Source organism: Verrucomicrobiia bacterium (assembly GCA_036268055.1).
Taxonomy (GTDB): Bacteria; Verrucomicrobiota; Verrucomicrobiia; order Limisphaerales; family Pedosphaeraceae; genus DATAUW01.
On the sequence record DATAUW010000041.1, the window covers coordinates 230,687 to 287,846 of the forward strand.

57 protein-coding genes and 1 riboswitch (1 of these 58 only partly in view) are annotated in these 57,160 nt (G+C 55.8%); of the genes, 26 read left to right on the forward strand and 31 right to left on the reverse strand.

Translation table 11 applies throughout. The features are described 5' to 3' along the window. From VH413_20700 to VH413_20715, 4 genes are all read right to left on the reverse strand, one after another. Positions 1-71, reverse strand: the 5' end (the start) of a protein-coding gene (locus VH413_20700; GenBank protein ID HEX3801123.1) for a TlyA family RNA methyltransferase. Its footprint begins 670 nt before the window's first position; only the first 71 of its 741 coding nucleotides appear in the window; its start codon is at positions 69-71; its stop codon lies beyond the left edge, outside the window. 83 nt (positions 72-154) lie between these two features. Next, on the reverse strand, positions 155-622 hold the full coding sequence (locus VH413_20705) for a hypothetical protein (GenBank protein ID HEX3801124.1): 468 nt from the start codon (positions 620-622) through the stop codon (positions 155-157). A gap of 3 nt (positions 623-625) precedes the next feature. Continuing rightward, positions 626-1,831, reverse strand: a complete 1,206-nt coding sequence (locus VH413_20710) for a PilT/PilU family type 4a pilus ATPase (GenBank protein ID HEX3801125.1) — start codon at positions 1,829-1,831, stop codon at positions 626-628. A 3-nt stretch (positions 1,832-1,834) separates the two neighbouring features. Further along, entirely contained in the window at positions 1,835-2,929 is a 1,095-nt protein-coding gene (locus VH413_20715; protein ID HEX3801126.1) for a type IV pilus twitching motility protein PilT, read from the reverse strand. A 54-nt stretch (positions 2,930-2,983) separates the two neighbouring features. Here VH413_20715 and VH413_20720 point away from each other — a divergent pair, with 54 nt between their 5' ends. After that, the gene (locus tag VH413_20720) at positions 2,984-4,060 is read left to right on the forward strand and encodes an SAM-dependent methyltransferase (GenBank protein HEX3801127.1); all 1,077 of its coding nucleotides are present in this window, start codon (positions 2,984-2,986) and stop codon (positions 4,058-4,060) included. Positions 4,061-4,172: 112 nt separating this feature from the next. Here VH413_20720 and VH413_20725 read toward each other — a convergent pair whose 3' ends face one another. The 3 genes from VH413_20725 to grpE are packed head-to-tail and all read right to left on the reverse strand — an operon-like array spanning position 4,173 to position 6,643. Next, on the reverse strand, positions 4,173-4,934 hold the full coding sequence (locus tag VH413_20725; GenBank protein ID HEX3801128.1) for an RsmE family RNA methyltransferase: 762 nt from the start codon (positions 4,932-4,934) through the stop codon (positions 4,173-4,175). A 15-nt stretch (positions 4,935-4,949) separates the two neighbouring features. Beyond that, complete coding sequence (dnaJ, locus tag VH413_20730; protein HEX3801129.1) at positions 4,950-6,080, reverse strand: molecular chaperone DnaJ; 1,131 nt, start codon at positions 6,078-6,080, stop codon at positions 4,950-4,952. A gap of 5 nt (positions 6,081-6,085) precedes the next feature. Then, the gene (gene grpE / locus VH413_20735; protein ID HEX3801130.1) at positions 6,086-6,643 is read right to left on the reverse strand and encodes a nucleotide exchange factor GrpE; all 558 of its coding nucleotides are present in this window, start codon (positions 6,641-6,643) and stop codon (positions 6,086-6,088) included. Between the two features lie 156 nt (positions 6,644-6,799). On the opposite strand from grpE, the gene VH413_20740 reads away from it, so the two are divergent. The 6 genes from VH413_20740 to VH413_20765 all read left to right on the forward strand — a co-directional run bounded on the left by VH413_20740 (position 6,800) and on the right by VH413_20765 (position 14,772). Then, complete coding sequence (locus VH413_20740; GenBank protein HEX3801131.1) at positions 6,800-7,597, forward strand: dienelactone hydrolase family protein; 798 nt, start codon at positions 6,800-6,802, stop codon at positions 7,595-7,597. A 479-nt stretch (positions 7,598-8,076) separates the two neighbouring features. After that, entirely contained in the window at positions 8,077-8,913 is an 837-nt protein-coding gene (locus VH413_20745) for a sugar phosphate nucleotidyltransferase (GenBank protein HEX3801132.1), read from the forward strand. Positions 8,914-8,956: 43 nt separating this feature from the next. After that, positions 8,957-12,268 (forward strand): UTP--glucose-1-phosphate uridylyltransferase, encoded by a 3,312-nt coding sequence (locus tag VH413_20750; GenBank protein ID HEX3801133.1) that lies wholly within the window; start codon positions 8,957-8,959, stop codon positions 12,266-12,268. 142 nt (positions 12,269-12,410) lie between these two features. Further along, positions 12,411-12,662 (forward strand): type II toxin-antitoxin system prevent-host-death family antitoxin, encoded by a 252-nt coding sequence (locus tag VH413_20755; GenBank protein ID HEX3801134.1) that lies wholly within the window; start codon positions 12,411-12,413, stop codon positions 12,660-12,662. A gap of 20 nt (positions 12,663-12,682) precedes the next feature. After that, the gene (locus tag VH413_20760) at positions 12,683-13,087 is read left to right on the forward strand and encodes a hypothetical protein (protein HEX3801135.1); all 405 of its coding nucleotides are present in this window, start codon (positions 12,683-12,685) and stop codon (positions 13,085-13,087) included. Positions 13,088-13,230: 143 nt separating this feature from the next. Continuing rightward, positions 13,231-14,772 carry a hypothetical protein gene (locus tag VH413_20765; protein HEX3801136.1) on the forward strand — a complete coding sequence of 514 codons (1,542 nt, stop codon included), beginning with the start codon at positions 13,231-13,233 and terminating at the stop codon, positions 14,770-14,772. 2 nt (positions 14,773-14,774) lie between these two features. Here the strand turns inward: VH413_20765 and VH413_20770 are convergent, their stop codons facing one another. The 3 genes from VH413_20770 to VH413_20780 all read right to left on the reverse strand — a co-directional run bounded on the left by VH413_20770 (position 14,775) and on the right by VH413_20780 (position 19,020). After that, positions 14,775-15,551, reverse strand: a complete 777-nt coding sequence (locus VH413_20770; GenBank protein ID HEX3801137.1) for a hypothetical protein — start codon at positions 15,549-15,551, stop codon at positions 14,775-14,777. Between the two features lie 196 nt (positions 15,552-15,747). Next, positions 15,748-18,333, reverse strand: coding sequence for an FtsX-like permease family protein (locus VH413_20775; GenBank protein HEX3801138.1), 2,586 nt, complete (start codon positions 18,331-18,333; stop codon positions 15,748-15,750). A gap of 9 nt (positions 18,334-18,342) precedes the next feature. Next, complete coding sequence (locus VH413_20780) at positions 18,343-19,020, reverse strand: ABC transporter ATP-binding protein (protein HEX3801139.1); 678 nt, start codon at positions 19,018-19,020, stop codon at positions 18,343-18,345. Between the two features lie 195 nt (positions 19,021-19,215). Here VH413_20780 and VH413_20785 point away from each other — a divergent pair, with 195 nt between their 5' ends. Both VH413_20785 and VH413_20790 read left to right on the forward strand, forming a co-directional pair. Continuing rightward, positions 19,216-19,881 carry an arylesterase gene (locus tag VH413_20785; protein ID HEX3801140.1) on the forward strand — a complete coding sequence of 222 codons (666 nt, stop codon included), beginning with the start codon at positions 19,216-19,218 and terminating at the stop codon, positions 19,879-19,881. Positions 19,882-19,942: 61 nt separating this feature from the next. Further along, on the forward strand, positions 19,943-22,255 hold the full coding sequence (locus VH413_20790) for a glycoside hydrolase family 95 protein (GenBank protein HEX3801141.1): 2,313 nt from the start codon (positions 19,943-19,945) through the stop codon (positions 22,253-22,255). A gap of 21 nt (positions 22,256-22,276) precedes the next feature. Here the strand turns inward: VH413_20790 and VH413_20795 are convergent, their stop codons facing one another. The 3 genes from VH413_20795 to VH413_20805 all read right to left on the reverse strand — a co-directional run bounded on the left by VH413_20795 (position 22,277) and on the right by VH413_20805 (position 24,559). Then, the gene (locus VH413_20795) at positions 22,277-23,182 is read right to left on the reverse strand and encodes a transglycosylase SLT domain-containing protein (GenBank protein ID HEX3801142.1); all 906 of its coding nucleotides are present in this window, start codon (positions 23,180-23,182) and stop codon (positions 22,277-22,279) included. Between the two features lie 92 nt (positions 23,183-23,274). After that, positions 23,275-23,910, reverse strand: a complete 636-nt coding sequence (locus VH413_20800; protein ID HEX3801143.1) for a hypothetical protein — start codon at positions 23,908-23,910, stop codon at positions 23,275-23,277. Between the two features lie 25 nt (positions 23,911-23,935). Beyond that, positions 23,936-24,559, reverse strand: coding sequence for a hypothetical protein (locus VH413_20805; GenBank protein ID HEX3801144.1), 624 nt, complete (start codon positions 24,557-24,559; stop codon positions 23,936-23,938). A gap of 230 nt (positions 24,560-24,789) precedes the next feature. Here VH413_20805 and rbsK point away from each other — a divergent pair, with 230 nt between their 5' ends. Further along, positions 24,790-25,707 carry a ribokinase gene (rbsK, locus tag VH413_20810; GenBank protein HEX3801145.1) on the forward strand — a complete coding sequence of 306 codons (918 nt, stop codon included), beginning with the start codon at positions 24,790-24,792 and terminating at the stop codon, positions 25,705-25,707. 20 nt (positions 25,708-25,727) lie between these two features. Here the strand turns inward: rbsK and polX are convergent, their stop codons facing one another. From polX to VH413_20825, 3 genes are all read right to left on the reverse strand, one after another. Continuing rightward, entirely contained in the window at positions 25,728-27,479 is a 1,752-nt protein-coding gene (gene polX, locus VH413_20815; protein HEX3801146.1) for a DNA polymerase/3'-5' exonuclease PolX, read from the reverse strand. A 196-nt stretch (positions 27,480-27,675) separates the two neighbouring features. Continuing rightward, entirely contained in the window at positions 27,676-28,254 is a 579-nt protein-coding gene (locus VH413_20820; protein ID HEX3801147.1) for a Maf family protein, read from the reverse strand. A gap of 3 nt (positions 28,255-28,257) precedes the next feature. Beyond that, on the reverse strand, positions 28,258-28,836 hold the full coding sequence (locus tag VH413_20825) for a DUF1802 family protein (protein ID HEX3801148.1): 579 nt from the start codon (positions 28,834-28,836) through the stop codon (positions 28,258-28,260). Positions 28,837-28,940: 104 nt separating this feature from the next. Between VH413_20825 and VH413_20830 the strand changes: the two genes are divergently transcribed. Together VH413_20830 and VH413_20835 are read left to right on the forward strand one after the other, a co-directional pair. Then, positions 28,941-30,248 carry an MFS transporter gene (locus tag VH413_20830; GenBank protein HEX3801149.1) on the forward strand — a complete coding sequence of 436 codons (1,308 nt, stop codon included), beginning with the start codon at positions 28,941-28,943 and terminating at the stop codon, positions 30,246-30,248. Between the two features lie 18 nt (positions 30,249-30,266). Beyond that, the gene (locus VH413_20835) at positions 30,267-30,815 is read left to right on the forward strand and encodes a GrpB family protein (protein ID HEX3801150.1); all 549 of its coding nucleotides are present in this window, start codon (positions 30,267-30,269) and stop codon (positions 30,813-30,815) included. 11 nt (positions 30,816-30,826) lie between these two features. Here VH413_20835 and lipA read toward each other — a convergent pair whose 3' ends face one another. From lipA to VH413_20860, 5 genes are read right to left on the reverse strand one after another with little or no spacing between them, the layout of a single operon-like run. Further along, positions 30,827-31,711 carry a lipoyl synthase gene (lipA, locus tag VH413_20840; protein HEX3801151.1) on the reverse strand — a complete coding sequence of 295 codons (885 nt, stop codon included), beginning with the start codon at positions 31,709-31,711 and terminating at the stop codon, positions 30,827-30,829. After that, positions 31,712-31,951, reverse strand: a complete 240-nt coding sequence (locus tag VH413_20845) for a glutaredoxin family protein (protein HEX3801152.1) — start codon at positions 31,949-31,951, stop codon at positions 31,712-31,714. Positions 31,952-31,993: 42 nt separating this feature from the next. Further along, entirely contained in the window at positions 31,994-32,377 is a 384-nt protein-coding gene (gene gcvH, locus VH413_20850) for a glycine cleavage system protein GcvH (protein HEX3801153.1), read from the reverse strand. A 31-nt stretch (positions 32,378-32,408) separates the two neighbouring features. Then, positions 32,409-33,542, reverse strand: coding sequence for a glycine cleavage system aminomethyltransferase GcvT (gcvT, locus tag VH413_20855; GenBank protein HEX3801154.1), 1,134 nt, complete (start codon positions 33,540-33,542; stop codon positions 32,409-32,411). A gap of 1 nt (position 33,543) precedes the next feature. Continuing rightward, positions 33,544-34,260, reverse strand: coding sequence for an FAD-binding oxidoreductase (locus tag VH413_20860; protein HEX3801155.1), 717 nt, complete (start codon positions 34,258-34,260; stop codon positions 33,544-33,546). A 123-nt stretch (positions 34,261-34,383) separates the two neighbouring features. Between VH413_20860 and VH413_20865 the strand changes: the two genes are divergently transcribed. Continuing rightward, positions 34,384-37,161 carry a 4-alpha-glucanotransferase gene (locus VH413_20865; GenBank protein HEX3801156.1) on the forward strand — a complete coding sequence of 926 codons (2,778 nt, stop codon included), beginning with the start codon at positions 34,384-34,386 and terminating at the stop codon, positions 37,159-37,161. A gap of 11 nt (positions 37,162-37,172) precedes the next feature. Here the strand turns inward: VH413_20865 and VH413_20870 are convergent, their stop codons facing one another. The 3 genes from VH413_20870 to VH413_20880 all read right to left on the reverse strand — a co-directional run bounded on the left by VH413_20870 (position 37,173) and on the right by VH413_20880 (position 39,801). After that, complete coding sequence (locus VH413_20870) at positions 37,173-37,592, reverse strand: SMI1/KNR4 family protein (GenBank protein ID HEX3801157.1); 420 nt, start codon at positions 37,590-37,592, stop codon at positions 37,173-37,175. A 90-nt stretch (positions 37,593-37,682) separates the two neighbouring features. Next, positions 37,683-38,954 carry a PQQ-binding-like beta-propeller repeat protein gene (locus VH413_20875; protein ID HEX3801158.1) on the reverse strand — a complete coding sequence of 424 codons (1,272 nt, stop codon included), beginning with the start codon at positions 38,952-38,954 and terminating at the stop codon, positions 37,683-37,685. 70 nt (positions 38,955-39,024) lie between these two features. Next, positions 39,025-39,801 (reverse strand): ParA family protein, encoded by a 777-nt coding sequence (locus VH413_20880; protein HEX3801159.1) that lies wholly within the window; start codon positions 39,799-39,801, stop codon positions 39,025-39,027. Positions 39,802-39,931: 130 nt separating this feature from the next. On the opposite strand from VH413_20880, the gene raiA reads away from it, so the two are divergent. From raiA to bioA, 4 genes are all read left to right on the forward strand, one after another. After that, positions 39,932-40,285 (forward strand): ribosome-associated translation inhibitor RaiA, encoded by a 354-nt coding sequence (gene raiA / locus VH413_20885; GenBank protein ID HEX3801160.1) that lies wholly within the window; start codon positions 39,932-39,934, stop codon positions 40,283-40,285. A 98-nt stretch (positions 40,286-40,383) separates the two neighbouring features. Beyond that, entirely contained in the window at positions 40,384-41,703 is a 1,320-nt protein-coding gene (locus VH413_20890; protein HEX3801161.1) for an amidohydrolase family protein, read from the forward strand. After that, positions 41,700-42,920 carry an 8-amino-7-oxononanoate synthase gene (gene bioF, locus VH413_20895; protein HEX3801162.1) on the forward strand — a complete coding sequence of 407 codons (1,221 nt, stop codon included), beginning with the start codon at positions 41,700-41,702 and terminating at the stop codon, positions 42,918-42,920. The genes VH413_20890 and bioF overlap by 4 nt, the downstream gene beginning before the upstream one ends. Next, positions 42,913-44,355: an adenosylmethionine--8-amino-7-oxononanoate transaminase gene (gene bioA / locus VH413_20900; protein ID HEX3801163.1), complete on the forward strand. Its 1,443-nt coding sequence runs from the start codon at positions 42,913-42,915 to the stop codon at positions 44,353-44,355. The genes bioF and bioA overlap by 8 nt, the downstream gene beginning before the upstream one ends. Here the strand turns inward: bioA and VH413_20905 are convergent. Beyond that, positions 44,352-44,771, reverse strand: a complete 420-nt coding sequence (locus tag VH413_20905; protein HEX3801164.1) for an EVE domain-containing protein — start codon at positions 44,769-44,771, stop codon at positions 44,352-44,354. The two genes, bioA and VH413_20905, sit on opposite strands and share 4 nt — an antisense overlap. A gap of 87 nt (positions 44,772-44,858) precedes the next feature. Here VH413_20905 and VH413_20910 point away from each other — a divergent pair, with 87 nt between their 5' ends. Further along, positions 44,859-45,575, forward strand: a complete 717-nt coding sequence (locus VH413_20910) for a YggS family pyridoxal phosphate-dependent enzyme (protein ID HEX3801165.1) — start codon at positions 44,859-44,861, stop codon at positions 45,573-45,575. Positions 45,576-45,630: 55 nt separating this feature from the next. Then, positions 45,631-45,954: a hypothetical protein gene (locus VH413_20915; protein HEX3801166.1), complete on the forward strand. Its 324-nt coding sequence runs from the start codon at positions 45,631-45,633 to the stop codon at positions 45,952-45,954. 9 nt (positions 45,955-45,963) lie between these two features. On the opposite strand, the gene VH413_20920 is transcribed toward VH413_20915, so the two are convergent. From VH413_20920 to VH413_20930, 3 genes are all read right to left on the reverse strand, one after another. Beyond that, positions 45,964-46,329, reverse strand: a complete 366-nt coding sequence (locus VH413_20920) for a hypothetical protein (GenBank protein HEX3801167.1) — start codon at positions 46,327-46,329, stop codon at positions 45,964-45,966. A 192-nt stretch (positions 46,330-46,521) separates the two neighbouring features. Beyond that, complete coding sequence (locus VH413_20925) at positions 46,522-46,887, reverse strand: cupin domain-containing protein (GenBank protein ID HEX3801168.1); 366 nt, start codon at positions 46,885-46,887, stop codon at positions 46,522-46,524. A 27-nt stretch (positions 46,888-46,914) separates the two neighbouring features. Next, positions 46,915-47,838, reverse strand: a complete 924-nt coding sequence (locus VH413_20930) for a DMT family transporter (GenBank protein ID HEX3801169.1) — start codon at positions 47,836-47,838, stop codon at positions 46,915-46,917. 79 nt (positions 47,839-47,917) lie between these two features. Between VH413_20930 and VH413_20935 the strand changes: the two genes are divergently transcribed. Continuing rightward, the gene (locus tag VH413_20935; GenBank protein ID HEX3801170.1) at positions 47,918-48,289 is read left to right on the forward strand and encodes a rhodanese-like domain-containing protein; all 372 of its coding nucleotides are present in this window, start codon (positions 47,918-47,920) and stop codon (positions 48,287-48,289) included. Here VH413_20935 and VH413_20940 read toward each other — a convergent pair whose 3' ends face one another. From VH413_20940 to VH413_20950, 3 genes are all read right to left on the reverse strand, one after another. Continuing rightward, entirely contained in the window at positions 48,290-49,132 is an 843-nt protein-coding gene (locus tag VH413_20940; GenBank protein ID HEX3801171.1) for an alpha/beta hydrolase, read from the reverse strand. It abuts the gene before it with no gap. Between the two features lie 87 nt (positions 49,133-49,219). Next, positions 49,220-50,215 carry a transaldolase gene (tal, locus tag VH413_20945; GenBank protein ID HEX3801172.1) on the reverse strand — a complete coding sequence of 332 codons (996 nt, stop codon included), beginning with the start codon at positions 50,213-50,215 and terminating at the stop codon, positions 49,220-49,222. A gap of 225 nt (positions 50,216-50,440) precedes the next feature. After that, entirely contained in the window at positions 50,441-51,781 is a 1,341-nt protein-coding gene (locus VH413_20950; protein ID HEX3801173.1) for a LysM peptidoglycan-binding domain-containing protein, read from the reverse strand. Positions 51,782-52,093: 312 nt separating this feature from the next. On the opposite strand from VH413_20950, the gene VH413_20955 reads away from it, so the two are divergent. The 6 genes from VH413_20955 to VH413_20980 all read left to right on the forward strand — a co-directional run bounded on the left by VH413_20955 (position 52,094) and on the right by VH413_20980 (position 57,103). Next, positions 52,094-53,605: a PQQ-binding-like beta-propeller repeat protein gene (locus VH413_20955; GenBank protein ID HEX3801174.1), complete on the forward strand. Its 1,512-nt coding sequence runs from the start codon at positions 52,094-52,096 to the stop codon at positions 53,603-53,605. 621 nt (positions 53,606-54,226) lie between these two features. Next, positions 54,227-54,403, forward strand: a complete 177-nt coding sequence (locus VH413_20960; protein ID HEX3801175.1) for a hypothetical protein — start codon at positions 54,227-54,229, stop codon at positions 54,401-54,403. Positions 54,404-54,491: 88 nt separating this feature from the next. Beyond that, a riboswitch (SAM riboswitch) is annotated at positions 54,492-54,614 on the forward strand. An 83-nt stretch (positions 54,615-54,697) separates the two neighbouring features. After that, positions 54,698-55,954: a threonine synthase gene (thrC, locus tag VH413_20965; protein ID HEX3801176.1), complete on the forward strand. Its 1,257-nt coding sequence runs from the start codon at positions 54,698-54,700 to the stop codon at positions 55,952-55,954. Positions 55,955-55,971: 17 nt separating this feature from the next. Then, positions 55,972-56,475, forward strand: a complete 504-nt coding sequence (locus tag VH413_20970) for a hypothetical protein (protein HEX3801177.1) — start codon at positions 55,972-55,974, stop codon at positions 56,473-56,475. Positions 56,476-56,505: 30 nt separating this feature from the next. Then, positions 56,506-56,781 carry a MoaD/ThiS family protein gene (locus VH413_20975; GenBank protein ID HEX3801178.1) on the forward strand — a complete coding sequence of 92 codons (276 nt, stop codon included), beginning with the start codon at positions 56,506-56,508 and terminating at the stop codon, positions 56,779-56,781. A 28-nt stretch (positions 56,782-56,809) separates the two neighbouring features. After that, positions 56,810-57,103 carry an NIL domain-containing protein gene (locus VH413_20980; protein HEX3801179.1) on the forward strand — a complete coding sequence of 98 codons (294 nt, stop codon included), beginning with the start codon at positions 56,810-56,812 and terminating at the stop codon, positions 57,101-57,103. Positions 57,104-57,160 lie beyond the last annotated feature (57 nt).

Consider the following 57,160-nt stretch of genomic DNA (forward strand, 5'->3'; position numbering starts at 1 on the left):
CGGCGCGCTTTCTCACGGCTTTCACACAAGCCGCGTTCGACCAACGCTTGATCCAGGCGATTGCCAGCCATGTGATCGAAAGTATGGCGCGTTTTGCGCTCGGAAACAATGCGAGTTTTTGACGCGAGGCGCCCGCGAGGCGCGAATGAATTAATTATTTAGCGGCCGCGTAGAGACTGGCTTGGGCTTCGCGATAACTGGTGAGGAAAAAGTCGTTGTCGGCGACGGATTTTTCGATGAGTTGCTTGAGCAGGAAAAGTTCGGACGAGTTGATGACCGACGTGACGCTATATTTAAACGCCTGCAACGGAGTGAACGTCTGGAACGACGAACCCAGGAGAATCACAGCCGAATGGCGGCGCTGATTCATCGCCATGTTTTGCATCGTGTGGAGCGTGGTATTTTCCTCAATGGAGTTTGCCGCGAAAAGTTCCTCGATGATGACGACCTGATAACGGATCTGCGTAAAGCGAATAAGAAAATCGCTGTGCGTCGCGGCGGTGTGGACCTTGTAGCCGAGTTCCTGCAGCGCGGCCTTCGCCATTTCCAGCCATTCAGGCGTGGAAAAAGCGAGCAGCGCGGGTTTGTCCGCTGCGCTGATAAAATCAAATTCGTCGCCCATAAATTACTTGAGTTTAAGAGTCGTGGGCATCGGCGGCGCGCCATTTCCGCTGCCGTTGCCGTTAAGTTTCATGCGGAGCCCGGCCATGTGAGAAGTGCTTTCGCCGCGGGATTTTTTCATGTTATCAATCGCGCGCGTCACCGGACCGCGTTTTGAGCAGTAGAGCATGGCGCTCTCTTCGGTGATGATGCCTTGTTCAAACGCTTCCACTGCCGAAAGGTCAAACGTGCGCCAGCCGAACGATTGGCTCGACTCAATGATCTCGTAAAATGTTTTTCCCTCGCTCTCGCCCTGCACGATGGTTTCCTTCGTGCGCAAATTCGAGCCCATGATTTCCAGCATGGCGTGGCGTCCGCCGCCGATTTTGGGAACGAGACGCTGGCTGACGACCCAGCGCAAGGTATCGGACAGGCGCAAACGAATCTGCTCCTGTTCCTCGGTTTCAAACATGCCGAGAATACGATTGATCGTTTGCCCGGCGTCAACCGTGTGGAGCGTGCTGAGAACCAAATGGCCCGTTTCCGCGGCGCTGAGCGCAATCTTCACCGTTTCGCGGTCACGCATTTCGCCGACGAGAATTACTTTCGGCGCCTGGCGCAACGCGGCGCGCAGGCCGTTCGCAAAAGTGTCGAAATCCGTGCCCAACTCGCGCTGATTAAAAGTAGCTTTGTGATGCGGATGAACGAATTCAACCGGGTCTTCCAGCGTGATAATGTGAATCGCTTTCGTGCGATTAAATTCGTTGAGCACCGCGGCGAGCGTGGTGGATTTGCCCGAACCAGTTGCGCCGGTGACCAGCACAAGCCCGGTTTTTTCGCGTGGAATGCTATTGATGATTTCCGGCAATCTGAGGCCTTCGAGCGAAGGAATTTTCGTATTCAGTTTGCGCAAGACGATGGAGTAATTGCCGCGCTGGGAAAAAATATTGATACGAAAACGCGCCTTGTCCATCACCGTGTAAGCGGAATCGCAGGAGCCGGTGCGCAGGAGATCCTTGATATGCCACTGATTTTCACCAATCAAATTCAGCGCGATCAATTCGGTCTGGTAAGGCGTCAGTTTTTCGATGGGCGGCTCGGAAGTGACGGGCACAAGTTCGCCCGATGACTCCACTTGAAGCGGCTTATCAACCGTAAAGATGAGATCGGACACCTCGGGGGCGGAGTCCAGCATCGTGGAAAGAATGTGGTCCAATTCGGGCCGGCGCATATTTTAGGTTTCGTCCTCGTCGGGCGGGTTGGCGAGAAAGGTGCGAAATTTCTTTTTATCCAAACACTTTTCGTAGGCTTCCTCAGGCGAAATGCGCTTCATGCGCAAGTGTTCCATGATGGCGTCGTCGAGCGGCTGATTGCCGTGCTTCTTGCCGACCTGGATCATGCCGGGGATTTGATGCGTCTTGCCTTCGCGCACGAGGTTAGCGATGGCCGTGGTGAAGATAAGAATTTCCAGCGCGGCGACGCGGCCTTTTTTATCAATGCGCTTGAAAAGATTCTGGGCGACGATGCCCTTGAGCGCCTCGGAAAGCGTGGCGCGAACTTTGTTCTGCTGCTCGGCTGGGAAAACGTCAATGATACGATCCACCGTCTTGCCGGCGCTCTGCGTGTGCAACGTGCCGAAGACCAAGTGACCCGTGCTCGCAGCCGTAATCGCAAGCTCGATGGTTTCCAAATCGCGCAACTCACCGACGAGAATGACATCGGGATCCTCACGCAACGCACCGCGCAACGCCGCAGAGAAGGAACGGGTATGCACGCCGACTTCGCGATGATTGATCAGCGAGTTTTTGCTTTCATGCACGAATTCGATTGGGTCTTCGACCGTGATGATGTGGTCGCGGCGATTTTTATTCGCATAGTCCACCATCGCGGCGAGCGTCGTGGATTTGCCCGAGCCTGTCGGGCCGGTCACGACGACGAGCCCCTTGTGAAGCATTGAAAGTTTTTTGAGCACCGGCGGAAGCGGCGCATCGAACTTTTCAAAATCCTCGAACGAAAGAACGCGACTGGGGATCTGGCGGAACACCGCCGAGACGCCGTTTTTTTGATTGAAAAAGTTCGCACGGAAACGGGAAATGTTTGGGATTTCATAACCGAAATCCACGTCGCCGGTTTCTTCAAAAAGTTTGATCTTATATTCGGGCGCGATTTCGTAGAGCATCATCTTCAGGGCATCGCTTTCAAGCGGGGGATAATCCACGCGATGAAGTTCGCCATTGATGCGGAGCATGGGCGGGTTGCCCGCGGACAAGTGCAAGTCCGAAGCTTTTTGCTCGAACATTAAATTGAAGAAGGCGTCTATTTTGGCCATATAACGGCAGGTAATTGAGCACATGTCATGCCCAATACGGTATAAAATGATCAAATGAGCGAGATGCGCGAAATCATTAAGGCAGAGGCGGAAAACGCGGGAGCCATTTCTTTCGCCCGGTTCATGGAATTGGCGCTCTATTGTCCAAATTTTGGATACTACGAACAGACGGGCGTCTCGCCGGGGCAGTCCGGGGATTTTTACACCAGCGTCAGCGTGGGAGAACTCTTCGGGGAATTGCTCGCGATGCAGTTCGCCGAATGGCTCGAAATGCTGCCCGCGCCCCGGCAAATCGTGGAAGCGGGCGCGCATGACGGACGGCTCGCTTTAGACATTTTGCAATGGCTGAAAAAAGAGAAACCGGAACTGGCGGAGACTGTCGAATATTGGATTTTGGAACCCTCAAAACGGCGACAGGAAACGCAGATAAAAATGCTCGCAGAATTTGAAAAAAAAGTTCGGTGGTTCGACGCGTGGGAAGAACTTCCGCCGAGCGGAGTGACGGGAATTATTTTCGCGAATGAATTGCTGGATGCGATGCCCGTGCACCGGCTGGGCTGGGATGCGACGAAAAAGAAATGGTTTGAGTGGGGTGTCCGCTGGGAAGGACAAGACTTTAGTTGGACGCGAATGGAATTAAGGCCGGAGCTTGCGCCGAAAAATCTACCACCGGAGTTACTGGAAGTGTTGCCGGACGAATTCACGACAGAAATTTGCCCGGCAGCAAAAAGCTGGTGGCAACAGGCCGCGGGCGCGTTGAAGACTGGCAAACTGCTCACGTTCGACTATGGATTAAGCGCAGAACAATTTTTCACGCCCGAACGAAAAGATGGGACGTTACGGGCATATCATCAACATCGGCAAAATAATGACTTACTCGCGCGACCGGGAGAGCAGGATTTGACGGCGCAAGTGAATTTCTCGGAGATTTGCGCCGCCGGCAAGGCGGAAGGTTTGAAGACGGAAGCGTGGACGTCGCAAGGAAGATTCTTAACCGCGCTCGTTCAACGGTTGATCGCGGAAAAACGAACATCGGAAGAATGGATTACAACACGTGCGCGACAGTTCCAAACCTTAACGCATCCACAACATCTAGGCCGGTCGTTCCAGATATTGGTTCAAGGACGATAAAATCTAGTAAATGGAGGATTTAGATTTTTCATCTCTCGGTTAATTCCCCCTCTGCGCCTCTGCGTCTCCGCGCCTCTGCGTTAAAAAAGAAAGCACAGCAGCCGCTAAATAATCAGCGGCTATCGTATCTGGATTGCAACTCGTAATTGAGAATCGAGAGCGAATAGATCGCGGCAGTCTCACTTCGCAATACCAAACGACCAAGCGTGATAGGCAACGCACCGGCGGATTTTACCGCGCTCATTTCGGCAGGAGTAAAATCGCCTTCGGGGCCGACCCAGACGCAAACGCTTTTCGGAAGGCGTTGTTTCTCGCGATAGAACGTCTGAAAATATTCGCGGGGATGGCGGCAATCGCTTTGCAATGAAGCGACCAGCGGGAGTTCAAATTTTTCGTTGCGCGCGAGATATTCTTTGGGCGTGACGGGCGTTTCGATTTCCGGCAGCCACGCGGAGCCGCATTGCTTGATGGCTTCGATGGCGGTGTGACGCCATTTTTCCGCCTTGGACGCGGCGGACTCGTCGTCAAGTTGCGTCACCACGCGGTCGGACAACAGCGGCACGATGCGATGCGCGCCCAGTTCCGTCGCCTTCTGGATAATGCTCTCGATGATCTTGCCCTTGGGAATCGCCTGTAACAACGTGATTTGATACGGCAACGGCGGGACTTGGTTGCGCTGAACGACAGTGACTTTTAAATGGCCGTGATCAGGCCGTTGAACTTCGCAAAGAAGTTCCTGTCCCGCGCCGTCGAGAACCATCAGTCGTTCGCCGTGGCGGACGCGCAAAACATTCAGCGCGTGATGCGCCTCGGCTTCCGTGAGAACGAGTGTGCTGTCCTGGCATTGCGCGGGCGGCAAATAAAAACGGTGCATGCAAAATTGCGCGAATCAACTGAACAGGTTCTTGGCCTTCTCGAAGAAACTTTTCGTGAGCGGGTTCACGCGTTCGTCGCACAGCTCGGCAAACTCCTGCAACTTGGCTTTTTGCGCCGCGTTCAAGTGACTGGGAACTTCCACGTTGACGCGCACGTGCAAATCACCCGTGCCGTAGCCCTGAATATTTTTGATGCCTTTGCCTTTGAGCCGGAACGTCGTGCCGGGCTGCGTGCCCGCCGGAATTTTTATTTGCGCCTTGTCGCCGAGCGTCGGAACTTCAATTTCCGCGCCTAAAGCCGCTTGCACAAAACTGACCGGCACTTCGCAGATTAGATCATCACCTTCACGCTGGAAAATATCGTGCGGCTTGACGTGCAGGACGACGTAAAGATCGCCCGCCGGACCGCCGCGCAAACCCGCCTCGCCATTGCCCGACGACCGCAGCCGCGAACCGGTGTCAACGCCCGCCGGAATGCGCAATTTGATTTTGGAAGTCCGTTCGAGCCGCCCCGCGCCATGACAATTCTTGCACGGCTTCTCGATCACTTTGCCCATGCCTTCGCAGCGCGGACAGGTTTGGGCGATGCTGAAGATGCCGCGCGAACTGATGACCTGGCCGCGGCCGCTGCACGTCGGGCAAATTTTGCTTTTGGAACCCGCTTCCGCGCCCGAGCCCTGGCAAACCTCGCACCGATCCTGTTTGTTGACAGAAATCTCTTTTTCGCAGCCGTGCGCGGCTTCTTCAAAAGTGATCTCCATGTCATAACGCAAATCGGAACCGCGTTGGGGCTGCGAAGGGTCGGCGCGTCCCCCGCCGAAAAGTTCGTCAAAAATATTTCCGCTGCCGCCGAACACCTCGCGAAAAATATCCGCGGGATCGTGGAACCCACCGCCGCCGCGTCCGCCGCGCATGCGTGGATCAAAAGCCGCGTGGCCGTATTGATCGTACGCAGCGCGTTTTTGCGGGTCGCTCAACGCTTCGTACGCCTCACTGAGTTCCTTGAATTTTTCCTCGGCCACTTTATCGCCCGGATTTTTGTCGGGATGATATTTAATCGCGAGTTTGCGGTAGGATTTTTTGAGATGCTCAGTCTCAACCGTGCGCTCGACTTCAAGGATTTCGTAGTAATCGCGTTTGGCCATGGATATTAAGCGGCAGGTTTTTTGGCGACGACCACGGTGGCCGGACGGATAAGCCGGTCGCGCAATTTATACCCCTTGCGCAACTGCTGTAAAACATTGCCCTCAGCCGTCTCGCTGGTTTCCTGTTGGGAAACCGCTTCGTGCCAGTTCGGGTCGAAGGGCTTGCCAGCGGCATCCACTTCTTCCAAACCCGACTCGACCAGCGCACTGCGAAGCTGCTGGGAAATCATGGCGACGCCCGTTTGGAGCGATTGCGCATTGGCGCCCGGCTGGCTGGCGGCGGTGAGCGCCATGTCAAAATTATCAATCACGGGAATCAGCTTTTTCATCAGCGATTCATTGGCGAACTTGATCGCTTCCTCGCGTTCGCGGGCGGCGCGCTTCTTGTAATTGTCAAAGTCCGCGGTGATGCGCAGCACCCGCTCCCAATTCTCATCGGCCTTGGCGGCGCGGGTCTTTAGGTTTTCGATTTGCTCAGCCATCAAAGGCTCAAGCGTTTCGATTTTCGGCTCAGCCGTTTCCGCGGCAGTTTCTGTATCTGATTTAGTATTGGTCTTAGACATCTTGTGAATCCATTTGGGTAATCCCATGAAATCCCGATAGCGTAACCGTAATCGAAGTTGCGGTTGTGGGCAACTGTGTTGTGCGCTTGAATGCCCTCCACTCAAAACTTGAATCTCTCCCGCCTTCCTCTACCATCCCCTCAACCCAATCAATCTATGAAACGACTCCTCCTTTTTACCATTGCCAGCCTCATCACCATCAACCTGGCCACCGCCCAGGACTGGGCCAAAGCCCGCCTCGAAAAATCCCCGCGCCACGGCGAGTGGGTCAAAGTCACCCATGACAAACGCGACGTGAATTCCTTCATCACCTATCCCGAAGTCAAAGACAAAGCCACCGCCGTCGTCGTCATCCACGAAATTTTCGGTCTCAGCGATTGGGCCCGCAGCGTCACCGATGAATTCGCCGAAGCCGGCTACATCGCCATCGCTCCCGACCTTCTCTCCGGCGTCGGTCCCAACGGCGGCGGAACCGATGCCCTCGGCGGCGCGGACGGTGCCCGCAAAGCCATTCCTTCCCTTCCCGCCGACCAGATCACCGCCGATCTCAATGCCGTCGTTGATTACGTTTCCAAACTCCCCTCCTGCAACGGCAAAGTCATCGTTGTTGGCTTCTGCTGGGGCGGCGGCCAATCCTTCCGTTACGCCACGAACAATAAAGACCTCAAAGCCGCGCTCGTCTTCTACGGCACACCTCCCGACAAAGACTCGATCGTCCGCATCAACTGTCCCGTGTACGGCTTCTACGGAGGCAACGACAACCGCGTCACCTCCACCGTCGTAAAAGCCACTGAAGAAATGAAAGCCGCCGGCAAAATCTACGATCCCACCATCTACAACGGCGCCGGCCACGGCTTCATGCGTGCCGGCGAAGCACCCGACGCCAGCCCCGATAACAAAACCGCCCACGACTCCGCCTGGAAACGAATCAAAGAGATCCTCGCCAAAATTTAACCCCGCGAAGACATCTGATATTGCCGACGCAGTATCACTTGCATGGACGACAAATATCCCAGTGCGTGATAGGCGCACTGCCGCGCCGCCGCAGTCCCGCAGGGACGACCGACCTTTCACATCAATTTTCCCCAGCAACCACACCTGCAAAGACTTCTCATTAACCCCCAACTTCAGTTGGCGGAACCCTCGTCAAAACTACTCACCTCTATATCGAGCGAAGCGAGGCGAACCCAGGCGAGCATCATCTTATCACCCCCACGAGTTCACCCTATCAAAAATTTCCTTCGGCAATTTATCGAGTTGGACTCTTTTACACCAATTCCCGTCAGTGACAACTGAATCGTAAATCATAAATTTTATTTCATGAAGATCCAGCCAACTTCGCGTCTAGTCCAAAAATTCCGACCAATTTCTCCCTCGCGATTGACCGGTTGAAATGAATATGCAACTCTCTCCACGAACAACCGGATACTGACGTGGACATTAAAAAAGCCATCATCACCGCGGCGGGAAAAAATCAGCCCACCCTGCCCTTGCAAACGCTCGTGGATCGCGACGGCACGCAGAAAACCGCCCTGACCATCATCCTCGAAGAAGTGCTCAAGGCGGGCATCGAAGAAATTTGTGTGGTGGTACGCCCCGGCGATCAGGCCGCTTATCGCGCGGCGGGCGCTCATGCCGGTCGCGTGCAATTCATTGAGCAAACGAAATCACCGGGTTACGGACAGGCAATCCATAGCGCGGTGGAATTCGCGGCAGGCGAACCCTTTTTGCATTTAGTCGGCGATCATCTTTACGTGAGCCGCGATCTAAAAAACTGTGCCCAACAATTAGTGGATGTGGCGCAGGCAGAAGCGTGTTCCGTTTCCGCTGTCCAAGCCACACACGAAAGTAAACTCCCATTTTTCGGCGCGGTCGGTGGCCGTCTGGTCGCAGGACGGCATCGCTTGTATGAAATTGAAAGCGTCCTTGAAAAACCAACGCCTACCGAGGCGGAACAAAAATTGATCGTCCCGGGTTTGCGCGCGGGCCGGTATCTCTGTTTCTTCGGCATGCACGTGCTCACGCCCGCCGTGATGGATCTGATCGGCGAATTGATCGCGGAAGCCAAAGGTGGCGTGGCGCTTTCGGACGCGTTGAGCAAACTCGTAAACAAGGAGCGCTATCTCGCGCTCGAATTGCGTGGCCGCCGTTACGACATCGGCGTGCGCTACGGACTGCTGACCGCGCAACTCGCGCTCGCATTCGACGGCAAGGACCGCGATGAAGTTTTATCCACTCTCGTCGAGCTAATGGCTTCGAGGGAAGAATGATTTTTCACATGCCGCGAAACCGTTGCAGCAACTCCCGCGAAGCATGACCGGCAGATTGCGTCACATCATCACGGCGTCCGACTCTGCGGCGCGCAATCAATCGCTCGACGCGTTCGCGCGGGCCGCGTCGCTGGCCGAATTACTCGCCGAATGCGACGACCTCGAAAACTTCCGCCAGCACAGCGAAAATCTTTACGAGCGCGTGCGCGCGCTTTTTTTTCTTTACGCAATCCACCGGTTTCATTTGCCATCGAAGGCCGGGATGAAGCAGCGCGGTCACGTGCCGTTCAAAGGCTACGGACATTTATTGCAGCGAAGATTCGAGGAAGCGCTGGAAGTTTTTTTAGCGGCGCAGGTATCGGACGGGCCGAGCGATGGAATTTCGAGCGCGCTGGCGGGAGCCTATTACCGATTGGGAATTCAAACGCTTGCCGACCAGGTGCGGCGAAGTGTGCGCTCCGTCCGCGGCAACCAATGGATGTTCCGCATGGGACATCCCGCAGACCAGCCGCTGCGCATCCGCGCCGAGTTGACGCAAAAAGGAAGCGATGGCAGTTATCCCATTTTGCGCGAGCGCACGCCGGTGCGGATGGACCTCACCCACAGCGCGTGGAGCGATATTTTTTTTCTGGGAATGGATTTTCCAGAAGGCGCGCAAGTGCTGAATGTTTCCGTGGATTTGGGTGTGAAGGGGCGTCACGCAAAACCCGAACCGCCCATCGAAGTTTACTTGCGCGTGATTGACGAACCGGTGCTGCGGCTCACGAGCGTGGACCTGGACGCGACCGCGGACATCACGACACTGAGCGATGTTTTCGATTTCGCGAAAGATTATTTGGGCTTGCTGAAAGCAGCGGTGGTCGCGGCGGGAATTGTGCCGCCGGGCATCGAAGGCTCGGGACAAAATCTGGAGGACTTGCTGGCACGACTGGCCGGACCGGGACGCGGCTTGGAACTCGTGAGCAACGTCAACGCCATTCCCAAAGGTTCGCGTCTCGCCGTCTCGACCAATTTATTGGCCGCGCTGATTTCGGTGTGCATGCGCGCGACCGGCCAGGCGAAATCATTGGCGGGTTCGTTGCAGGAAACGGAACGGCGGCTGGTTTTGGCTCGCGCAATTCTCGGCGAATGGCTGGGCGGCTCCGGCGGTGGTTGGCAGGACTCGGGCGGCGTGTGGCCGGGAATGAAATTGATCCAGGGCGCATTCGCGGGCGAAGGCGATCCCGAATTCGGTTTGAGCCGCGGGCGGCTGATGCCAACCCATCGCGTCATCGGCACGGAGGAAATTTCGGCGGAGACGCGTCAGAAATTACAGGACAGCCTGGTGCTGGTGCATGGCGGCATGGCGCAAAACGTCGGGCCCATTTTGGAAATGGTGACGGAAAAATATTTGCTGCGCTCGGAAGCCGAATGGAAAGCGCGGCGGGAAGCCTTGGGAATTTTGGAGGAAATGCTGGCGGCGCTGCGCGAAGGCGATGTCCGGCGCGTGGGCGCGGTCACGTCGCGAAATTTCGCGGGCCCGATCCAAACGATCATTCCGTGGGCAAGCACCTATTACACGGAAACATTGATTGCGCGCGCGAAGGAATCGTTCGGCAAAGATTTTTGGGGCTTCTGGATGCTCGGCGGAATGTCCGGCGGCGGCATGGGCTTCATCGTGTCGCCTGAAAAAAAGCAGGCGGCGCAAACGGGCTTGCAGGAGATCATGAGCCGGACCAAACGCGAACTGCAAGGCGCGCTGCCATTCGCGATGGAGCCGGTCGTCTATGATTTTGCCATCAACGAACGCGGCACCTGGGCGGACTTGCTGGCCGGCGATGAAGCCTTGCTGCCGCAAAGTTATTATGCGCTGATCGTGCCGCAATTATTACGGATGGACTTAAGAAAGCTGCCGCCTTTGCGCCGTGCGGAACTGGATAAATTCACCCAGGCGAGCCGGAAAAATCCCGCCCTCAGCGGCGTCGCGCAAAATATTTTCGACCGGCTGTTGCCGCGCACACGGCAGGAATCGGCCGGAGAAAACCTCGCGGAATTACTCGAACAAAATGCCTTTGACCGGGCGCAACACGAGCAGATTCGCGCCGACTTGAAAGACGGAAGAATCGGCCTCGCGCAAAATCGTTTGCCCGCCAGTACGAAGATCGAAGACGTGTTGCCCGAGGACGTGACCGATGCATCCGCCGGATTGCCGTTCGAATATTCTGAAATCGGACGCGCGGCATTGAAGCGCGGAGAAGTTGCCGTGGTATCGCTCGCGGGCGGCGTCGGCAGCCGGTGGACACAAGGCGCGGGCGTAGTGAAGGCGCTGCATCCGTTCGCAAAATTGGGCGGAAAACACCGCACATTCCTCGAAGTGCATCTGGCCAAGAGCCGCCGCGTAAATCGCGACCTGGCCGTGGCGTTGCCGCACGTGGTCACGACCAGTTATTTGACCCACGGAGTCATCGAATCGTTTTTGGCGCGGCAGGAAAATTATCATTACGACGGCCCGCTGCTGCTCTCGCAAGGAAAAGCGATCGGTTTGCGCATGGTTCCGATGGTGCGCGATTTGAGATTTTTGTGGGAAGAGATGCCGCATCAATTACTCGACGAACAGGCACAAAAAATGCGCGAGAGCGGTCACGCGGCGCTGATCAACTGGGCTCAGGCGGCGGAGGGAAGCGATTACACCGACAACGTGGCATCCCAATGCCTGCATCCGGTGGGACATTGGTATGAGATTTCAAACCTGTTGCGGAACGGAACCTTGTCGCGATTGCTGCGCGAACGTCTAAACCTGAAATATTTGTTGCTGCATAATATTGATACCCTCGGCGTGGACGTGGACGCAGCATTGCTGGGCTTGCACATCAAACAAGATGCGGGACTTTCGTTTGAGGTCATCACGCGGCGGATTGAAGATCGCGGCGGCGGACTCGCGCGCGTGAATGGCAAGGTGCGCATTCTCGAAGGTCTCGCGATGCCCCGCGAAGAGGACGAATTTTTTCTGTCGTATTACAATACGCTGACGACGTGGATCAGTGTGGAAAAATTACTGGCCGTATTCGACCTGACCATAGGCGACCTGGAAAATGCCGAACGCGTGTCCGCCGCCATCCGCCAACTGGCCGCGCGCATGCCCACTTATATCACGCTCAAAGACGTCAAAAAACGCTGGGGTCAGGGACAAGAGGATATTTTCCCGGTGGCGCAATTCGAAAAATTGTGGGGCGACATGAGCGCGCTGCCCGAGTTGGAATGCAAATATGTGGTCGTCTCCCGCGCGCGCGGCCAGCAACTCAAGGAACAGGCGCAGTTGGACGGGTGGCTCCGCGATGGCTCGGCGAAAGCCGTTGAAGCAGGAGCCCTGTTTTAGCTGCGTGTGAGTTCACCACATTTCAAAATTCGTGTTCTATCTGTGAATAAACTTCGCCACGATGCGGGTTGCGATGTTTGCCCCTAACAGATTGGCATCTCATCCAAAATAAGGATTCTCGACTATCCCGCCAAAACCATGTATGGTGCAAGGTATGACAGTCACAATGGAAGTTGGAACCGGGCAACTAGCCGACCTGATAAAGCAGGTTCAGGCGGGTGATGAAGTTTTGCTGACGCAGAACGCCAAGCCGGTGGCCAAACTAGTGGCCGCACATGAAAAACCCGCCGCGTCCCGTAAGGCGGTTCCCATCCGCTCAATTTCCGGTCATCGGGTATTGATTCCCAATGTTTCACAAGAAGAACTGGCTGAAGAAATGTTCAACCGGCCATGATTGGTTTGGACTGCAATATTTTGGTCCAACTTGCTTTCGCCGAACATCCGGCCAATACGAAATCTCAGGCGATGGTGAAAGCAGAAATCGAGAGCGGCGCAGACTTGGTTTTCCCATCGCTCGTCATCACTGAATTCCTTCATATTGCGACGGACGGACGCAGGTTTTCACCTCCGTTCAGCATGACCGAAGCCGTGGCGTGGATTCAGGAATTTATGACCAATCCGGCTGTCCGTTTGCTTGAGCCAACACAAGCAAGTCTGAATCAAACGCTGCAATGGATTAAACAATTCAATTTAGGCCGCAAACGCGTCCTTGATACACATCTTGCCGCCATTCTGCACACGCACGGTGTTCGCCGTTTGTTGACTTCCAATCCTTCCGACTTCACCGTGTTTGGCGTTTTGGAAACCGTCACGCCTTAGTTTAAATCAATGGCGAATTAGTCTTGCTCTGAATCGAGTTTATAGACTCTGTTCCGTATGTGGCTGACTCACTCCCTTCTTTCCGTAAAAATCCTCGTTCCTCCACAGTGACATTCCCTCAACTCTCCATTATATTTCCGTCCATGACCCGGCCGCGCCACAAAGCCATCTTAATTTTTTTTATCGCCATCTGCGCGGTCTTCTCCGCGTCCGCCGATGACGACACCGATGCCCTTACTCACCAGCATTGGTACGAAGCCCGTACCCAGCATTTCAATCTCTACAGTTGCGGCCCCACCCAGGAAGTTTACAAAGCCATTGCCCGCCTCGAACAATTCCGCGACGCCTACGGCCTCCTCGCCGGCGCGCAAGTCCTCACCTCGCCGCCCATCACCGTCATCGCTTTTCCCGATCACGCGTCCATGCGCCCGTTCCTGCCGCAATACCAGGGCCAGGCCGAAAGTCTCTCCGGGTTTTTCAAGCGCAGCAGCGATGAAAATCTCATCGTCCTCGAACTCGCCGGCACCAATTCCGAATCGCTTGACACTGTCTATCACGAATTCACGCATCTGCTCCTTCGCCGCAATGACGACATCTGGCCCGTCTGGCTCGAGGAAGGCATGGCCGAAATTTATTCGACCTTCGAAGCCGCCGGACGCACGGTTCGTTTCGGCAAGCCCATCGAACATCATCTTTGGATTCTGCATCACGAGCCACTCATGCCTTTGAAAGACTTGCTCGCCGTCACGCACACCTCGCCCCAATACAATGAGCAAAGTTATCAAGGCATGTTCTACGCCGAATCCTGGCTGCTCACGCATTATTTGATGAATGGCGATAATCCTATTATCAAAGCGCGATTTCGCGATTACACTCCCCTGCTTCGCCGCGGCCAATCCACCATCGAGGCTTTTACCAACGCCCTCCGCTTGCCGTTGCCCGCCATCGAGGCCGATTTCCATCGCTACCTTGAGCGTGGCCGATTCGATCCTGTGATCGCACCCGTGTCCATGGATTTGTCCGCGCCCCGGCAAGTCGCCACCCGCCCCATTGGCCGCGTAGAAACCTGTTTTCGTCTCGGCGATGAATTACTGCGCATCAATCGCGCCGACGCCGCCGAACCGTTTTTTGCCGAAGCCGAAAAAATCGCGCCCAACAGTCCCCTGCCCTACGAAGGCCTCGGCATGCTCGCCTTGCAACGCGAACATTCCGACGAGGCATTGCGCGATTTGAAAACCGCCGTTGACAAAGGTTCCACAAGTTTTCTCGCCCATTACCTTTACGCAGAAACGAAATTCCACGCGCAGGGCGATGGCCAGGGCCGCTACACCCGTCTTGATCCCACGATTGCCACCGAAATTCACAACGAATTGCAACGCTCCATCGAACTCATGCCCACCTTTGGCCCGTCGCACGAACTGATGGGATTTTTTGAATTGGTCCAGGGCGATGAGCTTGCCGATGCCCAGCAACAATTACTTCGCGCCATCCAGCTTGAGCCCGAAAATCAATGGTATCTGATCTCGCTCGCCCAGGTGCAACTCCGCAGCCGCGATCTCGATGCCGCGCGCCGCACGCTCGAACCCTTGCGGCTCGCCACCACGGAACCCAAACTCCGCGAACGCGCCGAGGAAGAAGTCACCGAGATAGACCGCTTCCAGAAGCGGCTCAACAGCGGCAGGTAATCTCAGTAACTGTAATTGTTTCCCGACTTGGGATCGATCTTTCGGTCGCTGCCCGAGGAAATTTTCGATTTCGATTTCCGCGCGAACAATTCCCCCACCATCGAATCCGCGCTCGCGTATTTGGTGAAACCTTCGGGCGGCAGGAACAGTTTCCGCTCCAAATCTTCGGAGCGCATCGCCATCAAATCCAGCGTGAACATCACCGGCGACTTCACTGTGCGGATCCGCACTGGGAACGCGTTCACATCCGACGCCTGCCACACCGCGAAAGTCGTCGTCGTTCCATCGTCGCATGTCACCGCCACTTCCACCTCGTGCCCCGGATGCCCATTCACTACCTCGCCCGGCGCGCCCGCCGTCTGCGACATCATCTGCACTCGCGTTACATGCGTCGGCGAAGCGATCGGCGCGTAACCTTGCAACGCCTCGCTCAAAACGAAACCCGTCTCCTCTTTCACGTCCCAAAGAAACGTGCTGTCGCTATTCTTCGCCGTGAACAACATATGCTGCTCCCGCACCAATAATTGACCGGTCGTCGTCACGGTGTTCGATACCCCAGGCTGCTCAATCGTCAGTCTCGCGCTGTAACCATTCGCATTCGTCAACAACGCCGCCGCCGGTCCCACCATGAACAGGGGAATTTTCGCGGCCTGCATCTCGTGATTGAATTCAAAATTTGAAACCTGATGGCGGCGGCCAAAACAACCCGCCAAAAAAATCACTCCCACAGCCAGCAGCATTGCCGCGCCAAATTTAAAATGTTCTCGATCAACTTTCATCGCCCAAAGCTACTCACCCCACAAGACACCGGTCAAGCCTGCGCAAATCCATCCGCCCGTTCTACATTCATTCCAATCAATCCGTTTTTTCGATTTTATCCTCCTCTGCGACTCCGCGTCAACTTTTCGCCCAAACCCACCGCTCTCGATTCATCATCCCCAATTCCACACTCCACACTCCGCATTCCGCACTTTCTCAGCCCCCGCGCAACACCGCCAACGGCGGCTGCTTCAACAACCCGCGGCTCATTAACAACCCTGTCACCACCGTCAATGTCGGCACGATGGCCATCGCCACCACCAGCGGCAAAATCTCCGGTACAAAATTCATCTTGAACACGAACCAGCACAACGCCCACGCCGCGCCCAGCGCCAGCACCACCCCAGTCAACGCCGCCAGTGTTCCCAAAGCCGCGTACTCGACCAATAAAATTTGCAAAATCTGTTTTCGCGATGCCCCCAGCGTCCGCAACAAAACACTCTCCTGCATACGTTGATATCGTCCCGTCAACAATGCCCCCACCAGCACCAGCAAACCCGTCGCCACCGTGAACATCGCCATGAACCGCACCGCCAAAGAAATCTTGCTCACGATGGCATCCACCGTTTTCAACACCAGCGCTAAGTCAATCGTCGAAACATTTGGATATTGCCGCACCAGCGCCCGCTGCAATTTGGCCGAATCGTCCGGCGTCGAAATATGCGTCACCAGCACATACATCGCCGGCGCCTCTTCCAATGCGCCCTGCGGAAATACCACGAAAAAATTCGGCTGCACACGGCGCCAATCTACCTCCCGCAAACTCGCCACTCGCGTCAAAATCGGTACGCCTTGAACGTCGAAAACAATTTCATCGCCCACGCCGACGTGTAATTCCTTCGCCAGATCATTCTCAACCGAAATCGGCGCTGGATTCGTCCCGCCCAATGCCTGCGGTTCCCATTTGCCCGCCGTGATTTTTTCTCCGTCGCGCAAGTGATCGCTATACGTGCTCCGATATTCATGCCGCAACGTCCAGTGCGGCACGCGATTTCCCCGGTCTCTGCGCCCGCGCCGTTCCCCCGGTTCCCCATGATCTTCCTTCTCGCTCAGCATCGCCTCGACCGACTTTCCTTTCACCGATTCCAGCCGCATCGTCACGATCGGCGCTTCATCCAAAATCGGAAAATGAAATGACTCCACGAGTTTCGCCACGCCGCCAATCTGGTCAGGCTGGATGTCGAAGAAGATCGTATTCGCCTGGTTGGTCCCGCTCGACGTCACCAGTTGCGTCAACAACGTGCGCTGCACCAAATACAAACTCACCATCAAAAAAGTTCCCACGCCCAGCGCTAATAATAACAGCAGCGTGCGATTATTTGGCCGATGCAGATTCGTCACACCCTGCCGCAACGCGAATGGCAAATTTCGCAGCGTCAATTTTCGCGTCAAAAAAATCAGCAGCGACGCTATTCCCGTCAACACCCCGAACGCCACGCCCAGGCCCGCAGGAAACCCGATTCCGATTCGCCAGTCATGGCTCTGCGCAAATGCAAATGCCGCAATTCCCAAAATCAACACCACACTCACCACCCACCGCAGCGGATCTCTCCGCGCCTTTGCCGATTCGTACGACGCCCGGATCGCCGCCAGCGGGGATACTCGCCGCACCGTCAACATCGGCAGCAACGCAAATAAAACACTGATCAAAAATCCTACCCCGACCGCTCGCGCCACCGCCCACCACGACGTATGAAATTGAAAATCAAATGGAATCAAATCCGCCAGCACGCCTGGCAGCGCAAATTGAATCACGATTCCCAACGCCGCGCCGACCAGCGCCCCGAACATCCCCAGCGCCATTCCTTGCGCGAGATAAATCGCAAATGTCTGACCCACCGAACAGCCAAGGCATCGCAACAACGCCACCGTTACGAGCTTTTCCTTCACATGCACATGAATCGCACTCGCCACGCCCACGCCGCCGAGTAACAGTGCAATAAATCCCACGAGATTCAGGAAGTGATACAGGTTCTCCATTGCCCTTCCCAAATCGCGCTTGCTGTCCGCAACGGTGTGATGGCTGATGCGCAGCTTGTCGAGTTCCGGCTTGATGCGTTCGACCAGATTCGAGACATCCGTTTCCGGCGAGAATTTAAAATAGACGTTGTAATTCACCAGGCTCCCCGGCTTCAACAAATCCGTCTTCGCCAAATCCTCCAGCGGAATATAAACTCGCGGCGCGACCGCCGAGAGCGCCACATTTTCACCCGGAACTTTTTTCAACTCACCGACAATGGGCGTCGTCAAGCCACCCAGCTTCACCTGGTCGCCGACTTTTGCGTTGAATTGCTTTAGCAATCCTTCGTCCAGCAGCGCGCCGCCATGTCGAAAAATTTCTGCTCCATTCGTCGGATCTGTCTCCAACTTCCCATAAAAAGGAAAACCTCCGCCGAGCGCGCGCAGTTGCACCAGCCGCGTACCTTCGCCGCGCGGAAAATAAATCATCGTGGAGAACATCGTCTCGCGCGACTGTTCCCCGCCTTGCGTCCGCATCAACTCCTCCGCGTCCGGTGTAAACGCCTCGCGCGAACTCAGCACCAGGTCCGCACCCACCAAACTCTTCGCCTGCTCCTCAATCGCGCGTTCCAAATTGCTTCCCAGCGACCCAATCGCCGTCAGCGCCGCGATGCCCAGTACAATCGAGCACGAAAATAACAACAGCCGCTTCCGGCTCGCACGGCTGTCCCGCCACGCCATCTGCCACGTCCACTTTGAAAAAAATGATTTCAGGATTTCCATCGCGAAATTTTACCCTTCCACGACCACGCCGCCCTTGAGCCGGATGATGCGCTGCGTCCGCTTGGCCAATTCCGTATCATGTGTCACCAAAACCAGCGTCGTGCCCAATTCCGCGTTTAACGCAAACAGTCGCTCGATGACCACGTGCCCCGTCTCTGCGTCCAGGTTTCCCGTTGGCTCATCCGCAAAAAGAATTTTTGGACGATTGATAAACGCCCGCGCCAGCGCCACGCGCTGCTGTTCACCGCCGGAAAGTTGCAGCGGATAATGCGTGAGCCGCTCGCCCAAACCCACGCGCGCCAATAATTCCACCGCCTCGCTCCGCACCTGTTTCCCGCCGCGCAATTCCACGGGAACCATCACATTCTCCACGGCGGTGAGCGTCGGAATCAGTTGAAAATTTTGAAAAACGAATCCCACACTTTCATTGCGCACGCGCGCCCGGCCGTCTTCATCCAGCGCACCCAGCGATACGCCATTAAGCAGCACTTCACCCGTCGTTGGCTGATCGAGCCCCGCGCACAAACCCAGCAGCGTGGTCTTGCCGCTGCCGGACGGCCCGAGGATCGCGCAAGTCGAACCCGCCGCGAGCGAAAAGTTGATGTCCTTGACCACCGTCAACGTCGCCGCGCCATTGGGATAGCTCTTCGACAGTTGCCGCACCTCGAGTATGGGATTGGAACTCACTGCTTTCTTATTCCACGATTGCGAAGTTCCGTCAACGCAACCCGCCTCCCAACGGGCCGCGGGTCTGCGACCCGCAGCAATAGGAATCAAGATCGCCGCTCTAGTTTTATTCAACCATTCGATAACTGCTAGCGCATCCCTTCCACCTATATTAACTTCTCTCAGCGCGATCGCTTCAAAACGATTCGCCTGCCAATGAACAACCAAAGATTTTTCGCCCTGCTCCTATTATTGATAGCAGTCATCGTGCTTCCTCAAAAAACCTTCGCCGCCGACTCGGCTCCAAAATCCATCGTTGTCCTCGGCGACAGCCTCGCCGCCGGTTACGGCCTTGACGATCCCGACGAATCTTTTCCCGCGCTGCTCCAGACGAACATCAACGCCGCCGGTTTGAATTTCACCGTCGTCAACGCCGGCGTCAGCGGCGATACCACCGCCGGCGGTCTTCGCCGAATGGATTGGCTTCTCAAGCGCAAGATGGACGTCCTCGTCCTCGAACTCGGCGGCAACGATGGCCTGCGCGGAATTCCCGTCACCGCCACGCGCACGAATCTGCAAACCATCATAGACCGCGCGCGCCAAAAAAATCCCGACGTCCAGATCATTATCGCCGGTATGCAAATGCCCCCCAGCATGGGCGAAGATTATACCCACGCCTTTCGGCAAGTCTTCCCCGACATCGCGACCGCCAACCACGCCGCGCTCATCCCCTTTTTGCTCGAAGGCGTCGGCGGCCATCCTGAACTCAACCAACCCGACCAAATCCATCCCACTGCGGAAGGCGCCCGCATCGTCGCCGCAAACGTCTGGAAAATCCTCCAACCCATCCTCGAAAAAATGAATATTCCTACTCCCAAATAACCCGCTCCACGAAATCCCTTTTGAATTGGACGCAAAAAAATTTCAGTGCTAGCGTCGTCCTATGCCTGATCTGACCCGATTTCTCCTCGCCGCCGCCTGCGCCGCCCTCAGCGCCAATGCCTCCGCCCACGATCTCGTGCTGTGGTACAATAAGCCCGCCGCGCTCACCAACTGGACGAGTGCGCTTCCCATCGGCAACGGCCGCATGGGCGCGATGATTTTCGGCGGCATCGCCCGCGAACGCATTCAACTCAACGAAGACACACTCTGGGCTGGCGGCCCGTACGATCCCAATAACACCAACTCCCTCCAATATCTCCCCGAAGCCCGCCAGCTTATTTTCGACGGGAAGTATGCCGAAGCCAGCAAATTGATCGGCAATAAAATGATGGCCACGCCCGTGCGCCAAATGCCTTACGAAACCGTAGGCGACCTGCTGCTGGATTTTCCCGGCGCCACCAACGCCACCAATTATCGTCGCGATCTGGATCTTGATACCGCCACCGCCCACGTCACTTACAGCGTCGGCGATATTAATTATTCCCGCGAAATATTTGCGAGCGCGTACGATCACGTCATCGTCATGCGCCTCTCCGCCGATCAATTCGGCCAGGTCTCATTCAACGCCACGATGCAAAGCCCGTTGAAATCCATTCTCGAAGCCGTCGCCCCTGACATGCTTATCTTGCGCGGCACGAACGGCGATTCCTCCGGCATCCACGGCGCATTGCAATTTCAGGCTCGCGTTCGCGCCATCGTTTCCGGCGGCACGGCGACGCTCAGCGCTGGCAAGCTTTCCGTTTCCCACGCCGATTCCGTCACGCTGCTCATCGCCGCCGCGACCAGTTACAAAAATTATCACGACGTCTCCGGCGATCCTGCCGCCATCACCGCCGCAGAAATCAAAGCCGCCGCCAAAAAGCCTTTTAACGATTTGCGTGGCGCACACATCGCCGACTACCAATATTTCTTTCACCGCGTCCAACTCAATCTCGGCGTCACTGACGCCGCCAAACTTCCCACGGACGAACGTATCGCCGCTTTTTCCGAAGGCCAGGACCCGCAACTCGCCGAACTTTATTTTCAATTTGGCCGCTACCTGCTCATTTCCAGTTCGCGCCCGGGAGGCCAGGCCGCGAATTTGCAAGGCTTGTGGAATGAAAGTTTGAATCCGCCCTGGGGCAGCAAATACACGATCAATATCAATACCGAAATGAATTATTGGCCCGCTGAAGTCGCCAACCTTGGCGAATGCGTCGAGCCGCTCACCGAAATGGTCATGGACCTGACGCAAACCGGCGCGCGCACTGCTCGCGTCCAATGGGGCGCTGGCGGCTGGGTCGCCCATCACAACACCGACCTTTGGCGCGCTTCTGCGCCGATTGACGGGCCTGGCTCCGGTTTTTGGCCGACTGGCGGCGCGTGGCTCTGCGGCAATCTCTGGGACCATTATGAATTCTCCGGTGACAAAAAATATCTCGCGCGCATTTATCCCGCGCTGAAAGGCTCCGCGCAATTTTTCCTCGATACTCTCGTCGAAGAGCCCACGCATAAATGGCTCGTGACCTGCCCTTCGCTCTCGCCCGAAAATAGCCATCCCGGCGGCGCGGCAATTTGCGCCGGGCCCGCGATGGACGAGGAAATTCTTCGCGACCTTTTTGCGCACACGATTCGTGCCGCGGAAATTCTCGGTGTGGACAAGGAATTTCGCGATCAGGTCGCCGCTGCTCGCGCCCGCCTCGCGCCGAACCAAATCGGCAAAGGCGGCCAGCTTCAGGAATGGCTCCAGGATTGGGACCTTGAGGCCAAGGACCAGCACCATCGCCATGTCTCGCATCTCTATGCGCTTTATCCGAGCCAGCAAATCAGTTTGCGCGAGACTCCCGACCTCGCCGCCGCTGTGCGCAAGTCCCTCGAACTGCGCGGCGATAAAGCCACTGGCTGGGCCACCGCCTGGCGTCTCAATCTTTGGGCCCGCCTGCATGACGGCGATCACGCCTACGAAATTTTCCGCTTCCTCCTCAGTCCACAGCGCACCTATCCCGACATGTTCGACGCCCATCCGCCGTTTCAAATTGACGGCAATTTCGGCGGCGCGGCGGGCATCGCCGAAATGCTTTTGCAAAGCCGCGACGGCGAAATTGAACTCCTTCCCGCGCTCCCAAAAATCTGGCCCGACGGCTGGGTAAAAGGTTTGCGCGCCCGCGGCGGTTTTCAAGTAGATGAAAAATGGGACAACGGCAAGCTCACCGGCGCCGTCCTTCGCAGCGAAACCGGCGGCTCCGCCAACCTCCGCTACGGCGACAAAGTGGTCCCGATAAAATTAAAACCCAACAAACCCGCTGTCTTCAACGGCAAGCTCGCAACCAAATAATTTAATCCCGACTCAATGTCACTATTTCGGCGGTTTGAGCACGCTTAAATTCCGTCCTTCGCGTTTCCAAACCGTCGCCTCCACCTTCGGCACATACATCTGCGTTTCCGCCGGCAACCGCCGCGCGATGCCCGCGAACGACCGCGCTTTTCGTTGCTTCAATAATTTATCCACGCGCCCCTCGCCCACGTTGTAAGCCGCCAGCGCCAATTCCCAATCGCCGTAATGCGAATGCAAAGCACGCAAATATTTCGCCGCCGCCCGCGCGCTTTTCTCCGCCTGATAACGCTCGTCCCACGGCCAGAGCGATAGCTGCTCGTCGCGCGCCGTCTGCGGCATCAACTGAAACATCCCCGCCGCGCCCGCCGGACTCCGCGCCTTCGGGTTGAAAGACGATTCCACCTCCGCCACCCAAACGAGTTCCGGCGGCACTCCCTCAGACAAAAAAATCTCCTTCAATCGCGGCACATAATTTCTTGCCTGCGCCGGCCACGGACGCTTCGCCAGTTGCCGCGTCCACACCTCGCGCTCCTCCGCCATCGTCACCTGTTTTCCCCGCCCCAATTCCTGCGCCGCCTCCAGATAATCCAGCCGCGTCTGCAACCAATCGCCATACGCAGCCGTCTCCTCGAACTTCTGCAACAGTGGAACCAGCTCCTCCGCGCTTTGGCGCAATGTCGCAAGCTGGTTGATATTCGTCCCCTCCATCGCCTCCTTCAACTCCGCGAAAATTCGCTGCACTTTTTTTTCATCCAACTGCTTCAGCGCCCGCAAAACATCTGGATCAATATTGTCCTGTAACCAATCATCCACCGACTCCAACTGCACCCCGCCACCGGTCGAATAAGCCGGAGAATTAGTTTGGGCGTTGAGGCTGGCGCCGCCGCCAAGAATAGAAACTATCACGAGCACTCGCGCCACTTTCATAACAACACCGTAGCACAAAGTACGCGGTTCACCATTCGAGACACGGCGATGCGGCTGTGACTTTGATGAACCGAAAGAGCGTTGATTCCGCGTTATTTTTTCTCCACGACGGCTTTGGGCGACTTCAACTCCGGCGCATTTTGCATGGCGTTAAATGTTTTCATACTTAGGTCATCAAAAAGTTTTTGCATCAGGATTTTTCGATGACTGTCCCCCGTGAATGCGTTCCCGCCCGTTTCAGAAGCGTCGGACGTGATGGTTTTCAACCAGACAGTATTATGCGTGGCCCGGTCCTTGGCGATCCATTCGACCACCAATGTAAAATTAACTTTGTCCCACGCGAATGCGCCGCCGAGACCTTGATCGGCCTTGACCGCCCGCGGCACCAGGATCAAATCGGCGCTCGTTTCGCCAGCCGCTTTTTCTTCGGACGAAACCTCCTTCACCTGCTGAAATGACGCGTTGGCAACCTGTCGCGCATAATCCTGTAATGATTGTCCAAAAGGAAAAACCCATTTGTCGCCCATCATCGGAAACTCATACTTGTAGTTTTGCAAGTCGCTATTGATGACCAGCACGGCTTGATGCGGCAGTTTTTCTGCGACTGGAAAACTTGCCGGTTTGACCGATATCTTTACCATGTGGGTGCATCCGGTTCCCAGGATTGCCAGCCCGAGCGCCAGCACAAGCGTTAAATGCGAGACCAAAGAATTTGTTTTTTTCATCATATCTGGTTTTTGTGTTGACGGCGGATTATTTCGAAAGAGCGATGCTAAGTTTGGCGCTTTGTTGAGTTGCCGTTTTCGGCAGATCTATGGTTACGATTGCGCCATCGCTCCAATCTTTTCCTTTAGGCACAGGATTGTAATAGATGAAGCCTTCCATGTCCTGCCCCGGGGCCAGAGTTTGGTCCGGCATTTCCTTGCCCACGAAGTTGCGCTGCACCTCAGTGGCGCTGGCAACCATGGATGCGCCGACAAACAGTAAGGGGAGCGAACCGCCGGCTGCTCCCAGCCAGGCAACCGCTTCGCCGCCGCCGCTATTGCGATCAATGCCTTTGCCATCGGCCGTCCGGTCGCCCGCGGTATTGCGCAGCGTGAGATGAAAATTCTTTTTCTCGACCAGGAAAGTCTGGTCCGGACTCTCATTGCGAATCCGAACGTGAAGGATCGCGATGCCATCGCTCACACTATTCACACCGAAATACTCGCGGCTCCGTTGGTTATCCACGAAGGGATCTATTCCGACGTCCAGTCCGGCTTCATGCATTCTATGTTCGGTGGGAGAAGCGACGGTTTGGTGATAATCCGGTTTTCTGCCGGAGCTGCATCCACAAAGCAAAGTGAGCATGGCTGCTGCCGCAATGCGGTTTTTCAATTTTGAAATATCCATCTTCATAGAGTTTTGAGCCCGTTGATTCCCGGAGTGCCGCTTGGATTGCGCGAGACTGTGGATGACACAAACGGGTTTCACAAGCTTTTTTTGGAAGCTATATTTTCTGGTGCTAATTGATAAAAACTTCATTTTTGGATTTTGATTTATCACGCGGTATAAACCTCAACATTTCCTCACTTCCAACTTTCTATCCATCGCCCTAGACTCCCCGCATGATCACTGTCGTCGGCAGTTTCAACATGGACCTGTTCATCGAAGTCCCGCGTTTCCCTGCTCCCGGCGAAACTCTCTTCGGGAAAAACTTTCGCCGCGCCACCGGCGGCAAAGGCGCGAACCAGGCCTGCGCTCTCGCCCGCCTCGGCGAGTCTGCCGCGATCATCGGCGCCGTCGGCCAGGATGCCTTTGGCGATGAGATGCTCCAAAACCTCGCGGCCTTCGGCGTGGACACCACCGGCGTCGTCCGCCGGACCGACACCGCCAGCGGCACTGCCGTCGTCACGCTCGATGCCCGTGGCGAAAATCAGATCATCGTCGCCAACGGCGCGAACGACACATTGTCCGCCGCCGACGTCACGCGCCAGTTGCCCTTGATAAAAAATTCGCGCGCGCTCATCACTCAGCTTGAAACGCCCCTTGAATCCGTCGAGGCCGCCTTGCGCGCCGCCCGCGAGTCCGGCATCCCGGCCATTCTTAATCCCGCTCCGCACACGCCCGTGCCCGATGCCATCCTCGGCCTGTGTGATTGGCTTATCCCCAACGAAATCGAAGCCGCCAAAATCAGCAACCTTGAAATCACCGATACCCACAGCGCCGCGCGCGCCGTTGTGCACATCCGCAAACGAACCGGCTGCGCGAACATCCTCGTGACCCTCGGTCCAAACGGCGCGTGGCTCGACACTCCAAAATTCGCCGGCCACATTCCCGGCTTCAAAGTTACCGCCGTGGACACCGTCGGCGCCGGCGATACCTTCATCGGCGGCTTCGTCACGCAATTACTGGAGCACGGTGACGCCCACACCGCCGCGCGATTCGGTTGCGCCGCCGCCGCCATCGCCGTCACCCGCCGCGGCGCGCAAGCCAGCCTTCCGACAAAAAAAGAAGTGACCGCTTTTTTAGAAAATAATTCTTAAAAGTCTGCAAAGCCGAAAAATCACTTCCCCCGCTTGCGCCCCAATTCTTTCGTCAATTTATCCAGCGGCAACGTGTTCACCACATCTTTCTTTCCCAGCCAGCCTTTGCGCGCCATGCCCGCGCCGAGCCGCAAAAATCCCGCGTGCTCGTTGCGATGCGCATCGCAGTTGATCACACACTTCACGCCTTTGGACTTCGCGTACGGCCACAATCGCCAGTCCAGGTCGAAACGATACGGGCTCGCGTTCAACTCGATCCACGTGCCCGTCGCCGCGCACGCATCAATCACCGCCTGCTGATTCACCTTGTAAGGCTCGCGCTCCAGCAGCAAGCGCCCCGTCAAATGTCCCAGCATGTGCACGTGCGGATTTTCCGCCGCCATGATCAGGCGTTTTGTGTTATCCGCTTCATTCTGCGAAAAGCCCGCGTGCAAACTCGCGACCACGACTTCCAATTCCGCAAGCAGGTCGTCATCAAAATCCAGTTTGTCCTTGAGGATGTCCACTTCCGAACCCGCCAGCAGCTGAAAATTAATTCCTTCATCCGCGAACTCGCGGTTGATTTTTTTGATCTCCTTGATTTGTTCGCGCACGCGCGCGGGTTCCAATCCATGCGCCTGAAACGACGACTTCGAATGGTCGGTGATTGCCCAATAGTCCAAACCCAAATCGCTCATGTGCTCCGCGATTTCTTCCAGCGTGCCCTGCCCGTCGCTCCAGTTGGAATGATTATGCAGCGACCCGCGCAATTCCGTCCACTCGACCAGCCGCGGAATTTCATTTTTCTCCGCGACCGCAAATTCGCCGTAGTCTTCGCGCAATTCGGGCGGCACATAGGCGAGCCCGAGCTTCTCAAAAATTTCCTCCTCGGTCCGGCACGGCACGAGCAATTTTGGGTCGCGCGTCTCTTCTTTCGATTTGAACAACCCGTATTCGTTAAGCCGCAGACCGCGCTGGATTGCGCGCTGCCGCATGACGATGTTGTGCTCCTTGCTGCCGGTGAAATATGCCAGCGCGAATGGAAATTCCGCATCGCTTACCACGCGCAAATCCGATTGGATGCCGCCCGTCAAAATCACCGAGGCCTTTGTCTCTCCTTTCGCGCTCACGCTCACGACGCCGGGCTCGGTGGTAAATGCCTCGATCACATCTTTCGGATTTCGTGACGACACCAAAAAATCTATGTCGCCGATGATCTCCTTATAACGTCGCAAACTTCCCGCCGTGCTGCATCGTACCACTTCGGGATAACTGCGCAGCGATTCCAGCACCGGTTCCGCCACGCTCAACGCCTTCACCAGCAAATGCCGCGACGCATACATCCGCCGAAAACTAATCCCCTCCAAAATCTTCGCCTGGGTTTTTTCGCCGAAACCTTCCAGCACCGCGACCTTGCCTTCCTTGCTCGCCACTTCCAATTCAATCACCGTCTTGATGCCCAGCTTGTCGTAAAGCGCTTTCACTTTCTTCGGACCGACGCCGGGGATTTGCAACATTTCCATCAGGCCCTCCGGAATCGAAGCTTTCAACTCGTCATAATATGCGAGCTTGCCCGTGGTCACGAGTTCCGTGATTTTCTGCTGCAACGCTTCGCCGATGCCTTTGATTTCGTCCAACCGCTCTTCGGTCACGAGTTGATGCAGAGGTTCCGCCAGCGATTCCAGCGTCCGCGCCGCGTTCGCGTAAGCGCGAGTCTTGAAAGGATTCTCGCCTTTCAACTCTAGCAACACGCCGATTTCAGAAAGAATTTCCGCCACGCGATCTTTGTCCATAAAATAAATATGCGACGCCAAACCCAAACTTCAAAGTTCATTCTTCCTCCTCTCGGACCGCGGGTCTGTGACCCGCAGCAAGGTGAATCCGGTCAAGCCGCTTTAGGCTCAGCCAGGCGCGGCAATATTTATTGAAAGTTGCTGCGGGTCACAGACCCGCGATCCGGTTGGAAAGACACTCGCGCGCGTCCGGCGATTACCCGCCTTCACTCCACAATTTCAGTTCCCGCCGCAACCGTTCCGTAGGCAAACCAATCACATTCGTGAGCGAGCCCGAAATATTTTCCACGATCTTATCGCCGTAATCCTGGATTGCGTATGCGCCTGCCTTGTCCAGTGGATTGATGAGCTTGAGATACTCGCGAATCGCTTTCGCGCTGAGCGGACGGAATTTCACCTGCGTTCTTTCCGCGAACATTTTTTGCCGATGCCCGCGTAGTTGCAACAGGCACACTCCCGTCACGACTTGATGCGTCCGTCCGCGCAGTTGTTTCAACATGCGATGCGCGTCCTCGTGGTTCGCCGGCTTGCCGAATAATGCGCTGCCGAGCGACACCAGCGTGTCCGCCCCGATCACTAGCGCATCGGGAAAGCGTTTCGCCACCGCGCGCGCCTTGCGATACGCGTTGATTTGCGAGAGTTCCACCGCCGTCAATTCCTCGTTGTGCAATTCCTCGGCGTCGCTCGGAATCACCGTGAATTCCGCGATCAATTTTTTCAGCAACTTCGTCCGCCGCGGCGAACTCGACGCCAAAATAACGGGAGGCAATTTCATACGCTAAACTTTCGCCGGCACGGCGGACGCTTCGCTCAGCGATACCCGCAGCCGTTTTAATTTGCGCTCAAACTCCACATCGTCGAGCACGGGAGATGCGCCGTCCGACGCGATCTCCTGCTCCAATTCGATCCACGATTTGCATCCGCCGTACGAAGCCAGCATTGGCAATTCAACCGGCGAGGGCATCCGAAAAATTTTCACCGCCAGTGCGAAGATGGCTTTCTCGCGTCCCCATTCAAATCGTTCCGCGATCACTTCATCCCGCCAGACATGCTGTCCGCGCAATGCCTTTGCCTGTTCAAGCGAATGCAACTGCTCGGCATACGCAATCTCCGCGAAAAATTCCAACCGCAAAGTGTCCACCGGCGGAAAGTGCGGCGCGATTTCGTCGTAACGCCGTTGCGCGGAAGGAATCACCGACTCGCGCTGCTGATGAAACAAAGTTGGAAATAGAAGAAAACGATTTTGCGCGACTTGAAAACCGCCGCGTCCCTCGCTGATGCCGCCCTTGCGCAGAATCAAAATCTGCTCGCCGCGCCCGAGCGCATCCACGACCACCGCCCACTCTTTAAATGCCACACGCACAAAATGATTCTAGCCGCGAACTCCGTGAAAGTCGAGTGCCGGCCAAGCTTCGGCTTGCCAGTCCTGCCCGCATCTTTTAGGCTGCGCGAAACCAATATATGAACAGCACAATCCGCTTCAAACTCTTCCTGATGATGGTCCTGGAATTTTTCATCTGGGGCGCATGGCTGCCGCTGATCTTTAGTTATTTGCCCGCGCTGAAATTTTCACCGTGGGAACAATCCATCATCCTTAACGCCTTCCCCGTCGCCGCGATCATTGGAATGTTTTTCAGCAACCAATTCGCCGACCGCAATTTTGCCGCCGAAAAATTCCTGGCATTCAGTCATCTCATCGGTGGACTTGCCATGATCGGGCTCGCGTTCACCAAGGAATTCTGGCCGTTTTTTGGCCTCATGTTTGTCCATTGCCTTCTCTACGTGCCCACGCTTTCCATCACGAATTCGATCGCGTTTGCGAACATGAAAGATGCGCAAAAGGAATTCGGCTTTGTCCGCATGGGCGGCACGCTCGGCTGGGTGCTCGCGGCGTGGCCGTTCACTTTTATTTTTGTGGACTGGGCTAAAGTTCACGCGGCGAATCCGCAAGGTTTTGTGGCGACCATTGGCGCCGCGCTCGCAAATGGCCTCAGCGGACCGGCGTTGCAAGCCGCGACAATTTGGACATTTATCGTGGCGGGAATCGCGTCGCTTCTGCTCGCGGCCTTCAGCCTGACGCTCCCGCACACACCACCGAAAAAAGCCGGCGCGGGCGGTGCGGAGAAATTGGCTTGGGCTGAGGCAGTAAAACTTTTGCGGCATCCTTTCGTACTCGTGCTCTGGCTCGTCACCTTCGTAGATGCCGTCGTTCACAATTGCTACTTCAACTGGGCTGGTTCATTTCTCAGCGCGGATACCGCCAGCGGAGGCGCGGGCATTCCCGGCAACTGGGTCATGCCCGTCATGAGCATTGGCCAGGTCGCGGAAATGTTTACCATGTTCATTCTCGGCGCCACGCTCAAGCGGCTCGGCTGGCGCACGACCATGATCCTCGGCATCATCGCTTACCCGATTCGTTTCGCGGTGTGGGCCTTTTTTCCCGACCACAAGGAACTCATCATCCTCGTGCAAATCCTCCACGGCATCTGCTATGCATTTTTCTTTGCGACAGTTTATATTTTCGCCGAGGAATATTTTCCAAAAGATGTTCGCTCAAGTGCGCAGGGACTTTTCAATGTCATGATCCTTGGCATCGGCGCGCTCGCCGCAAACTCGCTTTGCCCGATGCTTGCGCAGCAAACTTTCAGTCACAACGGCATCACCGATTGGCACCATCTTTTCCTGGTGCCGCTCTTCATCGCGCTCGGCTCGGCCATTGCGCTGGCGTTGTTCTTTCACCCGCCAAAACAAACCGGCCCGGTGCATTGAATCAATTTATCTCGCGCCATGCCGTCGAAAATAATCGTCTGCGATTATGCTGCGGCGTGGCCGGATCAATTCGCGCAGTTAAAGCGAATCATTTGGCCCACAGTAAGTGACATCGCACTTGCCATTGAGCACGTCGGCAGCACGGCTGTGGCCGGACTCGCCGCGAAACCGATCATTGATCTCGACATCGTCATTTCCAGCGCGCCCGACCTTCCGGCTATCATTGAGCGATTGAAAAATCTCGGTTACGAACACCTTGGCAACCTCGGCATTGAAGGCCACGAAGCCTTTCGCGCGCCGCCTGGCCCGATAGATCATCATCTTTACGTTTGCCTGGCAGAAAGCATCGCGTTCAAAAATCATATTCGCCTGCGTGATCGCCTGCGAAACGACGCGCTCGTGCGAAAACAATACGGAGATCTGAAACGCGACCTCGCCTTGAAATTCCCTGATTCGATAGACGCCTATGTGGATGGCAAAACCGAATTCATCTTGAATCTGCTGAAAGATGCGGGGATGGCCGCGCCCGACCTCGAATCAATCCGCAACGCAAATAAAATATTCTAGCGGCGGCAATCCTACTTCACCGACGGCAAATGAAATTCATCCGCGTGATACGAACTCCGCACCATCGGTCCGCTCGCCACATGCACGAAACCTATCTCGTCCGCCACGCCCTTATATTTGGCAAACCGCTCCGGTGAAACAAATTCCACCACCGGCAAATGCTTCAACGTCGGCTGCAAATATTGTCCCAGCGTGAGCATGTCGCAATTCACCCGCCGCAAATCTTCCATCGCGGCAAATAATTCCTCCTCCGTCTCGCCCAACCCGAGCATCAATCCCGACTTCGTATAAATTTCCGCACCGCGTTTCGCCTTCACTTTTCCGAGCACGCTCAGTGACCGGTCGTACGTCGCGCGCGACCGCACCGAAGGCGTCAAACGCCGCACCGTTTCCAGGTTGTGATTAAATATCTCCGGGCTCGCGCGCAGCACCGCGTCAATCGCCTCATCGCGATCCAGAAAATCCGGCGTCAACACTTCGATGACGATTCCCGGGTTCGCCGCGCGCACCGTCTCGATCGTTTTGCGAAAATGTTCCGCGCCGCCGTCCGCCAGATCATCGCGCGCCACCGCCGTGATGACCACGTGCTTGAGCCGCATGCGCTTCGTCGCTTCCGCCACCCGCGCCGGTTCGTCGGCTTCGAGCGGCAGCGGTTTCGCCGTGGATACCGCGCAAAATCCGCACGCCCGCGTGCAGCGGTCGCCCGCAATCATGAACGTCGCCGTACCTTTGCTCCAGCATTCCCAATGATTCGGACACTTGGCACTCTCGCAAACCGTGTGCAATTTCAACTCGTCGAGCAGGCCGCGCGTATGCGCAAAACTGTCCGACGTCGGCAATTTGATGCGCAGCCATTCCGGCAGGCGCGGACGCGGTTTGAGTTCGGTGATGGTCATCTATTTTGCGATCCTCTTGAAAAATCCCGGCAATTCCTCCGGCCCAAAATCCGCCAACACGTCGCCATCCACATCTAAAACCGGCGCGAGGCCCTGCCCGGAAATTTTTACCATCTCTTCATAAGCCGAATCATTCGCGATCACGTCCACAACCTCGTAGTCAACGTCGTGGGCGTCAAGCCACTTGACCGCTTTATCGCACCAACCGCAAAAGGGCTTAATAAATAGACGTGCTTTCATGGGGAGTACAACTTGGAAAAATGTTATGCGGCGAACAACGGCCTAACCGTTGACTTGCGCTTTGTATTTATCCGCGCTGAGCAGAGCGTCCAATTCGGAAGGATTGCTCAACTTGATTTTATAAAACCATCCGCCCGCGTACGGCTCGCTGTTCACCAGCGCGGGATTGTCACTCACCGCCTTATTGATTTCAACGACTTGCCCACTGACCGGCGAATAAATATCGCTCGCGGTTTTCACGGATTCAACGACCGCGCAGGCCTCGCCCGCTTTTACCTGGCGATTGAGCGCCGGCAATTCCACGAACACCACGTCAGTCAATTCCTGTTGCGCATGGTCGGTGATGCCGATGGTCGCCGTGTCGCCGCTTACCCGCACCCACTCGTGCGATTTCACATATTTCAAGTCCGTAGGAATATTAGACATAATGGAATTGAGTCAGGGCCGCGCCGTTTGGTCAATCAGCTTTTCGATAAATGGGTTTGGGCACGATCACCGCGGCGAAACGCTTCCCGCGAATTTCAATTTCAATCGGCGTTTGCGGCTTGGCAAATTCCGGCGGCACATAACCCATGCCGATGCCAATTCCCAGCGACGGACTTTGCGTGCCGCTCACCACTTCGCCGATTTTTTTTTCGCCGCTCCAAATTGCATAATGCGGACGCGGTGGCGGGCATTTGTCCGTCATCTTAAACGCAACGCACTTTTTCGTCACGCCCTTGGCCTTCTGTTCAGCCAGCACGGCGCGCCCGATAAAATCGCCTTTGTCCAGCGCCACGAAAAATCCCACGCCCGCCTCGATGGGCGTCGTCTGCTCATCCAACTCATGGCCGTAAAGTGGATAACAAACTTCCGTGCGCAAGGTATCGCGCGCGCCCAGGCCGGCTGGTTGCAGGCAGTATGGATGTCCCACCGCGAGGACTTTTGACCACACGGCCGCGATGACTTCCGCCGGGCTCACAATTTCAAAACCATCTTCACCCGTGTATCCGGTTCGAGAGACCCACACCGGCGTCCCGGCAAAATCAAATTGTCCGGCGTGATTCTTTTTCAAGTCCGAGGCCTGCGCAACCATCGTCCCTTTTTTTGAGGCTCCAGGAAAACATTGATTGATCATTTCCGCGACGCGCGGTCCCTGCACCGCGACCGCGCCGGTTTGGTCGGAAACATTTTTAAATTGCACCGACGCTCGATCGGGAAATGCCGCAAGCTGTTTCTCCAGCCACGCCACGTCCTCAGTGATTCGTCCGGCATTGATGATCAATAAATATTCGGCATCCGCGAGGCGATACGCATATAAATCATCCACCACACCACCGTGTTCATTGCACATCAACGTATATTGCCCCTGCCCCACGGCGAGCTTGCGAATGTCATTCGTGAGCACGTGATTCAAAAAACTTTCCGTGCCCGCGCCGCTCAGCAGCACTTCGCCCATGTGCGAAATATCGAAAATCCCCGCCGCTTTTCGCACCACGAGATGTTCATCCATGATGCTCGTGTATTGCACCGGCATTTCCCAGCCTCCGAACTCGACGAGCTTGCCGCCGAGTTTTTGGTGCAATTCAAAAAGTGGCGTGCGCTTCAACATGTCAACCCCACTTCTCCACCAGCATCTGGTTTTTGGGAACGCCAAGTTCGTTCATCACGAGATGCTGCGTGCCTTCGACCAATTCATTCGGCCCGCACGCATAAAAAACCGTGTTGGGCATATCGGCGATGTGCTCCTTGATCCATGCGGCGTCAATGCGCCCGCGCCGTCCCGGCCACGGATCGCCCGCCGACAGCCGTGTGCAGGTCACGTAAAAATTGAAATTCGGATTCTCCTGTTCCAACTGGCGAAATTCCTCGTCAAAAATAATATCGTTGGTCGTGCGCACGCTGTAGAGAATCGTGATTTCCGTTTCGAGCTTGCGCCGCGTGGCATCGCGCACGAAACCGCGAAACGGCGTTACGCCCGAACCACCCGCGATGCAGATCAAATGTTTGTTCGGCTCAAGCACCGGCAGAAATTTTCCCACCGGCTGGATCACGCCGAGTGTATCGCCCGCCTTCGCCCAATCCACGATGCGCGTGCCCATCTTGCCGTCGCGCTTCACCGTGATCTCGTAAAACCCGCGATCCAGTGCGCACGACGACAGCGAATACGCCCGTTTGTAGCTCGGCGTGTCCGGCCAATAAACCGTGATGAACTGCCCGGTCTTGAAGTCCGCGTCATAGCCCTCGGGCCATTTTATTTTCAGCGTTTTGGTGTCCGGCAACTCCAGCGTCACCGTTTCGATCACCATGTCCGCAACATTTTTCGGCATAAATTTAAAATCGGCCCGAGAATAATGGAACCGCCAACGGTGTAAAGGTCGCAATCGCCGTGACCGCGCGTGCATTCTGCATTATTTCTTTCGCTCGCGCCCGGCCTCTGGCAGCCTTGGTCCATGAGTCGGAGCACAGCAGCAAAGCCAAAAAGGAAATCGCCGGGCCGCAAAAAAATCTCCACGCCCGCGCGCACAATAAATCTCACTCTGCGGCTTCGTTACCACACCAATTTCGGCCAGTCCATTTTCGTCACCGGAAATCACGAATTGCTCGGCAACAGCGATTTCAATCGCGCCCTACCGCTGCAATATCTCAACGATGAATTCTGGCAAGTGACCATCGCCTTGCCGGTGACGGCGAAGAGCGCTCCGGTCACCTATAATTATTTCGTGCGCGAATCCACCGGCGCGCTGACTCACGATTGGGGTGCCGACAAAGTGATTCATCCTGCCTCGCTCACGCAAAGCGAAGTACTGATCATTGATTCGTGGAATTATGCCGGGTATTCCGCAAATGCCTTCGCTACCAAACCGTTTAAAAAAGTTTTATTGCCCGGTCGAAATTTTGCGCTTGGCTCGGATGCCCCCGCGAACGTCACCCATATTTTCAAAGTCAAAGCTCCCCTGCTCACCGGCACGCAAACAGTTTGTCTTGCCGGCGAAGGCGATGGCTTTCGCCATTGGCAATGGAACCAGCCGATTCTTTTCAACAAAGTGCCCGGGGAAGATTTTTTCACCGTGGCGTTGGACCTCAGCTACGCTCCGTCGCCGCTCACATATAAGTATGGCGTCTATGACATCAAAACGAACACCGTGATCCGCCTTGAGGATGGCGAGGTCCGCACACTTCAAGACACCAGCGCTCCCGGCAAGTTGACGATCATCAATGACGGTTTTGCCGTGCTGCCCGCGGACGCTTTCAAAGGCGCGGGCGTGGCCATCCCGGTTTTCAGCTTGCGCAGCGAAAATGGTTTCGGCGTCGGTGAATTTTTGGATCTCAAGACTCTTGCTGACTGGGGCAAACAAGCTGGTTTGAAATTGATTCAACTGCTCCCCATCAACGACACCATCGCCACGAAAACCTGGGTGGATTCTTATCCGTATGCGGCGATCAGCGCATTTGCGTTGCACCCGATTTATCTCAACCTGGAAAAACTTACGGCCAAGGCGAATCAACGCTTCCTGAAAAAATTGTCGCCCGAAAAAGCGCGCCTCAACGGCCTGCCCGCGCTCGATTACGAAGCGGTTATCAACGCGAAGCTCGCGTTCGTCAAAAAAATATTCCCTTCGCAAAGCAAAGAGACCTTTGCGACCGACGAGTACAAAAATTTCTTTGAACAGAATAAACATTGGCTCGTGCCTTACGCGGCGTTTTCTTATCTGCGCGATAAGTTCGGCACGCCTGATTTTGAAATGTGGCCGCGCTATCGCAAATACAACGCGAAAGAAATTTCCTCGCTCGCCGCGCGTGCTCCGGCGCGTGATGAAATCGAATTTTATTATTTCACGCAGTATCATCTTCATTGCCAGTTGAAGGAGGCGACGGATTACGCGCATAGCCAGGGGCTCGTGGTCAAAGGTGATTTGCCCATCGGCATCCATCGCCACGGCGCGGACGCGTGGCAAAATCCCGAACTATATCATCTCGATATGCAGGCAGGAGCGCCGCCGGATGCCTTCGCCGTCAAAGGCCAGAACTGGGGTTTCCCCACTTACAACTGGCCGCGCATGCAGCAGACCAATTTCGCCTGGTGGAAACATCGCTGCGAACAGATGAGTCTTTATTTCGATGCCTTCCGCATTGATCACATCCTTGGCTTTTTCCGCATCTGGAGCATTCCGCTGCACGCGGTTGAAGGCATCCTTGGATATTTCGTGCCCGCGATTCCCGTGAAGGCAGAAGAGTTTCCCGCGCGCGGCATCACTCTCAATCTCTGCCGCCTCACGCAGCCGTATATCACCGACCAAGTCTTGCGCGATATTTTTCAAAACGACAGCGATAAAATAAAATCGCAATTCCTCACTGCCGATGGCTCAGGAAATTATTCGCTCAAACCCGATTTTGCCACGCAACGACAAGTTGAACGTCATTTTGCCAAATTGCCCGCGAACGAATCCAACGACAAAATCAAAATCGGCCTTTACGATTTGATCAGCAATGTCGTGCTCTTCGAGGTGCCCGGCTCGGGTGGCAAAGAATTTCATTTTCGCCTGGGCATGGCTGATACCTCGTGCTTCAAGACGCTCGATGCCCAGACGCAATCGCAGCTCAACGATTTGTATGTGGATTATTTTTACCGCCGCCAGGACGATTTCTGGATGCGCGAGGCCATGCAAAAATTGCCGGCGTTGAAACGCGTCACGGACATGCTCGTGTGCGGCGAAGACCTCGGCATGGTCCCGGATTGCGTGCCCGAAGTCATGCGGCGGCTCGGCTTGCTCAGCCTGGAAATTCAGCGCATGCCCAAACTTCGTGACCGCGAATTTTCCTATCCGCGAGAAGCTGCTTACCTCAGCGTCGTCACGCCCGGCACGCATGACATGAGCACCATCCGCGGCTGGTGGGAGGAAGAGGACAAGACAAGGGTCCGCAAATTTTATGAAGTCGAATTGAACCAGTCCGGCCGTCCTCCCGCGGTGTGCGAGCCCTGGATCAACCGCGCCATCATCATCCAGCATCTCGAATCATCGGCAATGTGGAGCATTTTCCAATTACAAGACTTGCTGGGCATGGACGAGAAATTGCGCCGCAAAAACTTTCACGAAGAACGCATCAACGTGCCCGCGAATCCAAAAAATCACTGGCAGTATCGGATGCACCTCACCTTAGAGATGTTGAAAAAAGCGCGGGCTTTCACAGAAGAATTCAAAGAATACGTCCAAGAGAGCGGAAGGTAAGTTGGCGTAAGTCAAAACAGAGCGCCATCAACTTCAACCATTCTTTCCAAGAGCCTAGTAAAACTTTCCGCGACGAAAAAAGCGTCTTCCAGGCTCATGCCGATAAACGGTACCTGTACGAGTCGAAAGGGACTTTTTCTGGTATCAAACGCAAAACCATCCCCTCCTCCACTTGAGCCAAATAAAAGCAACCCCTTGGCGTATTGGTCAACTTGATAAGCAACATTGAGTTCTTGAAGCTGCTCAGCCTTCCAAAGAATAAGATAATGTTTTCCTATAAATCCTTCGCCACCATTATGGCGCGTGAGAAACATTCGGAAATCGTCTGGCAGGATTACACTACACTGGGTTTCAGCGATTTGAATGACTTGCGCAGTCGTCCCCGACCCTCCGGAAAAGTCACCTAGATATTTTTCAAACGGATCAGCCATCTTCGTTCTACTAAAAAAGTGCGATAAAAAAATTTAACTTTATAACTCTGTTGTTTGGTCGCTTAAAAAACTAGTAAGAAAGGTCTGCAATTACGGCGCGACTTTCAGGCACACACCTTCCTTCGTGCTGCGCGCAAAAACTTCTCCGTCGCTGATCGCCGCCACGTTCCAACATTTACCCGCGAGGATATGGCTGCGCGCGGTTTCGGTGTAGGCATCCGGCGTGGCTTTCACCATCACGAGATCACCGGCATCGCTGAGCACCATGACGTGCCCATCCACCAGCGTGAGGCCGCCCGGTCCGAAACCCTCCTGCGACCACAAGACTTTGCCCGTGGACATCTCCACGCATTCCAAAGGCGCTTTCGCAAATTTCGCCTGGCCAAACAAGCCGTACAAATAACCGTCGTGGCAAACCGGCGTCGCCCAATGGCTCTGGATGACATTCGCCCGCTGCTTCCAAAGTTCGGTCGCGGTGAATTTGCCGTCGGCTTTGGAAATCCTGCACGCGCCCGCTCCGACGCCATAGGCCGCCGAGCAATACACGATGTCCCCGGAAACCACTGGTGAAATCGCCGTCGAAGTTTTGAACTGGAATGGAAACCGCCACAGCACCGAACCGGTTTTTGGTTCCACGGAAACGAGTCCCGTTTGGGTAAAGAAAATCACCTGGCGGTCGCCCTGGATGGTCGCGGCGATCGGAGTGGATTGCGTCAATCCGTCATTCTCACCTTTCCACACGACCTTGCCGTCATTTTTGTTGAATGCGATCAACGCCTCACTGGAACCGCCGCCCGCGACGTAAACCAAATCGCCTTCGATCAATGGCGACGCCGCATTTTCCCAATGGATGTTACGGCCATTGTGCTCCTTGATCATATCCACCGACCACGCGAGCTTGCCCGTCTCCGCATCAAAACAATTCAACACCATGCGCGACGAATAGGTATAGACTTTGCCGTGATTATACGATGGCGTGGAGCGCGGTCCGTCGCCGCCGTCATTGCCCGAAGCGCCACTGCCGCCGCCGCCGTCATATTTTGCGATGCCCAGCGGCATCGCCCATAGTTCCTTGCCGGTCTTGGCATCGAGCGCTACGCACACTTCCTGGTTCGCGCCTTCCACTTCGCGCGTCACCAAAGTGAATGCCTTTCCATCCGCCACCGCGAATGAACTGAAACCATCCGTCAGCGGCACTTTCCAAATTTCAGCGAGGCCGGACGCCGGCCACGTCTCAAGAATTTTTTCCGGACTGCTGCCATCATGAGTTGGCCCGCGAAATTGCGGCCAATCCGAGCCGCGCGCGCAAACCGTTCCGATGAAAAGTGTGGCCAGGGCGAAGTGTATCAGTGGGGTTCTCATGGAGCCTAAGAATCCGCCAAAAACCAATCCTGTCAATCTTAACCAGCGCCCACTATCGGGGAGAAGCGGGTCAATTCGAAACCCGCTTTAAGAACTCTTGCGCCAGCATTTCATACGCCGCCGCCGCTTGATTGTAAGCATCGTAATAGATGATCGGCTTTCCGAAACTCGGCGCTTCGGCCAGTTTCGTCGTACGCGGAATCATCGTTTCAAAAACCAATTCGCGAAAATGTTCCTGCACCTCGCTCACGACCTGTTGCGCGAGCTTCGTCCGTCCATCATACATCGTCATCACGATACCGATCAGTTCCAGCCGCGCGTTCACTCCATTGTCGCGCAACTGCCCGATGATGCGATTGACCATCGAAATGCCTTCGAGCGCGTAATACTCGCATTGCAACGGCACGACCAGGCCATCCGCCGCGGCGAACGCATTCAACGTCAAAATTCCGAGCGACGGCGGACAATCTATGATCACGAAATCAAACCGGTTCGCTTCTATGACTGGCTTCAAAGCCATCGCCACGCGCTGCAAATGATTTTCTGAACGCGCCATTTCAATATCCGCGCCGCACAAATCCACTTCGCTCGGGATGACTTCCAGCCGTTCAAAAGCGGTTGGCAAAATTTTCTCCATCAGCGTGCCTTCGCCCAGCAGCGGGCGATACGCGCTGCCGCCCTCGGTCTTTTCCAGGCCGAGGCCGCTGGTGGCGTTGGCCTGCGGATCGAGGTCGAAAAGCAGGATGCGTTTCCCGTCCGCGGCCAGGCACGCCGCGAGATTGACCGCCGTGGTGGTCTTGCCCACGCCGCCTTTTTGATTTGCGACCGCTATGATTTTCGTTGGCACGCTGCTGGTTTAATGAAACCGCCCGCGACATTCAAGGCTTTCAACACACTTTCGCGCGTTCAATCTTATTGTTGCGCCCGCGTTGCGACTTTTGCTGGATTTTCTTCCGAAGTGGAAGCACAGTACCGGTATGAAATTGATTCTTACCACGCACAACGTGACCCTCACCAAGTCTCTGGAAGACCATATCTTGGTCCGCATTGATAAGCTCGAACACTTCGACCGCTTCGCCATCAATGCCCGCGTGACCCTCGACCATGACTCCACCAAGGCGCCTGCCCGCCAGTTCAAATGCTCCATGCGCCTGGGCGTTCCCGGCCCCGATTTGTTTGCCGAGGACAGCGAGGCCGACATGTATGCCGCGATTGATCTCGTGACCAAAAAAATCGAGCAGCAGATCCGCAAACGCCAAAGCAAATTCAAGGCGCGCAAGCACACCGATGGCTCGCGCTCCAAACGCAGCCGGCAGGAAGCGGAAATGTAATTGTTCCGGCAAAACTGCCCGTTCATAGTGGTCGAATGACGCGCATCCGCAAACGTGCGCTTTTCGGATGCCAGCACTAAATCACTTTTCGCCTTCCCATGCCGCCTAACAAAAGCCCTTCGCCCAAGGCTTCCGTTGTGGTGTTGCGCGCGCGCGTGGTGCTGACGATTTCTGCTCCGCTCATCGAGAACGGTGCGGTAGTAGTGACCGGCAATCGGATTGCTTCGGTCGGACGCTGGACGGACACGACGATTCCCACTGGCGCAAATATTATTGATCTCGGTGAAACCATTCTTTTGCCCGGGCTCGTGAATGCGCATTGCCACCTTGATTATACTGCAATGGCGGGCCAGCTTCCGCCGCCGCGCACGTTCGTTGATTGGATTCAACTGATGATGGCGAGCAAGTCGGGTTGGATTTTTTCCGACTTCGCCGAATCATGGCTGGATGGCGCGAAGATGCTTTTGCGAACCGGCACGACCACCGTCGGCGACATCGAAATGGCACCCGAATTATTGCCTGACGTTTGGAGCGCGACACCTTTGCGCGTGTTTTCGTTTCTTGAGATGACCGGCGTCAAAAGCCGGCGTCCGCCGCGCGAAATCCTTCGTGAGGCGCTCGATAAAATCGCCTCGCTGCCCTCCGGCAGCCGGCGCGTCGGGCTCTCTCCGCACGCGCCGTACTCGACCTCGCCCGCGTTGTTGCGATTATCGGCGCAAGTTGCGCGGCGCCATCGCCTGCGGCTGGTTGTCCATGTTGCGGAATCTGAACAGGAGATGGAAATGTTCACGAACGGCAGTGGCAAAATGCACCATTGGCTTTCGCGCAACGGCCGCGACATGTCCGATTGCGGCATCGGTTCGCCGGTTCAGCATCTCGAACGACAAGGCTTGCTCAGCCGCAATCTCATGGCCGTGCATGTGAATTATCTTGCGCCCGGCGATGCCGAGTTGCTCGCCAAACGCAAAGTCAGCGTCTGCCATTGCCCGCGCAGCCACGCGTATTTCAAACATCACGCATTCCCGCTCTCCGAATTCGCCGCGGCGGGAGTCAATATCTGCTTGGGCACGGACAGTCTCGCCAGCGTTCACGGCCCGCGCAAGGAGCCGCTGGAATTGAATATGTTCACGGAGATGCACGAAATCGCGTCCGCCCATCCGACGCTTACGCCCGAAACTATTCTGCGCATGGCGACGGTCAATGGCGCGCTGGCTCTCGGCATGAAAAATCGCGTGGGCGAATTGTCCGCAAAATCTTTGGCGGATATGATCGCCATCCCGCACGCCGGAAAAATTGGCGACAGCGCGTCCGCCGCGGTGCATCATCGCGGCGATGTTTTCGCCAGCATGATTGGCGGCAACTGGGCCATCGCTCTCGGCCAAAAACCTGCTGAAGCGGCAACCGCGCTTGCGACGTGAACGAATTCGACGCCGAACTCCAGCGCCGGCTCGGTGAAATCCGGCGGCAGGATCTTCATCGCGAATTGCGCCGCGTGGACTCGCCGCAATCGGCGCGCCTGCAAATTTCCGGGCGCGAATTTCTCAATTTTTCCTCGAACGATTATCTCGGACTCGCGAACCATCCGCGTTTGATTGAGGCGTCCGTCGAAGGCGCGCGGCGTTATGGCTCCGGCTCGGGCGCATCGCGTTTGATTTGCGGTTCGCTCGCGTGCCATCACGAATTGGAAGCCGCGCTCGCCGCTTTCAAAGGAACCGAAGCCGCGCTGTCTTTTTCTTCCGGTTATACCGCTGCCATCGGCACCATTGGCGCGCTCGCCGGTAAGGACGATGTCATCGTTCTCGATAAACTCGTTCACGCTTCCATTGTAGATGCCGCGCGCCTCTCCGGGGCCAAGCTTCGCATCTTTGCGCACAACGATCTCAACAACCTCGAAGAAATTTTGCGTTGGGCCGATCAACGCGCCTCCCCTGCGTCGGATGTTCGTCAACGTACATTGATCGTCACCGAAAGTGTTTTCTCGATGGATGGCGATCTCGCGCCGCTCAAGGAAATCGTCGCGCTAAAAGAAAAACATGGCGCGTGGCTGATGGTGGATGAGGCGCATGCGACGGGTTTGTTTGGCAAGCATCGGCGGGGAGTGGCGGAGGAACTTGGCGTTTCTGACGGCATCGAGATTCAAATGGGCACGCTCGGCAAAGCCCTGGGCGCATCCGGCGGATACATCGCGGGCTCGCGGGCGTTGATCGAATATTTAATCAATCGCGCGCGCAGTTTTATTTTTTCCACCGCGCCCGTTCCCGCCGCCGCCGCCGCCGCGCGCGCCGCCGTTGAACTTGTCCAATCCGATGAAGGGCTTGCCCGCCGCAACTTACTTTGGTCGCTCATCAGCGAATTGAAAACCGGCTTGGCCAAAAACGGCTGGCCGTTGAGCGACACGCACAGCGCGATCATTCCGCTTATTATCGGAGCTGAAGCCGACGCTGTGAAAACGGCTACCGCTTTGCGCGACGCCGGAATTTTTGTTCCCGCGATTCGCTACCCCACGGTCGCGCGCGGGCAGGCGCGTTTGCGGGTCACGCTTACCGCCGCGCATTCGCCAGCGGATGTCACGCGGCTTTTGTCCGCGCTTGCGCCGCTAGCCACTCAACCTCATCCCGCTTCCTCGCATGCCTGATTTCGCCAAACTCGATCAGCGTTATGTCTGGCATCCTTTCACGCAAATGCGCGATTGGCTCAAACGCGAACCCATTGTCATCGAGTCCGGCGACGGCGCGGTCCTGCGCGACACCCGCGGTCGCGAATATCTCGACGCCAATTCCTCGATCTGGACCAATCTTCACGGCCACAATCATCCCAAACTCAATACCGCGATCAAAAAACAACTCGGCAAAGTCGCGCATACTTCGGCGTTGGGATTCGCCAACGAACCCGCATCGCTCCTGGCGGAAAAATTGATCAAGGCTGCCGCCCTGCCCAATGGCGTAAAAATTTCCCCTGCGGATCGTAAATCGAAAATCGTAAATCGTAAATTAACGAAAGTTTTTTTCTCCGACGACGGTTCAACGGCGATGGAAGTCGCCTTAAAACTCGCCTACGCGTATGCCCACCGCACTGGGCGGCCCAATCCCAAATTTCTTTCCCTCGAAGGCGCGTATCACGGCGATACGGCCGGCGCGGTCAGTCTCGGCCACATTGATCTTTTTCACAAAGCTTACGCCGGACTTTTGTTCAAGACCGACCGCGTGATGTCGCCCTATTGTTATCGCTGCCCGTTCAACCGCGCCAAACCCGAGTGCGCCGATGCCCGCGACTATCGCCGCTGTAAATTTGAGTGCGTTGACCTGGTCGAAAATAAATTCGCGCGCCAAAAAAAACGAGGCAATCCGTACGCCGCCTTTGTTGTCGAACCGCTCATGCAAGGCGCCGCCGGAATGATTCCCCAACCCCAAGGTTGGCTCAGGCGCGTAGCTGAAATCACGCGCGCCAACAAAGCCCAACTCATCGCCGACGAAGTCATGACCGGTTTCGGACGAACGGGAGTCCGAAATTCGGCACTCTTCGCCTCTCATCAAGAAAACGTGCAGCCCGATTTTCTCGCGCTCGCGAAAGGAATGACCGGCGGCTATTTACCGATGGCGGCGACGCTCACAACGCAAGCCGTCTTTGATGCTTTTCTTGGCGAGTATTCCGAGTTCAAAACATTTTTCCACGGCCACAGTTTCACCGCGAACCAACTCGGCGCCGCCGCCGCGAATGCCAGCCTCGATTTGCTGCAAAGCGAAAGTTCGGTTCGCGCTCGTCAGCAACTTCAACAAACATTGGAAAAAGAATTGGCCGCGTTATGGACTTTGCCCGAGGTCGGCGACATCCGCCAAGTCGGCCTCGTCGCGGGAATTGAATTGGTGAAAAACTGGCGGACGCGCGAGCCGTTTGATCTTCGCGAACGCGCGGGCATTCGCGTTTGCAATGCGCTTGCCCAACGCGGCGTGCTGACGCGTCCCATCGGCAACGTGATCGTCGTGATGCCTCCTTATTGCACCACGAAAATTCAGTTAAAAAAAATCGTGGGTGCGTTGGCCGAGTCCATCAGCGAAGCGCTATCGCATTAAGGTTTGGTTTTCGCCAAAACCATGATCCGATTGAATTGCGCCTCGGTCACGGGCTGGACGGACAACCGTGAATTCTTCACCAGCACCATGTCTTTCAACACGCCATCCGCCTTTACCGCGTCGAGCGTCACGGGAACCACGAGCGCTTTCACTGGCGCGAGGTCCACCGCTGACCAATCGCCTTCGGTGGCAGTGGGATCGGGATAAGCTTCTTTCAACACTTTCGCCACGCCCACGGCCTGCTTCTCACTGACGCTATGGTAGTAAAGAATCGCGTCGCCCTTTTTCATCGCGCGCAGATTATTTCGCGCCTGGAAATTCCGCACGCCCGTCCACGCCGCGTGGCCGTCCTTGACGAATTGCGCCCACGCGTAAGACTCCGGCTCCTGTTTCACCAGCCAATAATTTTTTGCCATGATGTTTTGATTCAACACGCCGGGTTATTTTAAACAAGTGGAAAAATCCCTGTTTCTTCCCGCCGCGTGTGCGGTTAAATTCTTCGCATGGATTTAGCCGAAAATTTGCATCAACTCCAGCAACGCATCAACGCCGCGTGTGAACGCGCCGGTCGCGCGCCCGATTCCGTCACGCTGCAAGCCGTCAGCAAAAACCAAACGCCCGCTGCTGTGCGCACGATTGCCGATCTCGGCATCACGCTCTTTGGCGAAAATCGCGTGCAGGAAGCGAAGCTCAAGATTGGCCAGTGCCCGGGTCATTTGCGCTGGCACATGATCGGCCATTTGCAATCGAACAAATGCCGCGATGCCGTCCATTTTTTTTCGATGATCCAAAGTGTGGACAGCCTCGCGCTCGCGCAGGAGATCAATAAATGCGCCGACAAGGCGGCCAAGACCATGCCGATTTTGTTAGAGGTTAATATCGCGGGTGAAGCGAGCAAGTTTGGTTATCGTCCGGCGCAGTTGCTTGCCGATCTCGCTGAAATCAACGCGCTCAAAAAATTGGAGATTCACGGGTTGATGACGATTGCGCCGTACGCCACGGAACCCGAGCGCGTGCGCCCGATATTTCGACGGCTTCGTGAAGTGAAGGAGGAGTGCGAGCAGATTCTGGGCGCGCCGTTATCGCAACTGAGCATGGGGATGAGCGGAGATTTTGAAATCGCCATCGAGGAAGGCGCGACGATTGTGCGGGTTGGCACGGCGCTTTTTGGCGCGCGCACAAAAGTTAAATCGAGCCCCGACCTCTCTGGCGAAATGTAACGGCCCAAACCGCTTTTTTGTTTTATTTTTGCGATTTTTCGCGTAGGTTGGAGGCGTGACCGTTGCTACTTTTAAGCAGGAATTGGCCGAAGCGATGAAGGCTTACGACAAATATGTCGTGTGCCTGGAAAAGACGCCGGATTTATTTGAAGCCTCGCTGGTTTCGCTGATGACCAAGGCGATCAAGGCTTACGAAACGCGCGGGCCGAATCTGCGCCACGGCATCGCGCTCGACAAACAGGTCACGATTATCCTCAGCCAGACGGACGAAGATCGCCCGCTCTGCGGCATTTATTTCAATTTGCATTCGCCGTATCAAAAACCGGCGGCGGCGAAAAGTCCCAGCACCGCGCGGCAATCGCCCGAGCGAAAAGGCTAAGCGGCTGGCCTAATTCGCGCGCACTTCGTCGCCGATTTGGACTTCTCCCGTTACGATGTCCGCAACGATGTTATCGTCCTGCTGCGGACCGGTGATGCGCACATCGCCGATTTTTACTCCCTGATGATAGACGGCCAAATGCTGGTCCATGCCCGGTATGCTGCCGACGGGATAATTGATGACGACAAAGCGGGCGTTGGTATTGACGCGCACGATTTTTCCGACAATACCGGCCTCGGGAGTCACGATTAATTTCTCGTGCTTTTTCTTTTTCGGCGGCGGCTGATTGGCCGCGTCGGTAAGCGGCAGCTTCGGATGACTGGCGCAACCTGCCAGTAATGCGATTCCCGCCAGCAAACTAACCAAAAGTCTCATGACCGCAGTAAAATCCGCCAGCGTCCAAAGGTCAATTCACAAATCTGTGCGGGAAGTTTGAGCATTTGTTTTTCTGGTTAATTGCGCCCGTATTATCTAATTGGAACCACCTCTCCCCAACCCTCTCCCCCGCTTGCGGCGGCGGAGAGGGAGAAGAATCTGTAGTGCTTTTGAGACTTGCTCGGACTTCGCTTAGGCTTCGGTGATGATGGTATCGCTGTGCTCGTAGCCGGGTGAACAGCAGCATAATAATTTCAGGACTTCGCTGCCGGTGTTCCACAATTTGTGTTTCTTGCCGGGGAGGATGGCGATGGCGTCGCCGGTTTTGACTTCACGGGTTTCATCTTCGATGCGCATGCGGCCCGTGCCGGCGGTGATGAAATAAATTTCCTCCGCGCGCGGGTGATAATGTTCCTGCGTGCTGCCGCCAATGGGAATGCGCGCCTCGGCGAGACTTTGATTGCGCACGGCGGAGTTGCGATAGGCGAGCAACTCGCGGATTTCCGAGCCGTCCTTGGTGATGAAGGGCGGCGCTTCCGAAATATTTTTTACATCCATAGCTTTGATTTTTTGATAATGGCGGGGTCAATCCGCGGGCATCCAGCGCGAGCCGAGGATTTTTTCCCAGCGCGTCTGGCCCAGCACCATTCCCGCCGCGACCAGGCTCATCGCCAGCCAGAAAGTGCGCGTGACCGGTTCGCCCAGGCACGCCCACGCCCATCCCATCGTGCTAAGCGGAATCAAATTATTAAACAAAAAAACCTGGCTCGTTGGCCAGTGCTTCAAGGCATTGTTCCAGATTGCATAGGTCAGGCCGCCGCCGACGAACGCGCAGTAACTCTGCACCAAAATAAAGCTCGCATGCCATTCCAGCGGCGTTCGCGTGATTTCAATCAATGCCACTGGAACCAGCAGGACGCCGCCGCGCCACATCGTATGCGCGCTGACCTCCGCCCCGGAAAGCCGCGCGCCGAACTTGCGGCATTGGCGTCCGTAGTTCGCCCACAAAAAGCCGGCGATCAGCCCAAATACTTCCCCGATCAAATTCGCTCTTCCCCCGCGCAGCGATGGCCAGAACAGGACCACTACCCCCGCGAATGCCAGCGCCGCCGCTCCATAGCGCTGCGCCGAGCGCCAGCTCATCGTCGGCGGATGGTCCCAGATCAGCGCCCAGATCGGCGACATCCCCAAATACAGCGCCACATGAGATGCCGAGGTGAACCGCATCGCCCAATTCAGGCTCTCTATGTAAAGCGCCAGGCTCAGCCCGCCGCGCCACCATAATTCACGCTTCACCTTTGGCGTCAGCGGACTCATCGTCCCCAGCCACGGCGTGCATTTGAACATCACCATCAGGATCAACCCGGCGCCGAGCAATCGCGTGCTCCCCAGCCAGCCCGGCGGCCAGCTTTGCACCAGATATTTGGTGCCCGCATTATTGCCGCCCCACAGGAAGACCGCGAGCAAGAGGGAGGCGATGATGGCACCGTTTGATTTTTTCGCTAGCACGCAGAGAGTAAGCCGATGCGCCCGCGCCCGCGCAATTTCAATTTCTTGACCTGCGACAGGCAGCGATTAATTTTAGGGCATGGATCATGCGCCCGGTTTTCTGAAACTCGTCAACGAAGCGCGCACGCGCGTCAATGAAATCACCATTGCCGAGGCGCGCGAACGCCTTGCCAAAAATTCCGGCGCGATATTGATGGATGTGCGTGAAGATGCCGAATGGCATGCCGGCCATGCCGCCGAAGCCGTGCATCTCGGCAAGGGCATTCTCGAACGCGATTTGGAAAATAAATTTCCCGATCCGAACACGGAAATTTTGATGTATTGCGGCGGCGGTTTTCGCTCGATCCTGACGGCGGACGCCGCGCAAAAAATGGGTTACCGAAAAGTTTTCTCGGTGATGGGCGGATATAAGGGGCTGGTGCAGGCGCAGTGGCCGATGAAGAAAGATTAATCACGGGCCCGTGTGCGGCGGCGCATTGGTTTTCCAGAATTGGACGATTTCCTTCCAGCGCGAATCGGGCTCATCAAGCAAATCGTTGTGGCCCGCTTCTGGAACTTGCCAGAATATTTTCGGTCCTTGGTAGCCGTCGTAGAGTTTGTGCCCAAAACGATTGGGCACGACCACGTCCTGCCCGGCGAACAGCATCGCGATCGGTCCGTGATAATTTTTCAAATGATCCTCGGAAGCGAAACGGTCCAGCAACAACCAGCGCGTCGGAAAGATTGGCATTTTGGATGCAGCGACGGCGGCCAAATTATTGTACGGCGCAATCAATAACATGCCGCGAACCATTTCGGGATAAGTTCCCGCCAGATAGGCAGCGACGCCAGTGCCCAGCGATTCACCCATGATATAAACCGGTCCGTTTCCGCGCAGTTGTTCGATGGCCTCGCTGCCTGCCGCAAAGAAACTTTTCTCGCTTGGGTTGCCTAGGCGCGCGCCGTACCCGGGATATTCCAAAATGTAAACGTCCATCGGTTGAACCTGCCGAAGGCCATCGGCATAATTTATCCGGTCGGCAGCACAACCGGCGTTCCCATGAATAATCAGTAATTGCGGGCGACCGCGAGCTGGCTCATCAATGTGTTTCCAGCCGATGTAGCCGGACTTACCCTGCCACGCTTGAAATCCGCGAGCCGCGGCGAATTTCTCCATTTCATCAAACGAGCCTTTCGCCGGGACGTAAATCATTTTGCGTTGCGCAAAGAAAACGAGCGCCAACAGCACGAGATAGAGCAGAACGGCCAAGCGGACCAGCCTCCAAGCCACCAGATACCACCACGACTTTTTCATAACTCCTTTCACCTGCACCAGCCTAACACAAAACAAAAACCGCGCATCTCGAAAGATGCGCGGCATGAAATTACTGCCTTCGCGAACTTACAGGCGTTCGGCGATGAACTTCTCGAGCTTGACGGTGTCGGCGGCGAAGACACGGATGCCTTCGGCGGTCTTTTCGGTGGCCATCGCGTCGTCGTTCACCATGAAACGGTACTTGGACTCGGTCAGTTCGAGCTTGGCGATGTTGCTCGCCTTGGCCATTTCGGGACTGAGTTTGCGCTCAACGGGCGCGGTGCTCTTCTTGAGTTCGGCGAGCAGGTTCGGGCTGATGGTCAGCAGATCGCTGCCGGCCAGTTCCAGGATTTCGCCGACGTTGCGGAAGCTCGCGCCCATGACTTCGGTGTTGTGGCCGAACTTCTTGTAATAGGTGTAAATCTCTTTGACGGAAACGACGCCCGGATCTTCGGCGGCGGCGTAATCCTTGCCAGTGCTCTTCTTGTACCAATCCAGGATGCGGCCCACAAAAGGTGAGATTAATTTGGCATTCGCTTCGGCGCAGGCGACGGCCTGGGCGAGCGAGAACAGCAGCGTCATATTGCAGTTGATACCTTCGGCCTGCAAAACTTTCGCGGCTTGCACGCCTTCCCACGTCGTGGCGATCTTGACGAGGATGCGTTCGCGCGCAATGCCTTTGTCCTTGTAAAGCTGAATGAATTTGCGGCCCTTGTCCACGAGGCCTTTGGTGTCGAAGGAAAGGTTCGCGTCAGTTTCGGTCGAGACGCGGCCGGGAACGATCTTCAAAATTTCAGAGCCGAATTCGACGAGCAAATCGTCCACGATGTTCGCGACGAGGGCCTTGCCGGTGGCACCGGTTTTTTTGCCTTCGCTGATCGCGCGATCCATGAGGTGTTTGTAGGCGGGCATCTGCGCGGCTTTGAGGATGAGCGAAGGATTCGTGGTGGCGTCCTGCGGCGTGAATTCCTTCAATGTTTCAAAATCGCCGGTGTCCGCGACGACTCTGGTGAATTTTTTCAACTGGTCGAGCTGGCTGACGCCAGTCGTGCTTTGCGTCTGTGTGGGGGCGGTAGTGCTCATAGTGTTATTGGATTTAAATCGTCGCGCCAGTATGCGTTATTTTGCAGAGCGAGGCAACATTCCTTTTCACTGGGAAATGGAATGATTTAAGCAGTCTAGAATGGATGCCGGGCATCAGAAAAAAGTTTGACGAAAGTCAGCACACCCCCTCCCCGCCCTCCCCCGCAACTGCGTTGCAGGAGAGGGAGAAGATCGCTGCGCCTATGACCGTCGTTGCAGTTAAGACTATTGCGGGGCGGGAATATTGATGATGGCGCCGCGGGTCAGGTTATTGAAATTCAGATTGGGATTGGCGTTGAGGATGGACGCGGGCGTGACGCCGAATTTTGCGGCGATTTGGTCAACGGTTTCGCCGGGTGAATAGGCATGTTGCTGGCTCGGAGGCGCAGGTGGCGGCGTGGGCGGAGCCGGTGGTTCGGGTGGTGGCGTCAGCCCGAGGATTTGATCGCTCGACGCTTGTTTTTGATCTTCGAGCGCCTGGAGTTGCGCGGTTTTTTGGTCGGCGGTAAGCGCAGGATCGTTGCGGATGCGATTGGCCGCGTCGGCGGTGGCTTTATTTAATTGGTAAAGCGCTTGCAAGGCGGCGGGATTGGCCCCGGCATTCTCGACTTGTTCGGCGGCATCGCGATACAAAGGATCTTGCGCGATTTGATACGCCTGATAGCGATCGGGGCCGAGCACACTTTTGAGGGCATCCACCAACTGTTTCGCGAGCGAGGCCTGTTGCGCTTCGCGATCCTGCGCGCTGCCGCCGGCGAGTTGGATCTGGTTATCAATCGGGTCCACCAGCCGGAACAGCGCGCGGAATTCATCGGGCGAAACATCAATGCCGCGCAGTTGCTGGCGCAGCGACGCCGCATTTTCGGAATAGCGCAGCAAAAATTCTTCGAGTTGCGTGGGATTCAAAATCTGCGCGAGGTCGGTGCGGGTTTGCAAACCAAGGCGGGCAAGTTCGACCGGGTCGGGAGTTTTCCCGGCGGCCTTTTGCGCGTCGAGATATGCCTGCGTGCGTTGCTGCGAGCGCGCGATGACCTCCTGCACGGCGTTTTTGGTTTCAGGAGAAAGTTCGCCGAGCACGGGACCCGTCAGGGCGACCAGCGGACGCGGGGGATTATCGGTCGCATCCCAATTCGGCCCGAGGAGCGTCGTTAATAATGCGCGGCGTTCCTGGTCGAGCGCGTTCAACTTCGCGCTGATGGCTTGCAGGGCGTTGGTATCGGGATCGGCGCGCCACCATTGTTGATCGGGCGTGGGCACTTCGGTTTCGCGGCGGTGCGCATAAAGCTGGTTCACGTCGGCAACGATGATGTCGCGAATGGTTTGTTCGGGGCATTCGATGTTCCGCAGGTTGGCAATGAAGGTGGGGTAATCCGCCGACTCCAATTCCTGCCACGAGAAAAATTGTTTGCGAACGGTGACGAGGGTGCGGACGCCGTTTGTGCCCACCACGGAAACATTGGTGGCGACAACCGGCGCGGTGCGCGGATGGCGTTTTGGCGCGAGCCACAAAATCGCGAGGACTACATTGAGTCCGATCGAAACTGTCAAAATCAAACGCCCGCGCATAAACTTGTTTAAACATTAAACTGCGTTTGGGCAAATTCAAATGTGAGCTTTGGTGAGGTCGTACGTCTTTGGGGAAGACTGTTTGACGCAGAGGCGCAGAGGAAGACAAAAACTTAAAGCCGCTGATGAAACCTCAGATTAAACGCTGATTAAGAATAATTTCTCAGTTTAATCTGGGTTTCATCAATGGCTAAATCTTTTTCCCACTCTGCGTCAATCTGGTTTCTTCGGCCCACGAATTGATTTATTGACGGGATAGCTTGTGTGAACGCACATTGCGGCGTGATGTATTTAGATTGGTTGCGCAAATAAATGAGTCCTATAGCCGGAATTCCCCAGCATTTTGAGATCGCTCTTATTCGTGGTCTGTTGATCGCCATTGTCGTTCTGCCCGTGCTCGTGTGGGCGCTGCGGCGCGGGCAGCGCAATCGGATCAAAAAATTCTTTGGCGGTTGCGCGTGGTTTTTTCTCGGCGCGGTCGTTTTTGCGTGGGTGATTTTATTTCTTATTCGTTTCGGCGGATTGGAGATCGAATGGCGAGGCGGCTATGTGCCGGTCGTGACGTGGAACAAGACGAAAACCGACTTTGCCGCGGTGGAAAGCAATCGCCTGGCCCAGGAGAAGCTCGCACAGCCGCCCGCCGCCGTGGAGACAAATCGGATTCACGCGAACTGGCCGGGCTTTCGCGGCTCGCAAATGGATGGCGCAGACGACCATGCGATCATCACGAATTGGCCCGCAGCGGGTTTGAAATTGCTTTGGAAAACTCCGTGCGGCGGCGGTTACTCGTCGTTTGCGATGGCGGGCAATCGCGCTTTCACGCTGGAACAGCGCCGCGATTATGAAGTCGTGGCTGCGTATGATCTTGAAACCGGGCGCGAACTTTGGACGAACGGCTGGCAGGCGAAGTTCAGCGAATATCATAGCGACGAAGGCCCGCGCACGACGCCCGCTTATTCCGATGGCAATGTCTATGCGCTCGGCGCGACCGGCGAATTCCGCTGTCTCAATGCGACGAACGGCGCGGTCGTGTGGGGCACGAACATCATGACCGAAATGCATTCCGCCGTTCCCGATTACGGGCTCGCCGCATCGCCGCTAGTCGTGGACGATAAAATTATTCTCCAGCCCGACGCTTATCACGGCAATTCCGTCATCTGCGTGGACAAACATAATGGAAAAATTCTTTGGCATAATCTCGACATGCCGATGGGTTACGCCACGCCGATGCTGATGACCAACGATGGCGAGCGGCAGGTCGTCGTCTGCGGCCGCCCCATGATCGTTGGACTTCGCCTGGATGACGGCGTGGAACGCTGGGATTTCGCGTGGCCGATCATCAATCACGAACGTCCCATCACTCAACCGCTTTTGCTTAACTCCAACACGCTGCTGGTTTCCGCGGCTTACATGACCGGCTGCCTGGCTGAACAAATCGAGCGCTCGGGCGATGGATTCAAAGCCGCTTTGGTTTACAAAAATAAAAATCTCAAAACAAAGTTCGCCAGCGCCGTCGTTTATCAGGGATACATTTATGGACTGGACGAAGATATTCTCGTGTGTCTCGACGCCGCGACGGGCGAACGCAAATGGAAGGATGGCCGTTACGGTTATGGGCAGCTGCTCATGGCGGGAGGTTACTTGATCGTGCAAGGAGCCGAGGGCGATCTTATTCTCATCAAACCGAATCCCGACGCGCTCACAGAACTTGCCCGATTCCATGCCTTGAATGGCAAAAGCTGGAACGCTCCTGCCATTGGCGGAGGCCGGTTGCTTTTGCGCAATGGTGCGGAAATAGCGTGCTACCAACTTTCGCCGCCTTGATCGAGCGGGGTGAATTTTAGGCAGTATATCAGTTTGAAAATTTCAGCCTGTAGCGGCGGTCTATGATCGCCGAATCCGTTGGGAGCGCGGGTCTGTGACCCGCAGCAACTTGCGCGAAGCTTGCCGCTTCCGATGCGGCACACATTTGAAAATAACCGATCCCTGGAGACGGCGGGACTGAGCATGCGGTGGACTGAACCGCAGGCGGCTTGACCTTATGTGCCTTTGCTGCGGGTCATAGACCCGCGGTCCGTAAGGAGGGCGCTTCAAATGTCAATCCGGCTTTGCGTCTCAACTGTCGAAGAAATTTTTAAGAAACCGAAATGACGGTTCGTCGTTGGAATTTTGTAGGACAAACACCTACACGCGACGCGGCACCTTCCTGACAATACGCATGTCTTAAAAGTGTTAGTCTGATTGCAGTGACATTAGAGAAAGTTCCCCGCCGGTTTTTCATTTCAGAAAGCGTTCCCAGCAGTCTTAAAACATTATGCTGTACGCAACCATCATTTCCATTTCGGCCCTAAGTTGTTATGTCGCGCATTCGTATGTCGAAGCGGCGCGGCGGCGCCGGGCAATCGTGAAACGCCGTTCGCAAGACAAAACCGTCCGTTAATGCGAATGACTTCGTGGGCGATCATCGCACTGCTGGTTTTGTTGCTGCTGGCGCTATTGGTTTTGTTCGTCGCATTGCGTTATGACGAAGCCCGCAAGCGCCGGACCAAGCTTGCTCAAAAACAAAAACCGGAAGCGTCCGCAAACGAAAAATCGCCGACGAACCCTCCATCGCGTTCGTAGAATTCATCCGTAGCAAAACATCCTTTATTTTCGATATTGACAAATTTTTAGGAATATATCATTCTATCCGCATTCGTTGATATAACGAATCTCATTAAGAGTGGTTGAGGGACTGGCCCGATGAAACCACGGCAACCGATTGAAGCGCGATCTTCAATGACCAGGTGCCAATTCCAGCTCGAACCTTAGCCGGTTCGGGAAAAGATGAGAAGAGTGCGCACGTTTTATCCTCTTCTCATCCCAATGAGCAGGGGATTTTTTATTTCCCCAAATGAACGACGACGGCAAACGATTATGGACAAGCAAGACGGTTTCATGAAAGCCCTCAAGTGCCGCGAGTGCGGCCGGGAATACCCGCTCACCGCCACGCATGTGTGCGAATTCGATTTCGGCCCGCTCGAAGTCGTCTATGACTACGAACGCATCAAGCGCTCGCTCACTCGCGCGACGATCACTTCGCGGGTGAAGAGCATGTGGCGTTATCGCGAACTTCTGCCGGTCGCGGGCGAACCCACGGTGGGTTTTGAAGTGGGTTACACGCCGCTCATCAAGGCGCCGCGCCTGGCCAAACGCCTGGGCATTCGCGAGCTTTGGATCAAGAACGACACGGTCAATTATCCTTCGCTGTCGTTTAAGGATCGCGTGGTGAGTGTGGCGTTGAGCCGCGCACGGGAATTGGGTTTCACGACGGTTGCTTGCGCGTCCACCGGCAATCTTGCCAACTCGGTGGCGGCGAACGCGGCGGCGGCGGGGCTCAAGGCGTATGTTTTTATTCCGAGCGACCTCGAGCAGGGTAAGATTATTAATTCGCTCATTTATGGTGCGGATGTCGTGAGTATCAAGGGGCATTACGACGAAGTGAACCGGCTTTGCGCGGAGATCGCGGGCAAGTTCGGTTGGGCGTTCGTCAATGTCAATATGCGGCCGTACTACGCGGAAGGTTCCAAGAGCATGGGCTATGAAATCGCGGAGCAGCTTGGGTGGAAATTGCCGCAGCATACGGTGGTGCCGATGGCGTCGGGGTCGTTGCTCACGAAGATTCATAAGAGTTACCAGGAATTTACGAAGCTTGGGCTCGTGTCCGAAGCGAGTTTCAAAGTTCACGGCGCACAGGCGAGTGGTTGTTCGCCGATTTCGGTGGCGCAAAAGGCCGGGCTCGATTTCTTTAAGCCGGTCAAACCGAACACGATTGCGAAGTCGCTTTCCATCGGCACTCCGGCGGATGGTTTTTATGCGTTGCGCGTGATGAAGGAAACGGGCGGAGCGGCGGAAGATGTGACGGATGACGAAATCCGCGAAGGCATCAAACTGCTCGCCGAGCACGAAGGGATTTTTGCGGAGACGGCTGGCGGTGTGACGGTGGGCGTGGCGAAAAAACTGATTGCGTCCGGCAAAATTCCGGCGAACGATTCCGCGGTGTTGTGCATCACGGGCAATGGTCTGAAGACGCTCGATGCGGTCGTAGGTCATGTGGGTCAACCGCGCGAAATCAAGCCGAGCTTGCGGGAATTCGAGGCGTTGCTGGCGGCTGAGGGAAAAGTTCACGCGTAATTAATAACGAGATGAAAATGAATTACGCGCGAGGCCAGGCCGGTGGCATTGATGCGGCACAATCCTGCCTACGCGTCTCGGCGATTAAAAACGCGTTTGCATTTCTCTTCGCGTTGTCGCTTAGCGCGTGCGTCGCGCCGCACCATCATCACCATCAGCAACCGCCGCCGCCACCCCCGGCTCCGGTTGCGCATAGTGATTCTGAGACTGTGCTCATACATTATTACGTGATTCCCGGGCACGAGGCTGAGTTTCAACAGACGCTTTATCTCGCGTGGCAGATTTATCAGTCGGAACATTTGGTTTTGACGAATCCGCACGTGGTCGTTCGCGAGATCGAACCGGACGGGAAGACGCGGTTTGATGAAATTCTCACTTGGGTGAGCCACTCGACGCCGGAACATGCGTCGGATACGGTGAAGAGTATTTGGGACAAGGAACAATCGTTGTGCGAATCGCGCAACGGGCACGGCGGTCTCAACGGCGGCGAGGTCGAACTCGTCATGCCAGCGCAACATTGATTTTAGCCACGCAAACATTTAAACTTATTTATGCCAAAACAAGTACGCATCCCCACCCCGCTCCGTAAACTCACCAATAACGAAGAACTCGTCGAGGTCACGGCGGACACTGTCGCCGGCGCTTTCGTGGAACTTCAGAATCGTTTCCCGGGCATCCAGGAACGGCTCATGGATGAGCAAGGCGAGGTGCGCCGCTTCGTGAATGTCTATGTGAACGAAGAGGACATCCGCTTTCTGCAAAATCAAAAAACCGCTTTGAAAGAAGGCGACGAAATCAGCATCATCCCCGCGATCGCGGGAGGTTAGCCGCCAACGTCCGCAACATTCTGCCGCCATGCCAACTCAAAAGAAATCTGCCGCCAAAAAATCGAGCGCGTCCAATGGCCGCCAGCAAACGCGCTTGTGGCTGATGTATCCGCCGAAGCTGATCCGCGAGCCGCTCATCTGGCAACTCAGCCAGAAATTTCCGGTGGTGACCAATATCCGCCAATGCAGCGTGACGGATGAAATCGGCATCGTGAGCCTGGAACTGGACGGCGAGCGCGCGGACATCAAGGCGGCGATCAAGTGGCTGGAGAAAATTGGGGTCAGCGTGGAGCCGGTGGAGATTAATGTGATTGAGAGTTGAGCCGCGCGTTTTTTCCTGAGTGAGCGTTAGTGCGGATTAGATGTTGAAACCGCGGAA

Excerpts from the sequence above, each read along its gene's own strand:
- VH413_20870 (HEX3801157.1), bottom strand. The coding sequence starts at position 37,592 with ATGGCTGATCCGTTTGAAAAATATCTAGGTGACTTTTCCGGAGGGTCG.
- VH413_20960 (HEX3801175.1), top strand. The coding sequence starts at position 54,227 with ATGACTTCGTGGGCGATCATCGCACTGCTGGTTTTGTTGCTGCTGGCG.
- VH413_20860 (HEX3801155.1), bottom strand. The coding sequence starts at position 34,260 with ATGCCGAAAAATGTTGCGGACATGGTGATCGAAACGGTGACGCTGGAG.
- VH413_20920 (HEX3801167.1), bottom strand. The coding sequence starts at position 46,329 with ATGAGACTTTTGGTTAGTTTGCTGGCGGGAATCGCATTACTGGCAGGT.
- gcvH (HEX3801153.1), bottom strand. The coding sequence starts at position 32,377 with ATGTCTAATATTCCTACGGACTTGAAATATGTGAAATCGCACGAGTGG.
- VH413_20905 (HEX3801164.1), bottom strand. The coding sequence starts at position 44,771 with ATGGCAAAAAATTATTGGCTGGTGAAACAGGAGCCGGAGTCTTACGCG.
- VH413_20740 (HEX3801131.1), top strand. The coding sequence starts at position 6,800 with ATGAAACGACTCCTCCTTTTTACCATTGCCAGCCTCATCACCATCAAC.
- VH413_20710 (HEX3801125.1), bottom strand. The coding sequence starts at position 1,831 with ATGCGCCGGCCCGAATTGGACCACATTCTTTCCACGATGCTGGACTCC.
- VH413_20820 (HEX3801147.1), bottom strand. The coding sequence starts at position 28,254 with ATGAAATTGCCTCCCGTTATTTTGGCGTCGAGTTCGCCGCGGCGGACG.
- dnaJ (HEX3801129.1), bottom strand. The coding sequence starts at position 6,080 with ATGGCCAAACGCGATTACTACGAAATCCTTGAAGTCGAGCGCACGGTT.
- rbsK (HEX3801145.1), top strand. The coding sequence starts at position 24,790 with ATGATCACTGTCGTCGGCAGTTTCAACATGGACCTGTTCATCGAAGTC.
- VH413_20890 (HEX3801161.1), top strand. The coding sequence starts at position 40,384 with ATGCCGCCTAACAAAAGCCCTTCGCCCAAGGCTTCCGTTGTGGTGTTG.
- VH413_20725 (HEX3801128.1), bottom strand. The coding sequence starts at position 4,934 with ATGCACCGTTTTTATTTGCCGCCCGCGCAATGCCAGGACAGCACACTC.
- lipA (HEX3801151.1), bottom strand. The coding sequence starts at position 31,711 with ATGACCATCACCGAACTCAAACCGCGTCCGCGCCTGCCGGAATGGCTG.
- tal (HEX3801172.1), bottom strand. The coding sequence starts at position 50,215 with ATGAGCACTACCGCCCCCACACAGACGCAAAGCACGACTGGCGTCAGC.
- VH413_20720 (HEX3801127.1), top strand. The coding sequence starts at position 2,984 with ATGAGCGAGATGCGCGAAATCATTAAGGCAGAGGCGGAAAACGCGGGA.
- VH413_20715 (HEX3801126.1), bottom strand. The coding sequence starts at position 2,929 with ATGGCCAAAATAGACGCCTTCTTCAATTTAATGTTCGAGCAAAAAGCT.
- VH413_20955 (HEX3801174.1), top strand. The coding sequence starts at position 52,094 with ATGAGTCCTATAGCCGGAATTCCCCAGCATTTTGAGATCGCTCTTATT.
- VH413_20980 (HEX3801179.1), top strand. The coding sequence starts at position 56,810 with ATGCCAACTCAAAAGAAATCTGCCGCCAAAAAATCGAGCGCGTCCAAT.
- VH413_20935 (HEX3801170.1), top strand. The coding sequence starts at position 47,918 with ATGGATCATGCGCCCGGTTTTCTGAAACTCGTCAACGAAGCGCGCACG.
- VH413_20925 (HEX3801168.1), bottom strand. The coding sequence starts at position 46,887 with ATGGATGTAAAAAATATTTCGGAAGCGCCGCCCTTCATCACCAAGGAC.
- VH413_20795 (HEX3801142.1), bottom strand. The coding sequence starts at position 23,182 with ATGAAAGTGGCGCGAGTGCTCGTGATAGTTTCTATTCTTGGCGGCGGC.
- VH413_20705 (HEX3801124.1), bottom strand. The coding sequence starts at position 622 with ATGGGCGACGAATTTGATTTTATCAGCGCAGCGGACAAACCCGCGCTG.
- VH413_20755 (HEX3801134.1), top strand. The coding sequence starts at position 12,411 with ATGGTGCAAGGTATGACAGTCACAATGGAAGTTGGAACCGGGCAACTA.
- VH413_20940 (HEX3801171.1), bottom strand. The coding sequence starts at position 49,132 with ATGAAAAAGTCGTGGTGGTATCTGGTGGCTTGGAGGCTGGTCCGCTTG.
- VH413_20800 (HEX3801143.1), bottom strand. The coding sequence starts at position 23,910 with ATGATGAAAAAAACAAATTCTTTGGTCTCGCATTTAACGCTTGTGCTG.
- VH413_20785 (HEX3801140.1), top strand. The coding sequence starts at position 19,216 with ATGAACAACCAAAGATTTTTCGCCCTGCTCCTATTATTGATAGCAGTC.
- VH413_20865 (HEX3801156.1), top strand. The coding sequence starts at position 34,384 with ATGAGTCGGAGCACAGCAGCAAAGCCAAAAAGGAAATCGCCGGGCCGC.
- raiA (HEX3801160.1), top strand. The coding sequence starts at position 39,932 with ATGAAATTGATTCTTACCACGCACAACGTGACCCTCACCAAGTCTCTG.
- VH413_20790 (HEX3801141.1), top strand. The coding sequence starts at position 19,943 with ATGCCTGATCTGACCCGATTTCTCCTCGCCGCCGCCTGCGCCGCCCTC.
- VH413_20830 (HEX3801149.1), top strand. The coding sequence starts at position 28,941 with ATGAACAGCACAATCCGCTTCAAACTCTTCCTGATGATGGTCCTGGAA.
- VH413_20950 (HEX3801173.1), bottom strand. The coding sequence starts at position 51,781 with ATGCGCGGGCGTTTGATTTTGACAGTTTCGATCGGACTCAATGTAGTC.
- bioA (HEX3801163.1), top strand. The coding sequence starts at position 42,913 with ATGCCTGATTTCGCCAAACTCGATCAGCGTTATGTCTGGCATCCTTTC.
- VH413_20765 (HEX3801136.1), top strand. The coding sequence starts at position 13,231 with ATGACCCGGCCGCGCCACAAAGCCATCTTAATTTTTTTTATCGCCATC.
- VH413_20835 (HEX3801150.1), top strand. The coding sequence starts at position 30,267 with ATGCCGTCGAAAATAATCGTCTGCGATTATGCTGCGGCGTGGCCGGAT.
- polX (HEX3801146.1), bottom strand. The coding sequence starts at position 27,479 with ATGGACAAAGATCGCGTGGCGGAAATTCTTTCTGAAATCGGCGTGTTG.
- grpE (HEX3801130.1), bottom strand. The coding sequence starts at position 6,643 with ATGTCTAAGACCAATACTAAATCAGATACAGAAACTGCCGCGGAAACG.
- VH413_20770 (HEX3801137.1), bottom strand. The coding sequence starts at position 15,551 with ATGAAAGTTGATCGAGAACATTTTAAATTTGGCGCGGCAATGCTGCTG.
- VH413_20750 (HEX3801133.1), top strand. The coding sequence starts at position 8,957 with ATGACCGGCAGATTGCGTCACATCATCACGGCGTCCGACTCTGCGGCG.
- VH413_20845 (HEX3801152.1), bottom strand. The coding sequence starts at position 31,951 with ATGAAAGCACGTCTATTTATTAAGCCCTTTTGCGGTTGGTGCGATAAA.
- thrC (HEX3801176.1), top strand. The coding sequence starts at position 54,698 with ATGGACAAGCAAGACGGTTTCATGAAAGCCCTCAAGTGCCGCGAGTGC.
- gcvT (HEX3801154.1), bottom strand. The coding sequence starts at position 33,542 with ATGTTGAAGCGCACGCCACTTTTTGAATTGCACCAAAAACTCGGCGGC.
- VH413_20910 (HEX3801165.1), top strand. The coding sequence starts at position 44,859 with ATGGATTTAGCCGAAAATTTGCATCAACTCCAGCAACGCATCAACGCC.
- VH413_20775 (HEX3801138.1), bottom strand. The coding sequence starts at position 18,333 with ATGGAAATCCTGAAATCATTTTTTTCAAAGTGGACGTGGCAGATGGCG.
- VH413_20875 (HEX3801158.1), bottom strand. The coding sequence starts at position 38,954 with ATGAGAACCCCACTGATACACTTCGCCCTGGCCACACTTTTCATCGGA.
- VH413_20970 (HEX3801177.1), top strand. The coding sequence starts at position 55,972 with ATGAATTACGCGCGAGGCCAGGCCGGTGGCATTGATGCGGCACAATCC.
- VH413_20975 (HEX3801178.1), top strand. The coding sequence starts at position 56,506 with ATGCCAAAACAAGTACGCATCCCCACCCCGCTCCGTAAACTCACCAAT.